This window comes from Streptomyces sp. NPDC031132, from assembly GCF_055570595.1.
This window is the reverse complement of record NZ_JBVIGX010000009.1, coordinates 1-57,671: the sequence shown is the minus strand read 5'-3', so window position 1 is coordinate 57,671 and position 57,671 is coordinate 1. Positions and strand designations below refer to the sequence as shown.

Here is a 57,671-nt window from a genome sequence, read left to right as displayed (position 1 = left end):
GCGCGGCCACACCCTGGACGGCCTGGGCAAGTACTACCGCATGACGATCGAGGAGTCCGCCGAGACCCCGGTCGACGTGGTCCAGATCCTCAAGGACCGCGAAGTCGACGTCCTGATCTGCTACCTGCCCGTCGGCTCCGAGGCCGCGGCGAAGTTCTACGCCCAGTGCGCCATCGACGCCAAGGTCGCGTTCGTCAACGCCCTCCCGGTCTTCATCGCCGGCACCAAGGAGTGGGCGGACAAGTTCACCGAGGCCGGTGTCCCGATCGTCGGCGACGACATCAAGTCGCAGGTCGGCGCCACCATCACGCACCGCGTGATGGCGAAGCTGTTCGAAGACCGCGGTGTCCGTCTCGAGCGCACCATGCAGCTCAACGTCGGCGGCAACATGGACTTCAAGAACATGCTCGAGCGCGACCGCCTCGAGTCGAAGAAGATCTCCAAGACGCAGGCCGTCACCTCGCAGATCCCCGACCGTGAGCTCGGCGAGAAGAACGTCCACATCGGCCCGTCCGACTACGTCGCGTGGCTCGACGACCGCAAGTGGGCCTACGTCCGCCTCGAAGGCCGCGCCTTCGGCGACGTCCCGCTGAACCTGGAGTACAAGCTCGAGGTGTGGGACTCCCCGAACTCCGCCGGTGTCATCATCGACGCCCTGCGCGCCGCGAAGATCGCCAAGGACCGCGGCATCGGCGGCCCGATCCTGTCGGCCTCGAGCTACTTCATGAAGTCCCCGCCGGTGCAGTACTTCGACGACGAGGCCCTGGCCAACGTCGAGAAGTTCATCAAGGGCGAGGTCGAGCGCTAAGTCGCACTCCAAGGGTCTTCGGACACCTGGTCTTCGGCTGTTCTTCCGCGGAGGGTCCCCGGGCAATGTGCCCGGGGACCCTCCGCGTATGTGACCCTTGCCCTCATGCCTGTCGTACGTGATCTGCGCGTACTCCTGCGCCTGAGGGACTTCCGCAACCTGCTGGCCGTACGGCTGCTCTCCCAGGCGGCGGACGGCGTGTACCAGGTGGCGCTCGCCACGTACGTGGTGTTCTCCCCGGAGAAGCAGACCTCGCCCGCGGCCATCGCCTCGGCCATGGCGGTACTGCTGCTGCCCTACTCGGTGATCGGGCCCTTCGCCGGGGTGCTGCTCGACCGCTGGCGGCGCCGGCAGGTCTTCCTCTACGGCAATCTGCTGCGGGCCCTCCTCGCGTGCGGCACCGGCGTGCTGATCGTCGCGCACGTCCCCGACTGGCTCTTCTACGCCTCTGCCCTCTCGGTGACCGCCGTCAACCGCTTCGTACTGGCCGGGCTGGCCGCGTCCCTGCCGCGCGTCGTCGGCCCCGCCCAGCTGGTCACCGCCAATGCGCTCTCACCCACGGCCGGGACCCTCGCCGCAGTCGCCGGTGGCGGCCTCGCCTTCCTCGTCCAGCTGCTGGCCTCCGACTCCAACGCCGTGGTGGTGCTCCTCGGCGCCGCGCTCTACCTGTGCGCGGCGCTGGTCTCGCTGCGTTTGGCCGTGGGGCTGCTCGGACCGGAGCACCCTGCCGGACGGGTCCACCCGTCGGTCGCCGAGGGGGTCGTCCTGACCGTTCGGGGCATGGCCGAAGGGCTGCGGCACCTGGCCTCCCGGCGCGAGGCGGCCCAGGCGCTCACCGCCATGACCCTGATGCGCTTCTGCTACGGGGCCCTGTTCGTGACGCTGCTCATGCTCTGCCGCTACTCCTGGTCGGACACGGAGTCCGGCGGTCTCGCCCTGCTGGGCATCGCGGTCGGTGTCTCAGGAGCCGGGTTCTTCACGGCCGCCGTCGTCACCCCCTGGCTGGTGGGCCGGCTGGGTACCCGCGGATGGATCACGGCCTGCTCCGCCGGGGCAGCCGTCCTGGTGCCGCCGCTCGGTCTGTTCTTCAGGCCCGGACCGATGCTGGTCGCGGCCTTCGTGCTCGGCCTCGCCACCCAAGGCGCCAAGATTTCCACCGACACGGCCATCCAGTCCCATGTGGACGACGACTACCGCGGCCGCGTGTTCTCCGTCTACGACGTGCTGTTCAACATCGCGTTCGTGAGTGCGGCCGCCGTGGCCGCCCTCATGCTCCCCCCGGACGGGCAGTCCGTCGCGCTGATCGTGAGCGTGTCCGTCCTCTACGCGCTGACGGCGCTCCACCTGAAGCGACGGGGCGATGTTTCACGTGAAACATCGCCCCGGGCGGACGCGTGAGGCGACGGCCGCATCAGGCCTGTGCGGCCCACCACTCCTTGAGGGCGGTCACCGCGGCGTCGCGCTCCATGGGGCCGTTCTCCAGCCGCAGCTCCAGCAGGAACGCGTAGGCCTTGCCGATCACCGGCCCGGGGCCGACGCCCAGCACCTGCATGATCTCGTTGCCGTCCAGGTCGGGCCGGATGGCGTCGAGCTCCTCCTGCTCCTGCAGCTGGGCGATGCGCTCCTCCAGACCGTCATAGGTGCGGGAGAGGGCGTTGGCCTTGCGCTTGTTGCGGGTGGTGCAGTCCGACCGGGTCAGCTTGTGCAGGCGCTCCAGCAGCGGGCCGGCATCGCGGACGTAGCGCCGCACCGCGGAGTCGGTCCACTCGCCGTCCCCGTAGCCGTGGAAGCGCAGGTGCAGCTCCACGAGCCGGGACACGTCCTTGACCATGTCGTTGGAGTACTTCAGCGCGGTCATGCGCTTCTTGGTCATCTTCGCGCCCACCACCTCGTGGTGGTGGAAGGAGACCCGGCCGTCGCTCTCGAACCGGCGGGTCCGCGGCTTGCCGATGTCGTGGAGCAGGGCCGCCAGCCGCAGCACCAGGTCTGGGCCGTCCTGCTCGAGCGCCATCGCCTGCTCCAGCACGATCAGCGAGTGGTCGTACACGTCCTTGTGCCGGTGGTGCTCGTCACTCTCCAGCCGCAGGGCGGGCAGCTCGGGCAGCACGTGGTCGGCCAGCCCGGTGTCCACGAGCAGGCCCAGGCCCTTGCGGGGGTACGCGGACAGCAGCAGCTTGTTCAGTTCGCCCTGCACCCGCTCCGCCGAGACGATCTCGATCCGGTCGGACATCGCCTGCATCGCCGCGACGACCTCGGGGGCGACCTCGAAGTCGAGCTGGGCGGCGAAGCGCGCCGCACGCAGCATCCTCAGCGGGTCGTCGGAGAAAGAGTCCTCCGGGGTGCCGGGAGTCCGCAGAACGCCCGCCTGGAGGTCCTCCAGGCCGCCGTGCGGGTCCACGAACTCCTTCTCCGGCAGAGCGACCGCCATCGCGTTCACGGTGAAGTCGCGGCGGACCAGGTCCTCCTCGATCGAGTCGCCGTAGGAGACCTCCGGCTTGCGCGAGGTGCGGTCGTACGACTCGGAGCGGTACGTGGTCACCTCGATCTGGAAGCCGTCTTTCTGGGCCCCGACGGTGCCGAAGGCGATGCCGACGTCCCAGACCGAGTCGGCCCACGGCCGGATGATCCTCAGAACGTCCCCGGGGAGGGCGTCGGTGGTGAAGTCGAGGTCGTTGCCGAGACGCCCGAGCAGCGCATCGCGTACGGACCCGCCGACCAGGGCGAGGCGGAAGCCCGCCTCGTGGAACCGGCGGCCGAGCTCGTCGGCGACAGGGGCGACCCGCAGCAGTTCACTGACCGCGCGGTGCTGCACCTGACTCAGGGCACTGGGATTGTCTTCGTTGGCGTTCGGCACAACAGAAAAGGGTACGTGCCCGGCCCGGCGAGGGCTTCCCTGTTTGTGGCCACCCCGGCCTGCGGTGCCGCCGGGGTGGCCACGATCATGTGGAGCAAGGCGCGGCACTCGCGCACAGCGGGTCTCGTTACCATGCGTGGACGCACAGACGACGACCACTGACACTTCGAGGGACGGGCAGCGCGTGGCCGAGGCGGCAGACATCCAGGGGGCACCCCCCGCACCTGCCCGGCGCCGCTGGCTGCGGCGCGCAGTCGTTCTGCTGGCCGGGACTCCCGTGCTCGCCGCTCTGGTCTACTCGCCCGCCCCGCAGGCCGCCCAGGCCGCCGAGGCGGGTGGCGTCGACGTACAGCTCACCGAGATGGCGCCCACGGCCCCGGTCAAGGGCGACACCCTCACGATCTCCGGCAGCGTGGTCAACAACGGCCGCGAGACGATCACCGACGCACACGTGGGCCTGCGGGTCGGGCCCGTGCTGGGGGACCGGGCCTCCATCGACGAGGCGGGGGAACGCGCCGGCTTCCGGGCCGGTACGGATCCCGGTGAGATCGACCAGGCCTACGCCGTGAAGATCGCCTCGCTGCCGTCGAAGGTCAAGCAGGACTTCACCCTCACGATCCCGGTGAACAAGCTGGAGCTGGACAAGGACGGCGTCTACCAGCTCGGCGTCTCGCTGTCCGGGGAGACCGAGAGCCGCCCGTACGAGCAGGTCCTCGGCATCAAGCGGACGTTCCTGCCCTGGCAGCCGGAGGCGGCCTCCAAGCGCTCCCAGCTCACCTACCTGTGGCCGCTGATCTCCGGCACCCACGTGACGGCGGAGACCGGCTCGGACGAGCTCCAGACCCCGGTCTTCCTCGACGACTCGCTCGCCGAGGAGCTCAAGCCCGGCGGGCGCCTCCAGCAGATGGTCGCCCTCGGCAAGGACCTGCCCGTCACCTGGGTCATCGACCCCGACCTGCTCTACACGGTCGACGCGATGACCAAGGGCTACCGGTTCCGCACGCCGGACGGGCGGATCGCCCAGGGCAAGAACAAGGCCGTCGCCGAGCAGTGGCTGAGCTCCCTGGAGGCCGCGGTCCAGGGCAAGAAGATCGTGGCCCTGCCGTTCGCCGATCCGGACATCGCCTCCCTCGCCCACCAGGGCAAGGACGTCTCGGGCACCCTGGGCCAGCTGCGGCCGGCCACCGACAAGGCGAAGCAGGCCGTGGAGACGGTGCTGCACGTCTCCCCGTCCACCGACTTCTCCTGGCCCGTGGACGGCGCCATCGACCCGTCGATCGTCAACGTGGCCACCTCGGCGGGCGCCCACAACGTCCTCACGCGCAGCGACAGCCTCCAGGAGACCGGCGCCCTGGGTTACACCCCCTCGGCCGCCCGTCCCATCGGAGCGGGCGCCACCGCCGTCGTCGCCGACGCCGATCTCTCCACCGCCTTCGAGGGCGACATGCTGGGCGCCGGGAACTCCACCCTGGCCGTGCAGCGCTTCCTCGCCCAGAGCCTCGCCCTGAACCTGCAGAAGACCGACAACCAGCGCAGCGTCGTCGTCACCCCGCAGCGGATGCCCTCCTCCAGCCAGGTGCAGACGATGGCAGCCGCCCTGCGCGGTCTGCAGGCGGGCCGCTGGACCCAGCCGGCCGACCTCGAGGCCGCGGCCGCCGCCAAGCCCGACCCGGGTGTCAACACCCAGGTCCCCGGCGCCGGCCAGTACCCCGATGCGCTGCGCAAGACGGAGCTCCCGGTCTCCGCCTTCGAGAAGATCCGCACGACCCAGAACACCCTGGACCACTTCAAGGTGATCCTCACCGCGCCCGACCGCGTGGAGATCCCCTTCGGCAACACCACCAACCGCGAGATGTCCACCTCCTGGCGGGGCCGCCCCGAGGAGGCCCGGCTCTACCGGGACCAGGTGCAGGAGTACCTGATCGGCCTCACCGAGAAGGTCAAGGTCGTCCCCAAGTCCGACGCCACCCTGTCCGGACACAGCGCGACCATCCCGGTCAGCGTCCAGAACAGCCTCGTCCAGGACGTCCACAACCTCGTCCTGCGGGTGAAGTCCGCCAACCCGACCCGCCTGGTGTTCGGCGACAGCGGCCAGGCCGAGCAGGAAGTGACCGTCACGGGAGGACACAGCCAGACGGTCAAGTTCACCGCCAACGCCACCGCGAGCGGCCCCGTCGAGGTCACCGCGCAGCTCTTCACCACGGACGGCGTGCCCTACGGCAAGCAGCGCAAGTTCACCGTCGAGGCCACCGAGATCACGCCCACCGTCATGCTCGTCATCGCCGGCGGCGTCCTCCTCCTCGTCCTGGCAGGCATCAAGATGTACGCCAGCCGCAAGCGCGTGGCGGCCCGGGCGGCCGCCGAGGAGAGCACGCAGCCGAGTGACGAGACCCCGGACACCGGACCGCAAAGCACCGGGCCGTCCGGCACGGGTGAGACAGTGGACCGTTGAGCGATGCCGTGGCCGGTCGGCCTGGGGACGATGAGGTGGGGTTTCGATGAACGCGCCGTACGACGGTGACCGCGCGCAGGGCACTGGTGGGCCCGCGCCCTCCCAGGGCACTGCCCCGGGCACCCCGGTGCCCGGGCAGGTTCCCGTGCCCGCGCCCGCGCCGGACCGCGACCCGTATGTCCAGGACGCCTACGACCACGACCCCTACCGGTCGCAGGACCTGTCGGCCCAGGATCCCGTCGCCGAGGTCCTCTACGACCGGGCCTCGCACCCGCCGCCGCCGCCCGGCACCTACCTGGAGCCCGGCCCGCTCTACGCGGCGCCCCAGACCCCTGTGCACGCCCCCGACCCGCACGTCTGGGCGCAGACCCCGCCGCCCGAGCCCGACGGGCCCTCCCGCCACCTGCCCTACGGCGACCACGCCACGACCACCCAGTTCGTCGGAGTGGACTCCCTGGTCACCAAGGCGGCGGACGAGCAGCCCGAGCCCGACGCCTTCGCGCACCTCTACCGGGACCAGCAGGGGACTCCCGGCACCCCCGCCGAGGACGCCCCCGTCGCCGCCCCGGCACCGAGCAAGCCCGCCGGCCGCGCCTCCAGCCTGCTCAAGTCCAGCGCCCTCATGGCCGCCGGCACGATCGTCTCCCGCATCACCGGCTTCCTGCGGACCCTCGTCATCGCCGGTGCCATCGGCGTCGGCACGTTCAACGACACGTACCAGATCGCCAACACCCTGCCGACGATGATCTACGTGCTGGTCGGCGGCGGCGCTCTCAACGCCGTCTTCATCCCGCAGCTCGTGCGTGCGATGAAGCAGGACGACGACGGAGGCGAGGCGTACGCCAACCGCCTCCTGACCCTCGTGGTGGTGCTGCTGGCCGCCATCACCACCATCTGCGTCCTCGCCGCACCGGTGTTCATCACGATGATGTCGCCGAAGCTCGCCTCCGACCCCCAGCAGATGGACGTCGCGGTCGCCTTCGCCCGCTACTGCCTGCCGACCATGTTCTTCATGGGCGTGCACGTGGTCCTCGGTCAGATCCTCAACGCACGCGGCCGGTTCGGCGCGATGATGTGGACCCCCGTCCTCAACAACATCGTCGTCATCGCCACCTTCGGCGCCTTCATCTGGGCCTTCGGCGGTTTCACCACCTCCGGCGTCAGCGCCACCACCGTCACGGCCGACGGCGTCCGCCTGCTCGGCCTCGGTACCCTCCTGGGCCTCACCGTCCAGGCGCTCGCGATGCTGCCCTACCTGCGCGACGCCGGCTTCAAGCCCCGCCTGCGCTTCGACTGGCGGGGCCACGGCCTCGGCAAGGCCGCCCGCCTGGCCAAGTGGACGTTCTTCTTCGTCCTCGCCAACCAGATCGGCCTCGTCGTCGTGACCCAGCTCGCGACCTGGGCCGGATCCGTCGCCGAGAAGCAGGGCCACCCGGGCACCGGCATCACCGCCTACAACTACGCACTGCTGCTGTGGCAGATGCCGCAGGCCATCATCACCGTCTCCGTCATGACGGCCGTCCTGCCCCGCATTTCCCGCTCCGCCCACGACGGGGACGCCGCCGCCGTCCGCGACGACATCTCGTACGGGCTGCGCACCTCGGCCGTCGCGATCGTGCCGTGCGCCTTCGCGTTCCTCGCCCTCGGCGTCCCCATGGCCACGCTGCTGTACGCCGGTTCCGGTTCCGGCGCCCAGAACATCGGCTACGTCCTGATGGCCTTCGGCCTCGGGCTCATCCCGTACTCGGTCCAGTACGTCGTCCTGCGCGGGTTCTACGCGTACGAGGACACCCGGACGCCCTTCTACAACACGGTCATCGTCGCCACGGTCAACGCGGCCGTCTCCACCGCCGCGTTCTTCGTGCTCCCCGCCCGCTGGGCGGTCGTCGGCATGGCGGCGGCCTACGGCCTCGGCTACACCGTAGGCGTCGGCGTCGCCTGGCGCCGCCTGCGCAACCGGCTGGGCGGCGACCTCGACGGCGCCCACGTGATGCGCACCTACGCCCGCCTCACCGGCGCCTGCGTCCCCGCTGCCGCCGTGGCCGGTGCAGCCGCTTACGCTGTCACCCAGTGGCTCGGCAGCGGAGTCACCGGTTCCCTCGCCGCGTTGGCCGCCGGCGGTGTGGCGCTGGCCGTCGTATTCCTCGTGGCTGCCAAGAGGATGCGCATCGAAGAGCTCAACGCCATGGTCGGAATGGTGCGCGGACGCATGGGGCGCTGATGCGCACAACCGTCGGACCCCTTCGCGTGTCGTGCATAGCGCCGGACTGTGGGCACAATTGGCATGGCTTCGCAGACTGGCCGACAGCGCGTAACGGATGGGGAGGCAGGAACGACGGTGGCGGAACGTAGCACGGCTGCCGTCGACGTGGCCGACAACGGCGGCGACGAGCCGCCGGCCGCAGATGCGGCGAAGGCCACGGCCGACGGGGTGGACACCCAGAACGGACGAGCCGCGGACGGATCCATGCCAGAAAAGGACGGCGAACGCAGAAAAGCGGCCCCTGCTGCCGCCCCCGAACTCCACAGCGGCCACAAGCTCGCCAGGCGCTACCGCCTCGAAGAGTGCGTCACCCGTCTGGACGGATTCAGCAGCTGGCGCGCGATGGACGAGAAGCTGCGCCGGGCCGTGGGCGTCCATCTGCTGCCTGCCGACCACCCGCGGGCTCGCGCCGTCCTGGCCGCCGCCCGCTCCTCCGCGCTGCTCGGCGACCCCCGGTTCGTCCACGTCCTCGACGCGGTGGAGGAGAACGACCTCGTCTACGTCGTCCACGAGTGGCTGCCCGACGCCACCGAGCTGACCGCGCTCCTCGCCGCGGGCCCCCTGGAGCCCCACGAGGCCTACCAGCTCGTCACCCAGGTCTCCCAGGCCATGGCCGCCGCGCACCGCGAGGGCCTGGCCCACCTGCGCCTGACACCCAGCGCGATACTGCGCACCTCCACCGGCCAGTACCGGATCCGCGGGCTCGCCGTGAACGCCGCCCTGCGCGGCATCACCAGCGACACCCCGCAGCGTGCGGACACCGAGGCGATCGGCGCACTGCTCTACGCCGCCCTGACCCAGCGCTGGCCGTACGAGGTCGACGCCTACGGCCTCACCGGCCTGCCCAAGGGCGTCGGGCTGATCGCCCCCGACCAGGTCCGCGCCGGGGTGCACCGGGGGCTGGGGGAGCTCGCCATGCGCGCCCTCGCCAACGACGGGGCCACCGCTTCCCGTCAGGAGCCCGCCTGCACCACCCCGGAGGAACTGGCCAAGGCCGTTGCCGCGATGCCCCGCATCCGGCCGCCGGAGCCCGCTTTCACCGCGCCTCCCGAGTACCAGCAGACCACCTACCAGCAGGGCAGCTACGGTCGGCCGCCGACACGCCCCGGCGTGCGCGCGACCCAGCCCGTCGCCGTCCCGCCGGCCCCTCTGCAGAGCCGCACCGGCCGGGTTCTGAAGTGGGGTGTCGCCGCCCTGCTGATCGCCGCCCTCGGCCTGGGCAGCTGGCAGCTCGCCGACACCCTCCTGGACCGCGGCAAGGGCGACGGCGGCGGTACCAGCAACTCTCAGTCCACGAAGACGAACGAGGACGAGAAGAAGCCCACGGAGAGCAAGCCGCTGCACGTCGGCAACGCGGTCACCTTCGGCAAGGACCCGATCAAGCCCGAGGACGCCGGCAAAGCCGTCGACGGCAACTCCGAGACCGCATGGATCACCAAGATCTTCTACGGCTACGGCGGCAAGTTCGGCAACCTGGACAGCTACGACGACGGCAGTGGCATCGTCGTCGACCTCGGCAGCGTCCAAGAGGTGACGGGCATCGACGTGGACATGTACGCCGCGGGACACAGGGTCGAGGTCCGCGCCGCCGCCCCCGAGGCCTCCTCGCCACGCGGTATCTCCGACTTCCCCCAGGAGCTCGTGAAACTGGGCAACACGGGGAAGAAGTTGCAGGCCACCCAGGACACCCCGATCAAAACCCGCTTCGTGCTGGTCCACATCACCACACTGCCGTCCGAAGGCAGTGGGGACGGCTACCGCGGCGGCATCAGCGAAATCAAGGTGCTCGGCCCGGCCGGCTGAGCCACCCGCACGGCGACGGAGCCATGGTGCGGCCGGGGACCCGTCCCCCGCCGGACCGTGGCTCCCGGCGTGTGAACCGGCCCCTCGTGCGGGGCCCGCACAGGCTCTACGCTCCATCCCGGGAAGAAGCGAGGTGTGATGCACTCAGCAACGGGAGACGACCGGAGCGACCAGGAACTGCTGGCGCTGCATGCCGCCGGTGATCCCGACGCCTTCGGGGAGCTCGTGCGGCGGCACCGCGACCGGCTGTGGGCCGTGGCCCTGCGCACGCTCGGCGACCGTGAGGAGGCCGCCGACGCCGTGCAGGACGCCCTCGTCTCCGCCTACCGGGCCGCGCACACCTTCCGCGGGGAATCGGCCGTCACGACCTGGCTGCACCGCATCACCGTCAACGCCTGCCTCGACCGGGCCCGCAAGGCGGCCTCCCGCAGAACGGCGCCCCTGGACGACACGGAGCGCCTGGAGCGCCTCCTGGAGCCCCACGAGTCCGCCGAGGCCCCCGCGGAGCGCCAGGAGCTCCACCGGCAGCTCCTGGCCGCCCTCGGCACGCTCCCGGCCGAGCAGCGGGCCGTCCTCGTCCTCGTCGACATGCAGGGATACCCCGTCGCCGAGGCCGCACGTATCCTCGACGTCCCCACCGGCACGGTGAAGAGCCGGTGCGCGCGCGGCCGGGCGAAACTCCTCCCGATGCTCACTCATCTGCGCTCGAATGCCGGGGATAACACCGCTGCCGAACGGGGAAGGAACCGGACGCCGGGGACACCCGTCCCACCAGCGGCAGACCCCAGTCAGCCAGCCCCAGACGCAGACACGGTGAAGGGCGGAGGTGGACGAACGTGACTCCCACAACCGGCACGATCCGGCACCCTGACGTCTCGGAGATCTCCGACCTGACCGAAGGGCTCCTGTCCCCGGTCCGTACCGCCGAGGTACGCCGCCATTTGGGCGACTGCCCGCTGTGCGCCGACGTCCACGCCTCCCTGGAGGAGATCCGGGCGCTTCTCGGCACCCTGCCGGGGCCGCCGCGGATGCCCTCCGACATCGCCGGGCGCATCGACGCGGCCCTCGCCGCCGAGGCCCTCCTCGACTCCACCACGCCCCGCCCCGGTACCGCCCCGGCCTCCGAGACGGGCACGCCTCGCGATGTTTCACGTGAAACATCGCCTGCCGCACCCGCCGGTCCGGGCACCCGGCGCCCTGCCGGTCACCCGGCCGGAGCAACCGGCCCCGGGCGCCGCCGCGCCCGCCGCCGGATCGCCGTCATCGCAGGCCTGGCCGGAGCGGCCGCCTGCGCCCTCGGCATCTTCCTTGCGGGCAACCTGCTCGGAACCGGTTCTCCGGACACCGCTGCCCGCAAATCCGGTACCAGCGCGGCCGCCGACGCTCCCACCGACGGTACGTACACCGCGCAGGGCCTCCAGGACAGCGTCCACCGGCTCCTGGTCCCCGGACAGGGCGCCAAGACCACGCCGCAGGGGGAACAGCCCAACAACACGTACGGGTTGGAGAACAGCACCCCGTCGCCGGGGCTGGTCCCCGGCGACCGCAACCGCACGGAAGCCTCCTCGGTCCCGCCCTGCGTCCAGGACGCCACCGGTCGACCCGACACCCCGCTCGCCGCCGAACAGGGCAGCTACGAGGGCACGGAGGTCTACCTCCTCGTCCTGCCGCACCCCGGCGACTCTGGCCGTGTGGACGCTTACCTCGTGGGCGCCGACTGCATGAACGCCCCGTCGGCTCACCCCGGAAAACCGCTGCTGACCAGGACCTACCCGCGAAGCTGACACCTTCGGGTCCGCGCGGGGGCGGGCCGGGAATGCATGCGCCGTAGGATCCGTTGGGTGGGGTGAGAGTCCACACCGGCCCCCCGGCAAGCAGTGCGCAGTCCACAGAGACGAGGAAAAAACCCGTGAGCGACGTACGAAACGTGATCATCATCGGTTCCGGGCCGGCCGGTTACACGGCAGCCCTGTACACCGCACGCGCTTCGCTCAAGCCGCTGGTCTTCGAAGGCGCCGTCACCGCCGGTGGCGCGCTGATGAACACCACCGAGGTCGAGAACTTCCCCGGCTTCCAGGACGGCATCATGGGTCCGGACCTCATGGACAACATGCGCGGCCAGGCCGAGCGCTTCGGCGCCGAACTCGTCCCCGACGACATCGTGTCCGTGGACCTCACCGGTGAGATCAAGACCGTCACCGACACCGCCGGCACCGTGCACCGCGCCAAGGCCGTGATCGTCACCACCGGCTCCCAGCACCGCAAGCTCGGACTGCCGAACGAGGACGCCCTCTCCGGCCGCGGTGTCTCCTGGTGCGCCACCTGCGACGGGTTCTTCTTCAAGGACCAGGACATCGCCGTCGTCGGCGGCGGCGACACCGCGATCGAGGAAGCGACCTTCCTCTCCCGGTTCGCCAAGTCCGTCACCATCGTCCACCGCCGCGACAGCCTGCGCGCCTCCAAGGCCATGCAGGACCGCGCCTTCGCCGACCCGAAGATCAAGTTCGCCTGGGACAGCGAGGTCGCAGAGATCCACGGCGAGCAGAAGCTCTCCGGCCTCACCCTGCGCAACACCAAGACCGGTGAGACCTCCGAGCTCCCCGTGACGGGCCTCTTCATCGCCGTCGGCCACGACCCGCGGACCGAACTGTTCAAGGACCAGCTGGAGCTCGACGAGGAGGGCTACCTCAAGGTCGACGCCCCCTCGACGCGCACCAACCTCACCGGCGTGTTCGGCGCCGGCGACGTCGTGGACCACACGTACCGTCAGGCCATCACCGCGGCGGGCACCGGCTGCTCCGCGGCCCTCGACGCCGAGCGCTTCCTCGCCGCCCTCGCGGATGCCGAGAAGGCCCACGCAACGGTCTGACCCCCACGCACACCCCCCACCCCACACCCCGCAGGAAGAAATAGGAGGCCGCTGTGGCCGGCACCCTCAAGAACGTGACCGACGCTGACTTCGACACCGAGGTCCTCGGCAGCGACAAGCCCGTCCTCGTGGACTTCTGGGCCGCCTGGTGCGGACCGTGCCGCCAGATCGCGCCGTCCCTCGAGGCCATCGCCGCCGAGTACGGCGACCAGATCGAGATCGTCAAGCTCAACATCGACGAGAACCCGGCCACCGCGGCCAGGTACGGCGTCATGTCCATCCCGACGCTGAACGTCTACCAGGGCGGCGAAGTGGCCAAGACCATCGTCGGTGCCAAGCCGAAGGCCGCCATCCTGCGCGACCTCGAGGGGTTCATCCAGGCCAAGGCCGTCTGACGGCCGGGGCTCCCGGCGCCAGCCGGGTGAGTTTCACGTGAAACGGGGCCGCCCCCGCAAGGGGCGGCCCCGTTCGCACATCACAGCCCGTTCGCACGCCACAGCCTGCTCGCACGCCACAGGCCGCCCGGCCGTCACAGCGGGCGCAGCGCGGGCTCCTTCCGCGCCGCACCGAGCAGCCGGTCCAGCGCGAGCTCCACGTCTTCCTTCCACGAGAGCGTCGAGCGCATCTCCAGCCGAAGCCGCGGATGCACGGGATGCGGCCGCACCGTCTTGAAGCCCACGGCCAGCAGGTGGTCCGCAGGCAGCAGGCACGCCGGGCCCTCCCACCGCGCGTCTCCGAACGCCTCGATCGCCTTGAACCCGCGCCGCAGCAGATCCTTGGCCACCGTCTGGACCATCACCCGTCCCAGGCCCTGGCCCTGATAGCCCGGCATGATCCACGCCGTGATCAGCTGCACCGCATCCGGCGACACCGGACTCGTCGGAAAGGACGCCGCCCGCGGTACGTACGCCGGCGGCGCGTACAGCACGAATCCCACCGGCACGTCGTCCACGTAGACCACGCGGCCGCAGGAACCCCACTCCAGCAGAACGGCGGAGATCCACGCCTCCTTCTCCAGCGCCGGAGTGCCCGCCTTCACGGCGGCCTCACCGCTGACCGGATCCAACTCCCAGAACACACAGGACCGGCAACGCCGAGGCAGGTCCTGAAGGTTGTCCAGCGTGAGTGGTACCAACCGACGCCCCATGAGCGCATCGTATCGACTGCCCGAATCAGGAGAAACCGCTACAAGGCAAAGGGCGGACCGCGCCGGTTCTCACCGGCACGACCCGCCCCTCGGCGGCCGGGGACTCACTCCTCGGACAGACCCTGCTCCAGCACCCGGCCCTCGCCCGGCGCCAGCGTTCCGAGAATCCGCTCCAGATCCTCCATCGAGGCGAACTCGACGGTGATCTTGCCCTTCTTCTGGCCCAGATCCACCTTCACCCGCGTCTCGAACCGGTCCGACAGCCGCGTCGCCAGCTCACTGAGCGCCGGAGCCACCCGGGCGCCCGCCCTCGGGCCCTTCGGCTTCACGGCTCCGGAGGGCTCCGAACCCATCAGCGACACGATCTCCTCGACCGCACGCACCGACAGCCCCTCGGCCACGATCCGGTGTGCCAGCCGGTCCTGGACCTCGGACTCCTCCACCGACAGCAGCGCCCGGGCATGCCCTGCAGAGAGCACACCCGCAGCCACCCGGCGCTGCACCGGAGGCGACAGCTTCAGCAGACGCAGCGTGTTCGACACCTGCGGGCGCGAGCGCCCGATGCGGTCCGCCAGCTGGTCGTGCGTGCAGTTGAAGTCCTGGAGCAGCTGGTCGTACGCGGCCGCCTCCTCCAGCGGGTTCAGCTGCGCCCGGTGCAGGTTCTCGAGCAGTGCGTCCAGCAGCAGCTTCTCGTCGTCCGTCGCCCGGATGATCGCCGGAATGCGCTCCAGCCCGGCCTCGCGGCACGCCCGCCAACGGCGCTCACCCATGATGAGCTCGTAGCGGCCCGGAGCGGACTGCCGCACCACCACAGGCTGAAGCAGACCCACCTCCTGGATGGAGGTGACCAGCTCCGCCAGCGCGTCCTCGTCGAAGACCTCACGCGGCTGCCGCGGGTTCGGCGTGATCGCGTCCATCGGAAGCTCGGCGAACGTCGCCCCGGCGACCACATTGGCCTCCGGCTCCATCGCCGCCGGCTCATCCACCACCGCGACCGCCGATGTTTCACGTGAAACATCGGCCTGCGCCAGCGAAGCGAGCTTCGCCGCCGCGATGCCGCGCTCCGACGTCATGACCGGCACCGCCGACGGGGACGTCGACCCGGCACCGATCACCGGCGGCGTCTTCTCCTGCGGAGCTGCGGGGATCAGCGCGCCGAGCCCCCGTCCCAGACCTCTACGTCGCTCACTCACTGGATCCCCTCCGCCACACTCTGCGTGCTGTTCATGCCCGCGCCCAGATGGGCGTGCTGGGCGTCGTACGAAATTCCGGCCCCCCGCAGCGCGATCTCACGCGCCGCTTCCAGGTAGGAGAGAGAACCGCTCGAACCCGGATCGTAGGTGAGCACCGTCTGGCCGTAGCTCGGCGCCTCGGAAATACGCACCGACCGCGGGATGCTCGTGCGCAGCACCTCCTTGCCGAAGTGCGTGCGCACCTCCTCCGCCACCTGCGAAGCCAGCCGCGTCCTGCCGTCGTACATCGTCAGCAGGATCGTCGAGACATGCAGCGTGGGGTTCAGGTGGGCCCGCACCAGGTCGACATTGCGCAGCAGCTGGCCCAGCCCCTCCAGCGCGTAGTACTCGCACTGGATCGGGATCAGCACCTCGGCGCCGGCCACCAGCGCGTTCACCGTCAGCAGCCCCAGCGAGGGCGGGCAGTCGATCAGGATGTAGTCGAGCGGCTGCTCGTACGCCTGGATGGCCCGCTGCAGCCGGCTCTCCCGGGCCACCAGCGACACCAGCTCGATCTCCGCACCCGCCAGGTCGATCGTGGCCGGAGCGCAGAACAGCCCCTCCACGTCCACCACCGGCTGGACGACCTCCAGCAGCGGCCGACTGTCCACGAGCACGTCGTAGATCGAGGGCACATCCGCGTGGTGGTCGATGCCGAGCGCCGTGGAGGCGTTGCCCTGGGGGTCGAGGTCGACCACCAGGACCCGGGCTCCGTGGAGAGCCAGCGAGGCCGCCAGGTTCACGGTCGTCGTGGTTTTGCCCACGCCGCCCTTCTGGTTGGCGACCACGATGACCCGCGTCTGCTCCGGGCGGGGCAGCCCCTCGCCGGCGCGCCCCAGCGCCTCGACGGCCAGCTGGGCGGCACGGCCGATGGGTGTGTCGTTGTCTACAAGGGGCGAGGATGTTTCACGTGAAACATCCTCGCGCGCCGATTCAGAGCGGGGACCGGGGACCGGATCGGCCATCGGCCCCGCGAGGTTGGCGTCGGACCGCACGGTGTCACTCTCCTCGACATCAGGCTCGCGATGAACAGAGCCTGCCATGGCATCGGGGTCGCGAACCAGCGGGGCCCGTACTCCTGTGGATGAATCCACCGATGTGGACAACTCCGTCCCCCCTTCGTTCTTGCGTGGGCGGGGGGACGCAGCCGCACGGCCGCGGCTGATGATTCCGTGCAGCAGAGAGCGACGTTTCACGTGAAACACGATGCCCGGACGGAGTCATCAGGCCGCTACGACACTCCGAAATCCATACCTATAGGGCGCAATGCCCCCGAAATCAGCGACGCCGACGGGTCCGGCTGGTACGAGCGGCCTTAGCCCGCTTGGCCGCGAACCTCACCCCACCGGGGCTTTCTCCGACCTCGACCCGGACCACCGTGGACATGGGATCCACCACACCCTCGCCCACATGCAGCACCGAGGTCTTCACCACACCCAGCTTCGCCAGCGCGACCTTCGCCGCCACCAGCTCCTCCTCGGCGGTGTCGCCCTTCAGGGCCAGCATTTCCCCGTACGGACGCAGCAGGGGCACGCCCCAGCCCGCGAGCCGGTCCAGCGGAGCCACGGCACGTGCCGTCACCACGTGCACCGGCTGCACCTTGCCGAGCACCTCCTCCGCCCGGCCGCGCACCACCGTGACGTGGTCCAGGCCCAGCAGCTCCACGGCCTCCTGCAGGAAAGTCGTACGCCGCAGCAGCGGCTCCAGCAGCGTGATCTTCAGATCGCGCCGCACCAGAGCCAACGGGATACCGGGCAGGCCGGCGCCCGAGCCGACATCGCACACGGTGACGCCCTCGGGCACCACCTCCGAGAGCACCGCGCAGTTCAGCAGGTGCCGCTCCCACAGCCGTGGCACCTCACGCGGGCCGATCAGGCCGCGCTTGACCCCCGCGTCCGCCAGCAGCTCCGCATACCGCACAGCTTCCGGGAAAAACTCGCCGAACACCGCGCGCGCCTCTTCGGGCGCCGGGGGAAGCTCCGCTGCTGCCTCCGTCACGGGGACCGTCCTTCCGTACCGCATGGATCGTTGAAAACGCACTGCTCGAACTGGCACCGCCCGAACGGGCACTGCAAGGCTGACAAACTTCGGCCCCGTCTGCGACACAGACGGGGCCGAACACTCAGGGTGGCGATCAGGCCGGGAGCACGACGACGAAGCGCTGCGGCTCCTCGCCCTCCGACTCGCTCTTCAGACCGGCAGCCGCCACGGCGTCGTGGACGACCTTCCGCTCGAAGGGCGTCATCGGCGCCAGCTTCAGCGGCTCACCGGACGCCTTCACGTCCGCGGCCGCCTGGGCGCCCAGCGCCGCCAGCTCCTCGCGCTTCTTCGCACGGAACCCGGCGATGTCCAGCATCAGCCGGCTGCGGTCCCCGGTCTCCCGGTGCACGGCGAGGCGCGTGAGCTCCTGCAGAGCCTCCAGGACCTCACCGTCGCGGCCCACGAGCTTCTGCAGATCGCGGCTGGCCGAGTCGCTGACGATCGACACCGCGGCCCGGTCGGCCTCGACGTCCATGTCGATGTCCCCGTCCAGGTCGGCGATGTCCAGCAGACCCTCGAGGTAGTCGGCCGCGATCTCGCCCTCCTGCTCGAGGCGGGTCAGGGTGTCGCCACTCTCAGCGGCGGCGGTGGTGGTGCCTTCCGTCACGGGAGGGACTCCTTCTTACTTCTTGGAAGAGGGCTTGGGGGGCGTCTGACGCTGTGACTTCGACTGCCGCTTCGGCTGCTGCCGCTTGGCGGCACCGCCGCTGGCCGCGTCCGAGTCGGCCGTGGCCTCGACACTCTTCATCACAGACCCGTCCGCCTGGGCGGCCAGACCCTGCTTCGTGAGAGCCGTGATGAACTTGCGCTCGTTGTCGTTGCGGTCCGGGCCCTTGGCCACGATCGCCGCGACGATCTTCTTCTTGCCCCGGCCCTTGACGTCGCCGTGCGTGCTGACGTGCTTCAGCAGACGGGTCAGGTACTGGTCCTGCGCCTTGCTGCCGGGCGTCGGGTTCTGGTTGATCACGTACATCTGCTGGCCCATGGTCCACACGTTCGTGGTCAGCCAGTAGACGAGGACACCCACGGGGAAGTTGATGCCCATGAACGCGAAGATCAGCGGGAAGATGTACATCAGCATCTTCTGCTGCTGCATGAACGGCGTCTTGACCGAGAGGTCGACGTTCTTCTGCATCAGCTGACGCTGGGTGTAGAACTGCGACAGCGACATCAGAACGATCATGATCGCGGTCACGATCCGGACGTCGGTCAGGGAGGCGCCGAGCGCGGCGACCTTCTCCTCGCTGTCCGTGAACTTCGCCGCCAGCGGGGCACCGAAGATGTGTGCCTGGCGGGCACTCTCCAGCAGCGACTCGTTGATCACGCCGATGGTCTTGCCGTTGGCGATGGCCGAGAGCACGTGGTAGAGGGCGAAGAAGAACGGGGACTGCGCCAGGATGGGGAGGCACGAGGAGAGCGGGTTGGTACCCGTCTCCTTGTACAGCTTCATCATCTCTTCGGACTGGCGCTGCTTGTCGTTCTTGTAGCGCTCCTGGATCGCCTTCATCTTCGGCTGGAGCGCCTGCATGCCGCGCGTCGCCTTGATCTGCTTCACGAAGAGCGGGATCAGGCAGATACGGATCAAGACCACCAGGGACACGATGGACAAGCCCCAGGCCCAGCCGCTGTCCGGGCCGAAGAGGGCGCCGTACAGGCTGTGGAACTGGACGATGACCCACGAGACGGGCGTGGTGATAAAGCTGAACAGACTGGCAATCGTGTCCACTAATCAGGCTCCTTGAGCATTGCGAGATCTACGCAACGCACTGCGCAGCTGCTCGTGCCAACGCGGGCGTTTACGGGGTGGGACATGGTCGACACCACCGGCGGACCACGGATTGCACCGCAGGATCCGCCAGCCGGTCAGGACCGTCCCCTTCACCGCACCATGCCGGTCGATGGCCGTGAACCCGTAGTGCGAGCACGAGGGGTAATAACGGCACACCGGCCCGAGCAGCGGACTGATCGTCCACTGGTACAGCTTGATCAATGCGAGCAGCGGGTACTTCATCGAGCCACGCCTCCCAGGAGCCGCGACAGAGCGGCATCCAGGTCCCGGGCCAGTTCGTCGACACCGGCATCACCCGCGCCGGGCAATGCCCGTACCACCACCAGGCTACCGGCGGGCAGCTGGGACAGCCGCTCGCGGACGAGATGGCGCAAACGGCGCTTCACCCGGTTACGGATGACGGCGTTACCCACGGCCTTGCTGACGACGAAACCCGCACGCGTCGAGGGATCGATCTCCCCCGGCTCGTGCGGGTCCGTTGCACCGCTTGTACGTAGGTGGACGACGAGGAGCGGGCGACCAGCCCGCCGACCTCGACGTACCGCGCTCGCGAAGTCCTCGCGCCGCCTCAGCCGATTCTCGGGAGACAGCACGACGTCACGACCTGCGCGTTGTTACGCGGAGAGGGCGGCGCGGCCCTTGCTGCGGCGGTTCGCCAGGATCGCGCGACCGGCACGGGTACGCATCCGCAGGCGGAAGCCGTGGGTCTTGGCACGACGGCGGTTGTTCGGCTGGAAGGTGCGCTTGCTCACTCGGGGGCTCCAGAGAATAAATCGTTGTGGCGGGACATCGCCTGGCTGTCACCGTGCGCCCACGAGGAAACTCGCGTGTTCGCCCGAGTGGCACCGCTAAACGATCACGAAAAGTGATCTTCGCCCATCGGTAGGCAGGCGGCAGCAGCCATCGACAACTCGACCTCGTTACGGTACGCGCGGCTACGCCATCCGGTCAAACCGAGGCGACGTGCCCCCACACTGTGCACAGGCTGTGGACAACGACTTGAACCGTACCCGTCGGCCTGACTACCGTTGTCTGATCCCGGATTTTTTGTCCCGACCGTCCCAAAGAACCACACATTCGTGGGACCCCTGTGAGAGAGCGTGCTCTGTGGCTGACGTACCTGCCGATCTTGCCGCAGTGTGGCCAAGGGTGCTCGAAAAGCTCCTCGGGGAGGGACAGCAGGCGATCGAACCCAAGGACAAGCAGTGGGTCGAACGCTGCCAGCCCCTGGCTCTCGTCGCCGACACCGCACTCCTCGCCGTCCCCAACGAGTACGGCAAGCGTGTCCTGGAGGGCCGGCTCGCCCCGCTGATCAGCGATGCGCTCAGCCGTGAGTGCGGCCGCCCGATCCGCATCGCGATCACCGTGGACGACTCCGCCGGCGAGCCCGCGCCCCTGGCCGCGCCCGCGCAGCAGCGACCCGAGTCGTACGAGCCGTACGGCGGCCAGCGCCCCGGCGGCCCCGCGGACGACCAGCTCCCGAACGCCCGCCCCGCCTATCCGGACTACCAGCAGTCGCGCCCCGAGCCCGGCTCCTGGCCCCGCGGCGGCCAGCAGGACGACTACGGCTGGCAGCAGCCGCGCCTCGGCGGCTTCCCCGAGCGCGACCCGTACGCCTCCCCGCAGCCGGGCTACCTCCAGCAGTCCGAGCCCGGCGGATACGAGCAGGGCTCCTACGACCAGCAGCAGTACGAGCAGCAGAAGTACGAGCCCCGCCCGCAGCAGTCCCATCAGTACGAGCAGCAGCAGTACGAGCAGCCCGCCCCGCGCCCGGCGCCCGGCCGGCCCGCACCGCCGCCGGCCCCGTCCGGCGGCTCCACCTCGGGCCCGCTCGAGCCGACCGCCCGGCTGAACCCCAAGTACCTGTTCGACACCTTCGTCATCGGTGCCTCCAACCGCTTCGCGCACGCCGCCGCGGTGGCCGTCGCCGAGGCGCCCGCCAAGGCGTACAACCCCCTCTTCATCTACGGGGAATCGGGTCTTGGCAAAACGCATCTGCTGCACGCCATCGGGCACTACGCACGGAGCCTCTACCCCGGCACCCGGGTGCGGTACGTGAGCTCCGAGGAGTTCACCAACGAGTTCATCAACTCGATCCGCGACGGCAAGGGCGACGCCTTCCGCAAGCGCTACCGCGAGATGGACATCCTGCTCGTCGACGACATCCAGTTCCTCGCGAGCAAGGAGTCGACGCAGGAGGAGTTCTTCCACACCTTCAACACCCTCCACAACGCCAACAAGCAGATCGTGCTGTCCTCGGACCGGCCGCCCAAGCAGCTCGTCACCCTCGAGGACCGGCTCCGCAACCGCTTCGAGTGGGGCCTGATCACAGACGTCCAGCCGCCCGAGCTGGAGACCCGTATCGCGATCCTGCGCAAGAAGGCCGTCCAGGAGCAGCTCAATGCCCCGCCGGAGGTACTGGAGTTCATCGCCTCCCGCATCTCGCGCAACATCCGCGAGCTGGAGGGGGCGCTGATCCGGGTCACGGCCTTCGCGAGCCTGAACCGGCAGCCGGTCGACCTGGGCCTGACCGAGGACGTCCTCAAGAACCTGATCCCCGGCGGCGAAGACTCCGCTCCCGAGATCACCGCGTCGGACATCATGGCGGCCACCGCCGACTACTTCGGCCTCACCGTGGACGACCTGTGCGGCTCCTCGCGCAGCCGCGTCCTGGTCACCGCCCGGCAGATCGCCATGTACCTGTGCCGGGAGCTCACGGACCTGTCCCTGCCCAAGATCGGGGCACAGTTCGGCGGCCGCGACCACACCACCGTCATGCACGCGGACCGCAAGATCCGCGCGCTGATGGCGGAGCGTCGCTCGATCTACAACCAGGTCACGGAGCTCACCAACCGCATCAAGAACGGCTGAGCCGAGTCCCTTCAAACGCATCCAGAGGGCGCTCCCGGGGTACTTCGGGGGCGCCCTTCTTCGTCCGTGCGCCCCTGACCTGTTCGAATACGCCCCCTGCGGGGTAACTCATCCACAGATTCCCGGACTTTCCACCGTCCACAGGCTGGGGACGGGTTCCGTCACCCACAATCTGTCCACAGGGGTGCAGTATGAGGCCCCATCAAGCCTGGTCAGCTGCCTGTGGAATTGTGCGCAAGCGTCATCCACAGGCTGTGGACAGAAGTTTCATCCACAGGCTCGTCCACGCCTCTGTCCACCGCCGACCCACAGGTTGTCGGATCCTGTGCACAGGATCCGACGAGTTACCCACACCGTTGTCCACTGTTCGGCAACATTGCACCCCTCGTCACTGCCCCGAGTGAAAGCCGTCACACAGAAGACGACGTTTGGGCTGTGGAGTACCGGGGGAAAGCTGGGGACACACCTGTGGAGTAGTCGGGGTCGCCTGGGGACGGCCTGTGCAGAACTTTTCGTTCTCCACAGAGACACCGTGTTGTCCACCGGTGTCACCCACAGGCCCGGTGGATAAAAAACGCGGGTTGACCTGCGAGAACGGGCTTATCCACCGTTTCCACAGGCCCTACTACTACCCCCATAGAGAGTTAGGCCGGTTTCGGTTTTCAAGCGGGTCCTGTGCACAACTCGGTGGGGACGCCTCCCCGACACCTCGCTCCCGACTTGACCTCCGGCAGCACCGACTGTCGGCGCCGTACGTCAGACTGGTCCCCGGCAACGAGGCTCCGAGCCATCGAGGGCATCGAGCCGACGACGAAGGCCGGCAGACGAGCGAGCAACAGCAGGAGGCGGTTCCGGTGAAGATCCGGGTGGAGCGCGACGTACTCGCGGAGGCGGTGGCTTGGGCTGCCCGTAGCCTCCCGGCCCGGCCGCCGGTGCCCGTTCTCGCGGGCCTGCTGCTGAAGGCCGAGGAGGGCACCCTGTCCCTCTCCGGCTTCGACTACGAGGTCTCGGCCCGCGTCTCCGTCGAGGCGGACGTCGAGGAGGACGGCACCGTCCTCGTCTCCGGCCGGCTGCTCGCCGACATCTGCCGTGCCCTCCCCAACCGCCCGGTGGAGATTTCCACAGACGGTGTACGGGCGACCGTGGTCTGTGGCTCCTCGCGATTCACACTCCACACCCTGCCTGTGGAGGAATACCCGGCGCTGCCGCAGATGCCGACCGCGACCGGCACCGTGCCCGGTGAGGTCTTCGCCTCCGCCGCCGCCCAGGTCGCCATCGCCGCCGGCCGCGACGACACGCTGCCCGTGCTGACCGGTGTCCGCATCGAGATCGAGGGCGACCGCGTCACCCTGGCCTCCACCGACCGCTACCGCTTCGCGGTCCGCGAGTTCCTGTGGAAGCCGGAGAACCCGGACGCCTCCGCCGTGGCCCTGGTGCCCGCCAAGACGCTCCTGGACACCGCCAAGTCCCTGACCAGCGGTGACACCGTCACCCTGGCACTGTCGGGCTCCGGCGCCGGCGAGGGTCTCATCGGCTTCGAGGGCGCCGGCCGCCGCACCACCACCCGCCTCCTCGAAGGCGACCTGCCGAAGTACCGCACGCTGTTCCCGACGGAGTTCAACTCCATCGCCGTGATCGAGACCGCCCCGTTCGTCGAGGCCGTCAAGCGCGTGGCCCTGGTCGCCGAGCGCAACACCCCGGTCCGCCTCAGCTTCGAGCAGGGCGTGCTGATCCTGGAGGCGGGCTCCTCCGACGATGCACAGGCTGTGGAACGTGTGGACGCCAAGCTCGAGGGCGACGACATCTCTATCGCCTTCAACCCGACCTTCCTGCTGGACGGCCTGAGCGCGATCGACTCCCCGGCCGCGCAGCTGAGCTTCACCACGTCCACGAAGCCGGCGCTGCTCAGCGGCCGCCCGGCGGTCGACGCCGAGGCCGACGAGGCGTACAAGTACCTGATCATGCCGGTGCGCCTGTCCGGCTGACGCACGCCTGCGTCGGGCCCGGTCTCGCAGGCTGCGGGGCCGGGCCCGACGGCGTTCGCCCCCCGGGGCCACCAGCCCCCCGGCGCTGCGCAGCGCCCCGTACCGGCGCTCGTACGACCGCCCCTGGAGCGCCCGTGGCGCCGCCCGGCACGGCCCGGCGTAGGCTCGGAGCCTGGGTGTCCCAGGGGATTTCCGGGGAACCCGGCACAGACGGCCACAACGCTTAAGGAACCACCTGATGGAGCTTGGTCTCGTCGGTCTCGGCAAGATGGGCGGCAACATGCGCGAGCGCATCCGCCGCGCAGGCCACACCGTCATCGGATACGACCGCAACCCGGACCTCGCCGATGTCCACAGCCTGCGGGAACTTGTGGACAGCCTGCAGGCCCCCCGCGTCGTGTGGGTGATGGTCCCGGCGGGTGCGGCGACGCAGTCCACCGTCGACGAGCTCGCGGAGCTGCTCTCGATCGGCGACATCGTGGTCGACGGCGGCAACTCCCGCTGGACGGACGACGAGAAGCACGCCGAGGAGCTGGCGGCCAAGGGCATCGGCTTCGTCGACTGCGGTGTCTCCGGCGGCGTGTGGGGCCTCGAGAACGGTTACGCGCTCATGTACGGCGGCGCGAAGGACCACGTGACACGGGTCCAGCCGATCTTCGACGCCCTCAAGCCCGAGGGCGAGTTCGGCGCCGTGCACGCCGGCAAGGTCGGCGCGGGCCACTTCGCGAAGATGGTCCACAACGGCATCGAGTACGCCATGATGCAGGCCTACGCCGAGGGCTGGGAGCTGCTCGAGAAGGTGGACTCGGTCACCGACGTCCGCGAGGTCTTCCGGTCCTGGCAGGAGGGAACGGTCATCCGTTCCTGGCTGCTCGACCTCGCCGTGAACGCCCTGGACGAGGACGAGCACCTGGAGCAGCTGCGCGGCTTCGCGCAGGACTCGGGCGAGGGCCGGTGGACGGTCGAGGCGGCGATCGACAACGCCGTGCCGCTGCCCGCGATCACCGCCTCGCTCTTCGCGCGCTTCGCGTCCCGTCAGGACGACTCGCCGCAGATGAAGATGATCGCCGCGCTGCGCAACCAGTTCGGCGGCCACGCGGTCGAGAAGGCGTAGCCGCCCGCCGAAGAGGCAGGGCACCACAGCAGCACAGAGCAGAGCAGCAGGAAGCCGGGGAGGTCGGCGTCGCATGCATGTTTCGCATCTCTCACTGGCCGACTTCCGCTCGTACGCCCGGGCCGAGGTTCCCCTCGACCCGGGCGTCACGGCTTTCGTGGGCCCCAACGGCCAGGGCAAGACGAACCTGGTCGAGGCCGTCGGCTACCTGGCGACGCTCGGCAGCCACCGCGTCTCCTCGGACGCGCCGCTGGTGCGGATGGGCGCGGACCGGGCGATCATCCGCGCGGCCGTCACCCACGGCGAGCGCCAGCAGCTGGTGGAACTGGAGCTGAACCCGGGGCGGGCGAACCGCGCCCGCATCAACCGGTCCTCGCAGGTCAGGCCCCGGGACGTCCTGGGGATCGTACGGACGGTGCTGTTCGCGCCGGAGGACCTGGCCCTGGTCAAGGGGGACCCCGGTGAGCGCCGGCGGTTCCTCGACGAGCTCGTCACCGCCCGCTCGCCGCGGATGGCGGCAGTCCGGTCGGACTACGAGCGGGTGCTCAAGCAGCGCAACACCCTGCTGAAGTCGGCGGCGATGGCCCGCCGGCACGGCGGCCGCTCCATGGACCTCTCCACCCTCGACGTGTGGGACCAGCACCTCGCGCGCGCGGGCGCGGAGCTCCTGGCGCAGCGCCTCGACCTGATCGCGACGCTGCTGCCGCTGGCGGACAAGGCGTACGAGCAGCTCGCGCCCGGCGGCGGCCCGCTGGGCCTGGCGTACAAGACCTCGGCCGGCGGCGAGGCCGGGGAGGCCGTGGACGGCGGCGGGGCCCGCACGCGCGAAGCGCTGTACGAGGTGCTGCTGGCGGCCCTGGCCGAGGTGCGCAAGCAGGAGATCGAGCGCGGCGTGACCCTGGTGGGCCCGCACCGCGACGACGTGCTGCTGCGCCTCGGCGACCTCCCGGCCAAGGGGTACGCGAGCCACGGCGAGTCCTGGTCGTACGCGCTGGCGCTGCGGCTCGCCTCGTACGAGCTGCTGCGCTCGGAGGGCGCCGAGCCGGTGCTGATCCTGGACGACGTCTTCGCGGAGCTGGACGCCCGGCGCCGGGAGCGGCTGGCGGAGCTGGTGGCTCCGGGCGAGCAGGTGCTGGTGACGGCGGCGGTGGACGACGACGTTCCGGGTGTCCTGGCGGGAACCCGGTTCGCGGTGTCCGGCGGTGAGGTGACCCGGCTGTGAGCGACGAGAAGAAGGAACCCCGCAAGGTCCCGGAGCCCTCGGGCGTGGACCTCGCGCGGCAGGCGCTGGCGGCCGCCCGGGAGCAGGCGCGGGCCCGGGGCAATGCGGCCGGCGGGAAGAAGGGGGGCCGGCAGCCGGGACTGCGCTCGGGTGCGCGCGCGGACGGCCGCGACCCGATGCCGCTGATGGCGGCCCTGGACCGGCTGCGCACGGAGCACGGCTGGGAGATGCCGATGGCGGTCGCGGGCGTGATGGAGCGCTGGCCGGAGATCGTCGGGCCGGAGATCGCCGCGCACTGTGAACCGGAGCGGTACGAGGACCGTGAACTGGTCGTGCGGTGCGATTCCTCGGCATGGGCGGCGCAGCTGAAGCTGCTGGCTCCACAGCTGGTGGCCCGGCTCAACGCCGACCTGGGGCAGGGCACGGTCCGGATGATCAAGGTCCAGGGCCCGGGCGGCCGCCCGAAGCGGTACGGACCGCTGCGCGCGCCGGGCAGCACGGGTCCGGGGGACACGTACGGCTGAGGCCGTGGCCGCTGTGCGAGCTGTCCCGGGCTGAGCCCGGGGATTGCGGATCCGGCCGCTGCCCCGTCATGGGTGCGCCGCGGTGTGCGGGTGGCGTCCCTCACGGTAGCGGGAGGTTGACAGGCCGAAGCGCTGGATGCCCGTGTGAGCCTCTTTGAGCCCCTTCCCGGATATGGGGAGTCGGAGAGAGGAGGTTCAGGGCGGCACATGCGGACTCAGGTACCGGCAAACCCCCATTCATGTCCGTGGTACCGGTAGACTGAAGCGAATCCCGCCCGCTTGCGGGATCTAGCTGATACACGCTGACAACGCAGATCGACGCAGCCGCTCCTGCTTGCATGCCTGCTGGCCCGGAGTACGGCCTGTGCTGTGCCAGAAAGGGCGCTTCGTGGCCGATTCCGGCAACCCCAACGACAACCAGTCCACAGCCGGCGAGAACGGCGAGGTAACCGCCTCGTACGACGCCAGTGCGATCCAGGTCCTCGAGGGCCTGGACGCGGTCCGCAAGCGGCCGGGTATGTACATCGGCTCGACGGGCGAGCGTGGTCTGCACCACCTCGTCTACGAGGTCGTAGACAACTCGGTCGACGAGGCGCTGGCCGGGCACGCGGACACCATCGACGTGACGATCCTCGCCGACGGCGGTGTGCGGGTCATCGACAACGGCCGCGGTATCCCGGTCGGCATCGTGCCGTCCGAGGGGAAGCCGGCCGTGGAGGTCGTGCTGACGGTCCTGCACGCGGGCGGCAAGTTCGGCGGTGGCGGCTACGCCGTCTCCGGCGGTCTTCACGGCGTCGGCGTCTCCGTCGTGAACGCCCTGTCGACCAAGGTCGCGGTCGAGGTCAAGACGGACGGCCACCGTTGGACCCAGGACTACAAGCTGGGCGTTCCGACGGCCCCGCTGGCCAAGAACGAGGAGACCGCCGAGCACGGCACGTCGGTGACGTTCTGGGCCGACGGCGACATCTTCGAGACGACCGAGTACTCCTTCGAGACGCTCTCGCGGCGCTTCCAGGAGATGGCCTTCCTCAACAAGGGCCTGACCCTGACGCTGACGGACGAGCGCGAGTCGGCGAAGGCGACCGTCGGTGCGGACGACCCCGACGCTGACACGGCCGAGCCCACCGCGCGCACGGTGAAGTACTACTACGAGGGCGGCATCGTCGACTTCGTGAAGTACCTGAACTCGCGCAAGGGCGAGCTCATCCACCCGACCGTCATCGACGTCGAGGCCGAGGACAAGGAGCGCATGCTCTCGGTCGAGATCGCGATGCAGTGGAACTCGCAGTACACGGAGGGCGTGTACTCCTTCGCGAACACGATCCACACCCACGAGGGCGGTACGCACGAGGAGGGCTTCCGTGCGGCGCTGACGGGTCTGGTGAACCGTTACGCGCGCGACAAGAAGCTGCTCCGTGAGAAGGACGACAACCTCGCCGGCGAGGACATCCGCGAGGGTCTGACGGCGATCATCTCGGTCAAGCTGGGCGAGCCGCAGTTCGAGGGCCAGACGAAGACCAAGCTGGGCAACACGGAGGCCAAGACCTTCGTGCAGAAGGTCGTCCACGAGCACCTCAACGACTGGTTCGACCGCAACCCGGTCGAGGCCGCGGACATCATCCGCAAGTCGATCCAGGCGGCCACGGCGCGCGTCGCGGCCCGCAAGGCCCGTGACCTCACCCGCCGCAAGGGTCTGCTGGAGAGCGCCTCGCTGCCGGGCAAGCTGTCCGACTGCCAGTCGAACGACCCGACCAAGTGCGAGATCTTCATCGTCGAGGGTGACTCGGCCGGCGGCTCCGCGAAGTCCGGCCGCAACCCGATGTACCAGGCCATCCTGCCGATCCGCGGCAAGATCCTGAACGTCGAGAAGGCCCGTATCGACAAGATCCTCCAGAACACCGAGGTCCAGGCGCTGATCAGCGCCTTCGGTACCGGTGTGCACGAGGACTTCGACATCGAGAAGCTCCGCTATCACAAGATCATCCTGATGGCGGACGCCGACGTCGACGGCCAGCACATCAACACCCTGCTGCTGACCTTCCTGTTCCGCTTCATGCGTCCGCTGGTCGAGGCCGGGCACGTGTACCTGTCGCGCCCGCCGCTCTACAAGATCAAGTGGGGTCGGGACGACTTCGAGTACGCGTACTCGGACCGCGAGCGCGACGCCCTCGTCGAACTGGGCAAGCAGAACGGCAAGCGGATCAAGGAAGACTCGATCCAGCGCTTCAAGGGTCTGGGCGAGATGAACGCCGAGGAGCTGCGCGTCACCACCATGGACGTCGACCACCGCGTGCTCGGCCAGGTCACCCTGGACGACGCGGCCCAGGCCGACGACCTGTTCTCGGTGCTGATGGGTGAGGACGTCGAGGCGCGGCGCTCCTTCATCCAGCGCAACGCCAAGGACGTTCGTTTCCTCGACATCTGAGTCGGCCTCCGCTGACCGCCTGAAAGGACTTCTGACCAGCAATGGCCGACGAAACCACCCCCACCGCCGAGAACCCCGCGGAGGAGCAGCCCGTGCTGCGCATCGAGCCCGTCGGGCTCGAGACGGAGATGCAGCGCTCCTACCTCGACTACGCGATGTCCGTCATCGTGTCCCGCGCGCTGCCCGACGTACGGGACGGCCTCAAGCCGGTCCACCGTCGTGTGCTGTACGCGATGTACGACGGCGGCTACCGGCCCGAGAAGGGCTTCTACAAGTGCGCCCGCGTCGTCGGTGACGTCATGGGCACGTACCACCCGCACGGCGACAGCTCCATCTACGACGCCCTGGTCCGCCTGGCCCAGCCGTGGTCGATGCGCATGCCGCTGGTGGACAGCAACGGCAACTTCGGCTCCCCGGGCAACGACCCGGCGGCCGCGATGCGCTACACCGAGTGCAAGCTGATGCCGCTGGCCATGGAGATGCTCCGGGACATCGACGAGGAGACCGTCGACTTCACGGACAACTACGACGGCCGCAACCAGGAGCCGACCGTCCTGCCGGCCCGCTTCCCGAACCTGCTGGTCAACGGCAGCGCCGGCATCGCCGTCGGCATGGCCACCAACATCCCGCCGCACAACCTGCGCGAGGTCGCGGCCGGCGCCCAGTGGGCGCTGGAGCACCCGGAGGCCACGCACGAGGAGCTGCTCGACGCGCTCCTGGAGCGGATCAAGGGTCCTGACTTCCCGTCGGGCGCCCTGGTCGTGGGCCGCAAGGGCATCGAGGAGGCGTACCGGACCGGGCGCGGCTCGATCACGATGCGCGCGGTGGTCGAGGTCGAGGAGATCCAGAACCGCCAGTGCCTGGTGGTCACGGAGCTTCCGTACCAGACCAACCCGGACAACCTGGCGCAGAAGATCGCCGACCTGGTCAAGGACGGCAAGATCGGCGGCATCGCCGACGTGCGCGACGAGACCTCGTCGCGGACGGGCCAGCGTCTGGTGATCGTGCTCAAGCGCGACGCCGTCGCGAAGGTCGTGCTGAACAACCTGTACAAGCACACCGACCTCCAGACGAACTTCGGCGCGAACATGCTGGCGCTGGTGGACGGCGTGCCGCGCACGCTGTCGATCGACGCGTTCATCCGCCACTGGGTCACGCACCAGATCGAGGTCATCGTCCGGCGGACGAAGTTCCGTCTGCGCAAGGCGGAGGAGCGGGCGCACATCCTGCGCGGCCTCCTCAAGGCCCTGGACGCGATCGACGAGGTCATCGCGCTGATCCGGCGCAGCAACACCGTCGAGATCGCGCGCGAGGGCCTGATGGGCCTGCTGGAGATCGACGAGATCCAGGCCAACGCGATCCTCGAGATGCAGCTGCGGCGCCTGGCGGCCCTGGAGCGGCAGAAGATCGTCGCCGAGCACGACGAGCTCCAGGCGAAGATCAACGAGTACAACGCGATCCTGGCCTCGCCGGAGAAGCAGCGCTCCATCGTCAGCGAGGAGCTGGGGGCGATCGTCGAGAAGTACGGCGACGACCGGCGCTCCAAGCTGGTGCCCTTCGACGGGGACATGTCCATCGAGGACCTGATCGCCGAAGAGGACATCGTCGTCACGATCACGCACGGCGGCTACGTCAAGCGCACCAAGACCGAGGACTACCGCTCGCAGAAGCGCGGCGGCAAGGGCGTGCGCGGCACGAAGCTGAAGCAGGACGACCTGGTCGACCACTTCTTCGTGTCCACCACGCACCACTGGCTGCTGTTCTTCACGAACAAGGGCCGGGTCTACCGCTCCAAGGCGTACGAGCTGCCGGACGCCGGCCGCGACGCCCGCGGGCAGCACGTGGCGAACCTGCTGGCCTTCCAGCCGGACGAGAAGATCGCCCAGATCCTCGCGATCCGCGACTACGAGGCCGCCCCGTACCTGATCCTGGCCACCAAGGGCGGCCTGGTGAAGAAGACGGCGCTCAAGGACTACGACTCGCCCCGCTCTGGCGGTGTCATCGCGATCAACCTCCGGGAGACGGAGGCCGGCGGCGATGACGAGCTGATCGGCGCCGAGCTGGTCTCCGCCGAGGACGACCTGCTGCTCATCAGCAAGAAGGCGCAGTCGATCCGCTTCACGGCGACCGACGACGCGCTGCGCCCGATGGGCCGCGCGACCTCGGGTGTGAAGGGCATGAGTTTCCGCGAGGGTGACGAACTGCTCTCCATGAGCGTTGTGAGGCCGGGTACGTTCGTCTTCACCGCGACCGACGGCGGCTACGCCAAGCGGACGCCGGTCGACGAGTACCGCGTCCAGGGGCGTGGTGGTCTGGGCATCAAGGCCGCGAAGATCGTGGAGGACCGCGGGTCGCTCGTCGGGGCGCTCGTGGTGGACGAATCGGACGAGATTCTCGCCATCACGCTCAGCGGTGGTGTGATTCGTACGCGAGTCAACGAAGTCAGGGAGACCGGCCGTGACACCATGGGCGTCCAGCTGATCAACCTGGGCAAGCGCGATGCCGTGGTCGGTATCGCCCGTAACGCCGAGGCCGGTCAGGATGCTGACGAGGTCGAGGAGACCGAGGCAGCCGAAGGACAGGCCGCCGAGTCCGCCGAGGGCACGCAGCCCTCGGCCGGGGAGCACGAGGAGTAAGTCGTGAGTGGAGCCACGGGCGCCGGACCGGCCAAGACTGGGGACGACGGTGCCCGTGGCCCCGCCGCGGAATCCCCCGGTGGGGGCGCGGCCGCCGAGGGCAGGGGGAGAACCGTGACGGACACCCGCAAGCCGAAGCAGGAGAAGGCCGCGGCCGGCCAGCAGCCGGAGCAGCCGTACCACCCGCCGCAGGCCTACGCGGCGCCCTCGGGCCCGGGCGCGCCGCGGGGCGCCGGGGAGACCGGTGCGCAGCGCAAGCCGCGTACGGGGGCCCGTACGGCGCCCAGGACGCGCAAGGCGCGGCTGCGGGTGGCCAAGGCCGACCCGTGGTCGGTGATGAAGGTCAGCTTCCTGCTGTCGATCGCGCTGGGCGTGTGCACGATCGTGGCGTCGGCGGTGCTGTGGATGGTCATGGACGCCATGGGCGTCTTCTCGACCGTCGGCGGCACCATCAGCGAGGCGACCGGGTCGAACGAGAGCAACGGCTTCGACCTCCAGTCGTTCCTGTCGCTGCCGCGCGTTCTGATCTTCACGTCGGTCATCGCCGTGATCGACGTGGTGCTGGCGACGGCGCTGGCGACGCTGGGCGCGTTCATCTACAACCTGTCGGCGGGCTTCGTCGGCGGTGTGGAGCTCACGCTCGCCGAGGACGAGTGACCGTCGAATGACCTGCGGGGACGCCCCCGGGGAACGGATTTTGGCGTGACCGTGTCTGTGCGCTAATCTTCAGGAGTCAGCGCGCAGCGCGGATGGGGCTATAGCTCAGTTGGTTAGAGCGCATCCCTGATAAGGATGAGGCCACAGGTTCAAATCCTGTTAGCCCCACAGTGTCGAAGACCCCCAGGCCCATGGCCTGGGGGTCTTCTTCGTAGGGCCAGTTGAGGCCGTCCCAGGTCACCGAACGGTATCGGTGCGTGTGTATTGTTGGCCGTCAGAAGTCCCCAACGTCAATGAAAGACGAGGTCGCGCGGTGAAGAAGCTGCTCCTGGTCGCACTGGCCGCCATCGGCGGGCTCCTCGTGTACCGCCAGATCCAGGCGGACCGCGCCGAGCAGGACCTGTGGACGGAGGCAACCGACTCCGTGCCTTCCGGTTCCGGTGTGTGAGACCCAAAGCTGATCTCATGAAGCCCCGGCTGCCGCTGCGGCCGGGGCTTTGTGCTGTTCTGTGACAAAAAGTTACGTTATGCAAAGATTTGGCTTGCGTTAGCAAAATCGGGGTGGGCGTGATGGCTCGGGTACGGAAGACGGTGCTCGTGGGGGCGGCGGCCCTGGGGCTGGCCATGGGCCTGCCCGGGGCGGTGCAGGCCGCCACGGCGCCCCCGCAGCCGCTGCCGGCGTACCAGGGCGCCCCGGGCGCCAAGAAGATCGAGGGCAAGTCCAGCAGCGCGGACGCCCCGCTCGTGGCGGCCGGGCAGGCCTACACGGACACCGTGGCCCCGGGCGAGCGCGTCTACCGGCTGAACCTCGACGACGCCTCCAGCGTGTACTTCTCCGCCGTGCTCCAGCCCCCGCGCGGGGCCAAGGTCGGATACGGCGACGGCCTCGAGGTCGCGGTCATGACCAAGGAGGGCGAGCGCTGCCCGAACAACCCCGGCCGGGCCGGCTTCGGCTACGACCCCGTCCCGCTCGGCGCGGTCGCCGTACGGCGGCTCGAAGAGGACGCCGAATGCCAGGGCGCCGGGGTCTACTTCGCCAAGGTCACCCGCACCGCCGCCAAGGACTCCGACCAGAGCGCGTGGCCGGTGGAACTCCTGCTCCAGCGCGAGCCCGGCCTCGCCGCGGGCAGCGCCCCCACCACCGCACCCAGCGTCTGGCCCTCGGCCTCGCCGACGCTGCCCGGCAGTGAGCCGGTGGCGCGGACCGGCGGCACCGGCTTCAACGACGCCCGTGCCCTCGGCAGCGGCGTCTGGCGCGACGACCTGCGGCCCGGGCAGACCCGCTTCTACCGGGTACCGCTGGACTGGGGGCAGCAGTTGGGGCTCAGCGCCGAGGTCGCGGACGCCAGGATGACCAAGTCGTACGGGTCCGCCTCCAACGGGCTCACCGTCTCGCTCTACAGCCCGTACCGGAGCCTGATCACGGACAAGGACGTCTCCTACAGCGGCAAGCAGGCGGGCGTCACCCTGCCGAAGACGGCCCCGGTGGCGTACGAGAACCGCTTCTCGGACACCGACGAGGCGCGCGGGGCGCGGGTGGCGGGCTGGTACTACATCGCCGTGACCCTGGGCGGAAAGGTCGCCGAGTTCACGCAGGACGCGAGCCCCGTGCCGCTGACCCTGCGCATGGACGTGATCGGCAGCCCGGCCAAGGCGCCCGCGTACAAGGAGAGCCTGACCGCCGCCGGGTTCGGGGTGGGCGCCGACGACCGGGCCGCCGCCAAGGACGGGCTCACCGCCCCCGAGGCCACGGAGGCGGCCGACGACCGCTCGGTGATGCGGGTGGTGGCCGGCGCGGGCTTCGGCACCGGGACGGCGCTGCTGCTGGTGCTCGGCGGCTGGATCCTGCTGGCCCGGCGGGGCCGGAGCGCGTAGCCCCCGGGGTTCTCAGACCCCGGTCAGCGCCCAGACGCCCACGGCGAAGCACAGCAGCGCGGCGACCAGGATTCCGACGGTGACCTTCGGCGGGGGCGGGGCGATGCCGCCGGTCCGGGCGGGCTGCGGGGTGGGGGCGGCCGGCTGCGGGACGGTCGGCGGCTCCGGCGGCGCCAGGTGGAAGCTGCCGGTCCCGGTCGCCTCGGCCGGGGCCGCGTAAGGGGAGGCGGCGTACGCAGGAGCGGGCGAGGCCGCGTACGGGGAGGCCTGGGCCGTCGCCACCGTGCCGCGGGGATCGGTACGGGTGGGCCCGGCGGCCACCGGCGCGGTCGTTCCCGCCGCAGGCCGGGCAGCGGACGGCGGGGCACCGGACGGCTGCACCGGCACCGCGGCGGCCGTGGGCGCCTCGGGGGTCACCGCAGCGGTGCTCTGGGGCCCCTGGGGGCCGAAACCGGCGGGGAGCGGGCCGAGTTGGTCGAACACCTCCACCGGGTCCTCGCCCGGCACGGGCGGCGGGAGCAGCTCCAGGGCCTCGGCAAGGGCCTTGCGGGCCCCTGTGGCGGTCCGGAACCGGCTCTCGGGGTTCGGCTGCAGGAGGTTCGCGACGACGTCCCAGAGCGGCGCGGGGACGCCGTCGGGGGCGCCGGGGGTGCCGTGGGCGAGGAAGTGCTCCACCAGGGCCTGGGAATCGGGCTTGCGGCCCTGGAGGAGGTACAGGGCGACCAGCCCGACGGCGAAGAGGTCCGCGGGGAAGTCGGGTTCGGATCCCAGCAGTTGTTCGGGGGCGAAATAACCGGGCGTGCCCACCACGTAGTTGGTCTCGGTGAGCCGGGGCTCGCCCTTGCGCATCGAGATGCCGAAGTCGGACAGCCGCAGGTGCGGCCGGCCGGTTCCCGTGGCCTCCATCAGGATGTTGGCCGGTTTGATGTCGCGGTGGACGACACCCTCCGCGTGCACCGCGGCCAGCCCCGACAGGAGCTGGTCGAGCAGCGTGCACACGAACCGGGGCGGCAGCGGCCCGTAGTCCCCGATCACGTGGCCGAGGGACCCGCCGGCGACGAGGTCCATCGTGAACAGGACCTTGTCGTCGTCCGCCGCCCAGCTGGCCGGGGCCAGCACGTGCGGGTGGTCGATGCGCAGCGCCTGCTCCCGTACGAACCGCAGCAGGGTGTGGGCGTCGCTCTGCTGGAGGACCTTGGCGGCGACGTACCGGCGGCGCCGGTGGTCCCAGGCCCGCCACACGGCGCCCACGCCGCCGCGGCCGATCGGATCGATCAGCTCGTACCGGCCGGCGAAGATCTCACCCATCGCTGCGCCCGTCCCCCGTACCCGTCCGTCGTGTCAGTTCTGGTGCGACTCGTAGTGGGCGACCGCGTCGGCGGTGCGGCCCGCGCCGTAGACCCGGAGGAACTCTGCCAGTTCCGGATGGCTGGGGGCGAGGGAGTCGGCCGCGTCGATGATGTCGCCGGCCGCCGAGACCGAGCGCAGCAGCGACTGGATCTCCCGGACGACGCGCTTGACGGTGGGTGCGCCGGAACTGGTCGTGGTCTGGCCGCTGTTGCTGAGGACGGAGCCCCCCTGGGTCTTCTTGATCTCGTCCATCCGGTCGGTGGCCTCGGCCGCGCTGACGCTTCCGCCCGCCACCTGGCCGGCGAGGTCCTGGAGCGCCTGGACGCGCTGGACCACGGCCGGGTTGCCGATCTTGGCCCGCTGGCCGCTCATCAGCTGGGAGAGCATGGGCGCGGACAGGCCGAGGACGGCAGCGAGGCGGGCCTGGTTCAAGCCGAGGTCATCTATGAGCCGGCGGAAGAGGGCGCCGAGCGGCTCCCCGTACCAACTGCGCTGAAGTTCCCGGGCTCTGGCCGTGGCCTCTTGCTGTACAGCGTCCACTCTTACTACTCCCCTACTTCGCTGGTGCGAACCTCGCGAGCATCTTACGGAGAGTGGTCGCACGGCGGGAGTCCCTATCATTTTGCGAGATGCGGGGGTACACCCGGTACTCTGTTCTGCGGAACGGCCACTTCTTCGCGGAAGACGGTCGCGTCCACCGTTTCGGGGCTTTAGCTCAGTTGGTAGAGCGCTGCCTTTGCAAGGCAGATGTCAGGAGTTCGAATCTCCTAAGCTCCACAGCATCAGAGGCCCCCTGGCCAGCGGAAACGCCGGTCAGGGGGCCTCTTCGTGCGGGGTGCGGCGACCGTGTGCGGGCCGCCGCTAGAGGTCGATCCAGTAGCGGCGCTTGGGGCCGATGAGCGTCTCGCGGACGTCCTCGAGGACGCCGCCGCCGCGCTCGATCGTGCGCACGGACCCCGTGTTGTCCGGGTCGCACGTCAGCAGGACCCGGTCCATTCCCATGATCCGGGCCTCGTGCAGCACCTCGCGCAGGGCCCAGCCGGCCAGCCCGCGGCGGCGGGCGGAGGGCCGCACGCCGTAGCCGATGTGGCCGCCGGCGTCGAGGAGGAACCCGTTCAGGTAGTGGCGCAGGTCGATGGCACCCAGATAGGTGTCGTCCTCGGCGATCCACCAGTACGTGGCGTGGACGCGGCCCTGCTCGACCGGGAGGGTGCGGTCCCCGTACCGGCGCAGCCGCTCGGTCCAGGCGGCGAAGCCCTCGGCGCTGTCGACGTCGTCGTCGGAGCCGAGACCGGCTCCGTCCATGTGGGCGTCCGGACCCCATTCCTCGCGGGCGGCGAGCCAGGAGGCGTGCAGCCGGGGGGAGGGGAAGATGAGCTCGGGCATCCGGGGACAGTAACAGCCCGGCAGCAGCCCGGCGGCCCGCCGGGGGCGGCCCCGGTGTCCCCCGGTTGGCGCCGTCACTGGGCCGGGCGGCCGCTCCTGTCCGACAGTGGGGGAAGGCACCGAGCCAGGGGGCGACACCACCGCCGGAGGCGTACAGACATGGGACTCTTCGACTTCCTCAAGTCCGACAAGAAGAAACACGAGGCCGCCGAGAAGGCAGCGGCGGCCTCGTCCGCCGACTACGCGTCGAAGTACAGCGACGCCGTTTCGGCCACCAAGGCCGCCGCCGAGCGGATGGCCGCCGCGGCTCCGCCGAAGGCCGCACCGGCTCCGCCGAAGCCGACCGCGGCGCCCCACTCGCCGTACACCCCGACCCCGGCGTCCGCCGCGCACAAGGCGGTTCCCGCGGCCCCGGCCCCGGCGTCCGCGCCGGCCGCCGCGCAGCGTACGTACACCGTGCGGGCCGGCGACTCGCTCTCCTCGATCGCCCGCCGGGAGCTGGGCAACGAGGCCCGCTGGCGTGAGCTGTACGCCATGAACAGGGGCGTCATCGGCTCCAACCCGGACCTGATCCGCCCGGGGCAGGTGCTCACCCTCCCCCGCTAGCCGGGCAGGAGGGCGGACGGCGAGAGGGCCCGGATCCACCCGGATCCGGGCCCTCTCGCCTGCCGTCCGCCGCATCGGGCGCGGCTGTCCGACTACATCAGGTTCTCGCCCGCCGAGCCGGACCCGTTCTCGCGCTCCTTCGCCGCCAGCTCGTCGTCGAAGCTGTCCTGTTCGCGTTCCTGGGACAGCTCCGTGGCCGCCGGCGGCTCGACGAGCCAGTCCGGGTTCGACTGCTGGTCCCACCAGCGCCACGCCATGTACGCGGCGCCGGCCACGATGCCGACCACCGCCACCCACTTGAACGCCCGGCCGGTGTTGGCCCGCCGCTCGTGGCGCCTGACCAGCTTCTGCACTTCCTTGGCCGACACCTGGCCGCGCAGCGCCGCCAGGGCCGCCGTCGACCGCGACGCGGCTTCCTCGGCCACCGGCTGGGCCGCCGCCAGCGCGCTCTCGAACCTCGGCTGCGTGTAGTCGGCGGCCTGGCGCGCCGCCTTGCGCGTGTGGTGAACCGCCATCGTGGCCGCCCGGTCGACGTTCGGCGGTACGTGCGCGCGCGCCGCCTTCATCCGCGGGTGCAGATGGCAGTCGTACGCCGTACGGGCCTGCCGCGCCGCCTCGGCGGTCGCGTGCGACACCATCGGTGCCAGCCGCTCGTTCGCCTCGGTCGCATAGTGCACAGCGGCTTCCCTGGCGGTAGTTGCGTACGGCGCCACCGCTTCCGCGGCGTGCTTGACCGTGTCCCTGGCGCTTTCGGCGGCCAGGTGCACGCTGTCCTTGCGGGTCACGGGATCCTCCTCCTCGGTGGCGGACACAGTTCACCTTTCCACCCTTTGTCGGATCATGCCTGCCATACCGCTGGGCGGCATGCGTGACAGGGCATACGGGTGGAGGATTTCTGTGCCGTGCAGCCCTCCGTGGGAGGATCTGGAACCGACAGTGATGACTATGGAAGGCAGATCCGTGGCCGAGAAGCTCTACGCCACCCTGAAGACCAACCACGGCGACATCGAGATCGAGCTGCTGGCGAACTTCGCCCCGAAGACGGTCAAGAACTTCGTGGAGCTGGCCACGGGCGCCCGCGAATGGACCCGTCCCACCGACGGCCAGAAGACCACCGATCCGCTGTACGACGGCACCGTCTTCCACCGCGTCATCAGCGGCTTCATGATCCAGGGCGGCGACCCGCTCGGCAACGGCACCGGCGGCCCGGGCTACCAGTTCGCCGACGAGTTCCACCCCGACCTGGCCTTCACCAAGCCGTACCTGCTCGCCATGGCCAACGCCGGCCCGGGCACCAACGGGTCCCAGTTCTTCATCACCGTCGCCCCCACCGCCTGGCTGACCCGCAAGCACACCATCTTCGGCGAGGTCACCGACAAGGCCAGCCAGAAGGTCGTGGACGACATCGCCGGCCTGCGGACGAACCCGCGCACCGAGCGGCCCCTCGACGACGTGATCATCCAGTCCGTCGTCGTCGAGAAGCGCTGATCCCCGAGCCGTCGCCCCGGGAACCTTTCCGCCCCGCCCGTCCGTCCTGGATGTGTACCGGACCGGCGGGGTGCACCCCCTGCCCCGCCGCTGATCGAGGGGACCGATGGACACCGACCGTCTGCCGGGCTGCTACCGCCACCCGGACCGCGACACGGGGATCCGCTGCACGCGCTGCGAGCGGCCCATCTGCCCCGAGTGCATGATCAGCGCCTCGGTCGGATTCCAGTGCCCCGAATGCGTCCGTGACGGCTCCGGGGCCGGCCACGGCCCGGCCGCGAACGTGCCGCGCACCGTGGCGGGCGGAGTGGTGGCCGCCGATCCCCATCTCGTCACCAAGATCCTCATCGGGATCAACGTCGCGCTGTTCCTGGTGGGGCAGCTCGCGCCGGCGGTCGTCGTCCAGCTCGAGCTGCTCGGGCGGTACGTCGAGTACTTCGGCGGCCCCGTCGAGGGCGTCTCCACCGGCCAGTACCACCGGCTGCTGAGCTCGGTGTTCCTGCACGTGGAGTGGTGGCACATCGCGGGCAACATGCTGGCCCTGTGGGTGATCGGCGGCCCGCTGGAGGCAGCCCTGGGCCGAGCCCGCTACCTCGCCGTCTTCGTGCTGTCGGGCCTGGGCGGCAGCGCCCTCGTCTACCTGCTGACCGCTCCGAACACGCCGACCCTCGGCGCCTCCGGCGCCATCTTCGGCCTGCTCGGCGCGACCGTCGTCCTGGTGCGCCGGCTGCGCTACGAAATGCGGCCGGTGATCACCATGGTCGTGCTCATGCTGGTGCTGACCTTCGTGCCCTTCGGCGGCAGCCTGTCCGTGTCCTGGCAGGCCCACATCGGCGGCCTCGTGACCGGCCTGCTGGTGGGTCTGGGCATGGTGGGACCGGCTGCCGGCAGGAAGCGCACACTCGTCCAGTGGGGGACCTGCGCGGCGGCATTCCTGCTGGCAGCGGCGGTGGTCCTGATCCGTACGGCCGAACTCACCTGATCACACCGGCGTCAACACTCCACAGGGTTATCCACAGATCTTCTGTCTTTTCCTCAGGTGTGGATGACGCTGTGGATAACTCATGGGGAGAGCTTGTCGGACCGGGTGCGCGTGTGCTTGTCGGCGCTCGGACCGGGCCCGGCTACTTCCACTGCGTGGAGACGCCGAACCCCGCCGCGATGAAGCCGAAACCGACCACGATGTTCCAGTTGCCCAGTGCCTCGATCGGCAGCTGGGTCTCGGTCACGTAGAAGACGACGATCCACGCGAGACCGATCAGGAAGAACGCCAGCATGACCGGGGCGACCCAGCTGCGGTTCGTCAGCCTGATGGCCTGCGCCTGCTTCGCCGGCGGCGGCGTGTAGTCGTCCTTCTTGCGGATACGTGACTTCGGCACGAGGGGCTCTCCTGTCGATGCGCTGGGGACCTTGCCTGCCCCGGGCGTCCGTTAGCGTAGTGGACCTGTGGCGTTGAAGGAGAAGGGTACGTTGAGCAATTCCGACGACTCCTCCGCGGGTCCCCGTCGCCGGGCCAGACCGGTCCGGCTGCTGACGGCCGCCGTTTTCGCCCTGGCCGGCCTCATCTTCGTCACCAGCTTCAACACGTCCAAGGGTACGAACATCCGGACGGACGCATCGCTCCTCAAGCTCTCGGACCTCATCCACGAGCGCAGCCAGAACAACGCGCTGCTCGAGCAGAGCACCGCGGCCGTCCGCGGCCGGGTGGACGCCCTCGCCGAGCGTGACGACGGCAGCACCAAGGCCGAGGACGCCAAACTGGCCGCCCTGCGCGTCGCCTCCGGCACCGAGTCGCTGTCCGGCAAGGGCCTCACGGTCACCCTGAACGACGCCCCGCCGAACGCCACCGCCCGCATCCCCAACGTGCCCGAGCCGCAGCCCAACGACCTGGTGATCCACCAGCAGGACCTCCAGGCCGTGGTGAACGCCCTGTGGCAGGGCGGCGCCCAGGGCATTCAGGTCATGGACCAGCGGTTGATCTCCACCAGCGCGGTGCGCTGCGTGGGCAACACGCTGATCCTCCAGGGGCGGGTCTACTCGCCCCCGTACAAGGTGTCGGCGGTCGGCGACCCGGCGGCGCTGCGCAAGGCGCTCGCGGCCTCCCCGGCCCTGCAGAACTACCAGCTGTACGTGACGGCGTACGGGCTGGGCTGGAAAGTGGACGAGCACAAGGAGCTGACACTCCCCGGCTACTCCGGCACAGTGGACCTCCACTATGCGAAGCCGCTGGATGCCTCTTCCGCGACCAGTACGCCGTGACGTCGTACTGCGCCTGGTGGTGCGGACCTTCAGCGAGGTGTGCCTGACGGCGGGCACGCTGATCGTGCTGTTCGTCGCGTACGTCCTGCTGTGGACCGGGGTCAAGGCCGACCGGGCCATGGACGGGGAGATGGCGCGGATGCGCGACCGCTGGGCCTCGGCCGCCGCCCCCGCGGCCGCCCCGGCCGCGAGCCCGGCCGCGAGCCCGGCCGCGAGCCCGGCCGCGAGCCCGCCCGCAAGCCCGCCCGCCCCGCAGCCCGCGCCCTCGCAGCCCGCGCAGGACGAGCCCGGATACGCGCCGGGCCGGGCCTTCGCCGAGATGTACATCCCGCGCTTCGGCCCGGACTGGAACAAGCCGGTCCTCGAGGGCACCGGTACGGAACTGCTGAAGAAGGGCCTCGGCCACTACGCGGGCACGGCCCGCCTCGGCGGCACCGGGAACTTCTCGGTGGCGGGTCACCGGCGGACCTACGGCGACCCCTTCAAGGACTTCCCGGAGCTGCGGCCCGGCGACGCCGTCATCCTCAAGGACGCGACGGCCTGGTACACGTACACGGTGCGCAGCGAGCCGCTGCGCACGCTGCCCACCGACGTCGGGGTGGTCGACCCGGTGCCGCGCAGGTCACCCTTCACGGGCCCCGGGCGGTACCTGACGCTGACGACCTGCGATCCGGAATGGGGCCACAGCCACCGGCTGGTCGTGTGGGCGGAGCTGACCCAGACCCGTGGCGTCGCCCAGGGCCGCCCGGAGGCTTTGCCGAGCTGACCCACCGGGCCGGGCCGCTGCCTTTAGTCTGTTCGCGTACCGCCCTCGCGGTGCGGTGGACTGTTCGTGGACGGATAAGGAAACAGACGGCATGTACGGCTGGATCTGGCGGCATCTGCCGGGCAACGCGTGGATTCGCGCGCTGATCTCCCTCGTACTGGTCTTCGCGGTGGTCTTCGTGCTGTTCCAGTACGTCTTCCCGTGGGCCGAGCCGCTCCTTCCGTTCAACGACGTAACGGTGGACGAAGGATCGGGAGCCACTCCGTGAGCGCGCGCATTCTGGTGGTCGACAACTACGACAGCTTTGTCTTCAACCTGGTCCAGTACCTGTACCAGCTCGGCGCCGAGTGCGAGGTGCTGCGCAACGACGAGGTCGAGCTCGCCCACGCACAGGACGGCTTCGACGGCGTGCTGCTGTCGCCCGGGCCGGGAACGCCGGAGCAGGCGGGCGTCTGCGTCGACATGGTCCGCCACTGCGCCGACACCGGGGTCCCGGTCTTCGGCGTGTGCCTGGGCATGCAGTCGATGGCCGTCGCGTACGGCGGCGTCGTGGACCGGGCGCCCGAGCTGCTGCACGGGAAGACCTCGCCGGTGGTGCACGAGGGCCTCGGCGTCTTCGCGGGGCTGCCGTCGCCGTTCACCGCGACCCGCTACCACTCGCTCGCGGCCGAGCCGGCGACCCTGCCGGACGTGCTGGAGGTCACCGCGCGCACCGAGGACGGGATCATCATGGGGCTGCGGCACCGGGAGCACGAGGTCGAGGGCGTGCAGTTCCACCCCGAGTCGGTGCTGACCGAGTGGGGCCACCGGATGCTCGCGAACTGGCTGGTGCGCTGCGGGGACGCGGGGGCCGTCGAGCGCTCGGTGGGGCTGGCCCCGGTGGTGGGCAAGGCCGTCGCGTGACCGCGGTCGCGCCGTCCGCGCCCACGGAGGGCCGGGCCGCGCGGCGCAGGGCAGCTCAGGAGGCCGCGAAGCGCTCGCGGAGGCGGGGCGGGCGGAGGCGCAGGCGGCCCGTGTCGGGCGGCCCGGTGGTCGTCGCGAGCCGGCTCGCCGGGGAGCTGTTCATCACGCTGGGTGTGGTGATGCTGCTGTTCGTCGCCTATCAGCTCTGGTACACGAACGTACTGGCGGAGCGGACGGCGAACGGGGCGGCGGGCTCGCTGCGGCAGACCTGGGAGCGGGACCCGGGCGGGGCCGCCGCGCCGCCCGTCTCGGCGTTCGAGCCGGGGCAGGGGTTCGCGATCCTGTACATCCCGAAGCTGGACGTGAAGGTGCCGGTGGCGGAGGGGATCAGCAAGCCGAAGGTGCTCGACAAGGGGATGGTCGGGCACTACGGGGACGGCGCGCTGAAGACGGCGATGCCGGCCGACGCGCAGGGAAATTTCGCGCTGGCGGGCCACCGCAACACCCATGGCGAACCGTTCCGCTTCATCAACCGGCTGGTGCCGGGGGACCCGGTCGTGGTCGAGACGCGGGACGCGTACTACACGTACGAGATCACCTCGTCGCTGGCGCAGACTCCGCCGACCAACGTGTCGGTGATCAAACCGGTCCCGGAGGGATCGGGTTTCACCTCCCCCGGCCGGTACATCACGCTGACGACCTGCACCCCGGAGTTCACGAGCACCTACCGGATGATCGTATGGGGCAGGATGACCGGTGAACGCCCCCGCAGCCAGGGTGCTCCGCCCGCGCTGACCAGCCCGTAAGGACGAACAAGCAGTGTCACGTGCCGCACCGCCGCCCCCGAGTCGCAGCGTGCTCGCCGGGTTCCTGAGCCTGCTGGGCGAGTTCCTGATCACCGTGGGCCTGGTGCTGGGCCTGTTCGTCGCGTATTCGCTGTGGTGGACGAACGTCCTCGCGGACCGGCAGGCCTCGGCGCGCGGCGACGACGTCCGCCGGCAGTGGCAGAGCGCCCCGGGGGCGAACGCGCCCGCGGCGCCGGGGGCACTGGACACCATGGACGGCATCGGCTTCCTGCACGTGCCGGCGATGAAGAACGGCGAGGTCCTCGTCAAGCGGGGCACGGCGCCGGACGTCCTCAACGACGGCGTGGCCGGGTACTACACCGACCCGGTGAAGGCGGCCCTGCCGTGGGAGCCGTCGGGGAACTTCTCGCTGGCGGCGCACCGGGACGGGCACGGGGCGAAGTTCCACAACATCGACAAGGTGAAGAACGGCGACGCGGTCGTCTTCGAGACGCGGGACACCTGGTACGTGTACAAGGTCTTCGCGGAGCTGCGCCAGACCTCGAAGTACGACGTGGACGCGATCTCGGCGGTGCCCAAGGAGTCGGGGCGCACGGCCCCGGGCCGTTTCATCACCCTGACGACCTGCACGCCGGTGTACACGTCGAAGTTCCGGTACATCGTGTGGGGCGAGCTGGTACGCACGGAGAAGGTGGACGCGAAGCGCACGCTCCCGGCAGAGCTGCGCTGACACGGAAAAGCCCCCGTGAGCGGCTCTGAGGCCGCCCACAGGGGCTTTTCCGTGTCTCCGTGTGGCTGGACCGCCGGTTAGCGCCGGCCGCCCGTCAGACCGCCGAAGAACGTCCCGCCGTTGTTGTTGCCGCCGTTCTGCTGGCCGGCCACCGTCTGGACGTTGATGACCCGGCCCGCCTCGACGGGGGTGCCCGCCGGGGGGTCGGTCTGCACGATCATCGCCTTGTCGTCCGTCGGGCCCGCGATGACCTGGAGGCTCAGGCCCCGGCTCGCGAGGTCCGCCTTGGCCTGGGCGACGGTCTTGGTGATCAGCTGCGGGACCTGCGTGTTCTGGCCGGCCTTGGCGATCTGGACGTTGACCGTCGTGCCCACCGCGAGCTGCTCGCCCGCCGGGTACTGCTGGCTGACGATCGTCTTCGGCGGGGCCCCGGGGGAGTCGACCTCCGTCTGGCTGCCGAGCTTGAGCTTGGCGTCGTTCAGAGCCTTGATCGCCGCTTCCTTGGTCTTCCCGAGGAGGTCCGGCATCTCGGACTTCGACTGCTCCTTGGCGACGGTCAGCGTGACGGTCGAGCCCTTCGCGGCCTTGCCGCCGCTCTTCGGGGTCTGGTCGAGGACGGTGCCGGCGGTCCGATCGGACTCCTGGGTCTTCTTCTCGACCGCGAAGCCCTTGTCCTTGAGCGCCTTCTCGGCGTCCTCGAACTTCACGTTGAGGACGTCGGGCACGGCGACCTCCCCGGGACCCGAGGAGACCTTGACCTTGACCGCCGAGCCCTTGTCGACCTTGGTGTCGGGCGCCGGGTTCTGCGAACAGATGTTGCCCTTGGGCTGGTTGTCGCAGGCCTCGTCGGCTTCCTTCTCGACCTTGAGGCCGACGTTGTCGCCGGTCTTCTGCGCCTGCTCGAGGGTCTCGCCGATGAGCTTGGGCACGCTGGGCCGGTTGTCGGCGCCGCCGCTGAAGAGGGAGCGGCCGATGAGGATGGCGCCGACCAGGACGAGGATGCCGGCCGTGACCAGGAGGATCGTCGAGGCCTTGCTCTTCTTCTGCTGGCGGCGGCCGTGGCCGCCCTGGTCGTAGCCGCCCTGGCCCTGGCCTGCGTACCCGGCGGACCCGTTGTAGCCGCCGTCGCCCGGGGGCATCGGCGGGAGCACGGAGGTCTGGCCGGAGTCGGCGGCGCGCAGGGCGGTGGTGGGCTGGTCGTAGCCCTGTCCGTAGCCGTGGCCCTGGTCGGGGTAGCCGTAGCCGGGGGCGCCCATGGCCACGGCCGCGGCGACGGGCTGGCCCTCGAGGCAGGCCTCGATGTCGGCGCGCATCTCGTCGGCGGACTGGTAGCGGTAGTCGGGGTCCTTGACCAGCGCCTTCAACACGATCGCGTCCATCTCGGGCGTGATCTCGGGGTCGAAGTTCGAGGGCGGCTGGGGTTCCTCCCGTACGTGCTGGTACGCGACGGCGACCGGGGAGTCGCCGATGAACGGCGGCCGGACGCTGAGGAGTTCGTACAGCAGGCAGCCCGCGGAGTAGAGGTCGGAGCGTGCGTCGACCTGCTCGCCCTTGGCCTGCTCCGGGGAGAGGTACTGGGCGGTGCCGATGACGGCCGCGGTCTGCGTCATGGTCATGCCGGAGTCGCCCATGGCGCGGGCGATGCCGAAGTCCATGACCTTGACCTGGCCGGTGCGGGTGAGCATGACGTTGGCGGGCTTGATGTCGCGGTGGACGATGCCGGCGCGGTGCGAGTACTCGAGGGCCTGGAGGATGCCGATCGTCATTTCCAGGGTGCGCTCGGGCAGCAGCTTGCGGCCGGAGTGCAGGAGCTCGCGCAGGGTGGATCCGTCGACGTACTCCATCACGATGTACGGGATGGAGATGTTGTCGACGTAGTCCTCGCCGGTGTCGTAGACGGCGACGATCGCCGGGTGGTTCAGCGACGCGGCCGACTGGGCCTCGCGCCGGAACCGGGCCTGGAAGGACGGGTCGCGGGCGAGATCGGCGCGCAGGGTCTTGACGGCGACGGTACGGCCGAGCCGGGTGTCGTGGGCGAGGTAGACCTCGGCCATGCCACCGCGGCCGAGCACGTGGCTCAGCTCGTACCGGCCGCCGAGGCGACGCGGCTCTTCCATAACGTTGCAGCCCTCTCCGTCAGTCCCGACCGCACCCGTGTGTGGTCCGGCGGTGTGCTGTTCGCGCAAAGGCTACCGGCCGATCGTCGGTGATCGGTTCGTGACCACAGGCTGATACCGGACCGGTACCGTACGCTCGGATCCGGGCGAGAACAGTGATGTGGATCACTCCGGTTCGGCTTTTGCGCCCCTGTCGGCCGTTGCGCTCTCCCGTCAGCCCTGGTTCTTCAGGACGGCTTCCATGACGGCCTTCGCGACCGGGGCCGCGAGACCACCACCGGTGATGTCCTCGCGGTCGGCTTCGCTGTCCTCGATGACGACGGCGACGGCGACCGGGGAGCCCTTGTCGGTCTTGGCGTACGAGATGAACCAGGCGTAGGGGCGCTTGGCGTTCTTCTCTCCGTGCTGGGCGGTACCGGTCTTGCCGCCGACGGTGACGCCCTTGATCGAGGCCTTGCCGCCGGTGCCGTTCGGGTTCTCGACGACGTTCTCCATCATCTTCTGGAGCTTCTGCGCGTTGGCGGGCGAGAGCGGGCGGCTCATCTCCTGCGGTTCGTGCTTCTCGATGACGTCGAGGTTGGGGGCCGTGAGCTGGTCGACCATGTACGGCTTCATCAGCTTGCCGTCGTTGGCGACGGCCGCGGCGACCATCGCCATCTGGAGCGGGGTGGCGGCGGTGTTGAACTGGCCGATCGCGGAGAGCGAGTTGCCCGGGCGGTCCATGTTCTTGTCGTAGACGCTGGCGAACGCCCGGACCGGGGTGTCGATCTTGTCGTTGTTGAAGCCGAACTTCTGCGCGGTCTCCAGCATCTTGTCCTTGGTCACCTTGTCGGCGACGTTGGCGAAGACGGAGTTGCAGGACACCTGGAGCGCGAAGTTGAGGCTGGCCTTCTCGCAGCCCTTGGCGTGGTTGACCATCGGCGTCTTGGTCGTCGGCAGCAGGAACGGCTCGGGGGTGTCCGTCGGCGCGTCGATGTCGGTGACGACGCCGTGCTCCAGCGCGGCCGCGGCGGTGACGACCTTGAAAGTCGAGCCGGGCGGGTAGGTCTCGCGCAGGGCGCGGTTGACGAGCTTCTTCTCCGGGCTGTCCTTCAGCTCGACCCAGTTCTTCTCGTCGGTCTTGGAGTTGCCGGCGAAGCTGGTCGGGTCGTACGAGGGGGTGCTCACCAGGGCGAGGATGGCGCCGGTGCGCGGGTCGATCGCGGCGGCGGCTCCGGTCTTGGCGCCGAGCTGCTCGTACGCGGCCTTCTGGGCCTCGGGCATCAGCGTGGTGACGACGTTGCCGCCGGCCTTCTTCTCGCCGGTGAACATGCCGATCGTGCGGTCGAAGAACAGCCGGTCGTCGTTGCCGGTGAGGATCTTGTCCTCGAGGGACTCGAGCTGGGTGGAGCCGAAGGCCTGGGAGGCGTACCCGGTCACCGGCGCCCAGAGCGGTCCGTCGATGTAGGTCCGCTTGTACTTGTAGTCGCTGCCGTCGGTGGTGTCGGAACCGGTGATGGCCTGGCCGCCCGCGACGATGATGTTGCCGCGCTGGGTGGCGTACTGGGCGATCTGGACCCGGCGGTTTTCCTTGCGGGTGCTGAGTTCCTCGGCCTGGACGTACTGCAGCCAGTTGGTCCGGATCAGCAGCGCGAGGACGAGCAGCCCGCAGAAGATCGAGATGCGGCGCAGGGGCTTGTTCATGACGGGCGGACCACCTGGGTCATCTCGGAGTCGGGGGACGGTGCCGGGGCCGGGGCGGGGCGGCGTGCGGTGTCGCTGATCCGGATGAGGATCCCGATGAGGGCCCAGTTCGCGAGGACGGACGAACCGCCGGACGCGAGGAAGGGCATGGTCATGCCGGTCAGGGGGATGAGGCCCATGACGCCGCCGGCGACCACGAAGATCTGCAGGGCGAAGGCGCCGGAGAGGCCGATGGCGAAGAGCTTGCCGAAGGGGTCGCGGGCGGCGAGGGCGGTGCGCACGCCGCGCTCGATGATCAGGCCGTAGAGCAGGAGGAAGGCCATGACGCCCGCGAGGCCGAGCTCCTCGCCGACCGTGGAGAAGATGAAGTCCGAGTTGGCGGCGAACCCGATGAGGTCGGAGTTGCCCTGGCCCCAGCCGGTGCCGAGCACCCCGCCGGAGCCGAAGCTCATGATCGACTGGCCGACCTGCTCGCAGGCGCCCGACTTGGAGTAGCAGGCGAAGGGGTCGAGCCAGGCGGTGACACGGGCCTTGACGTGGCTGGCGGTCGCGCCGACGACGGCGGCGCCGGCCACGCTCATGACCAGGCCGATGACGATCCAGCTGGTGCGCTCGGTGGCCACGTACAGCATGATCACGAACATGCCGAAGAAGAGCAGCGAGGTGCCGAGGTCGTTCTCGAAGACGAGGACGAGCAGGCTCATCGCCCAGATCATCAGGATGGGGCCGAGGTCACGGCCGCGCGGCAGGTAGAGGCCCATGAAGCGGCGGCTGGCCAGGGCGAGCGCGTCGCGCTTCACCATCAGGTAGCCGGCGAAGAAGATCGCGATGACGATCTTCGCGAACTCACCGGGCTGGATGGAGAAGCCGCCGACGCTGATCCAGATCTTCGCGCCGAAGACGTCGGCACCGAGGCCCGGGACGACCGGAAGGATCAGCAGGACCAGCGACGCGGCCATGGAGATGTACGTGAAGCGCTGCAGGGTGCGGTGGTCCTTGAGCAGCAGCAGCACGCCGGCGAACAGGGCGATGGCGAGCGCCGTGTACATCATCTGGCGGGGGGCCGACTCGGAGAAGTGGCCGAAGCTGCGCTTGGCCAGGTTCTGCAGCCGCTCGGACTGGTCGAGCCGCCAGATCAGGACGCAGCCCAGCCCGTTGAGCAGTGTCGCGATCGGCAGCAGCAGCGGGTCCGCGTACTTCGCGTAGCGGCGCACCACGAGGTGGGCGATGCCGGCGAGGACGGCCAGGCCGCCCCCGTACGCGACCATGCCGGGAGGCAGCTCGCCGTGGATCGACAGGCCCACGTTGGCGTAGGCGAAGATCGGGATGACCACGGCGAAAACGAGCAGCAGGAGCTCGGTGTTCCGCCGGCTCGGCAGCTCGATGGCGCCGATGGTGGTCGTGTTGGTGACAACGCTCATGGTGTGGCAGGCCCCCTGTGCCCGCGGGTGTCTACTACTGCTTGCCGCAGAGGCCGACCAGCGACTGCTCCGTGGGAGACAGGCTGGGGCCGGGTGCTGGTGGGTTCTGCGCTTCCGCGGCGCGGCGCTCCTCGTCCTTCTTGCAGGCGGTGACCTGGGCGCCGAGTTCGTCGATCTTCTGGCGGGCGCCGTCGAGGCTGGTCTCGGTGATGGTGGCCTCGACCAGCTTGCGCTTGAAGGGCGGCAGGTACTTCAGTTCGATGTCGGTGCGGTCGGTCTCCACCTTGGAGAGCTCCAGCGGGCCGAGGTTCTGGCTGATGCCGCGGAACAGCGCGACGTGCTCGCCCTTGACGCCGATGTAGAACTGCGTCTGGGTCCAGCGGTGGGCGGCGTAGAGGCCGCCTCCGACGACACCGGCGACGATCAGCAGGATCAGGGTGCGGGTGGTCCACTTGCGCCCTTTGCTGCGGCGCCGGCGGGGCCGGTCGTACGTGTCGTCGAAGCGCGCGTCGTCGTCGTACGCGTCGGGTTCGCCGAACGTGCCGTACGCGCCGCCGCCCTGGCTCTGCTCGGGGTATCCGTATCCGGGGGCCTCGCCGCTGCCGGGGGGCCCGAAGGCACCGGCGGGCGGGGGGACCTGGCGGCCGAGGCCCGAGGCGCGGCCCGCAGGGGTCTGCATGGCGTTGCCGCCGTCGAAGAGCTGGTGCTGGTTCTCGGCGACCGCGCCGACGACGACCGGGGTGTCGTTCAGCTGGGCGGCGAGGGTGTCGCCGCTGTCGGTGTCGAGGACGTCCGCGACGATGCAGGTGATGTTGTCCGGTCCGCCGCCGCGCAGGGCGAGCTGGATCAGGGCCTGCACGGTCTCGTGGGGGCCGTGGTAGTCGGCGAGCGTCTCTTCCAGCGTCTGGTGCGAGACGACGCCGGACAGGCCGTCGGAGCAGATGAGGTAGCGGTCGCCGGTGCGGACCTCGCGGATGGAGAGGTCGGGCTCGACGGTGTCACCGCTGCCGAGCGCCCGCATGAGCAGCGAGCGCTGCGGATGGGTGGTGGCTTCCTCTTCGGTGATGCGGCCCTCGTCGACGAGGCGCTGCACCCAGGTGTGGTCCTGGGTGATCTGCGTGAGGACGCCGTCGCGCAGCAGGTAGGCGCGCGAGTCGCCGACGTGGACGAGGCCGAGGCGCTGGCCGGTCCACAGGAGCGCGGTCAGGGTGGTGCCCATGCCCTCGAGCTGGGCGTCCTCCTCGACCATGACGCGCAGCTGGTCGTTCGCGCGCTGCACGGCAGTGGCGAGCGAGGTGAGGATGTCGGAGCCCGGGACGTCGTCGTCGAGCTGCACGAGCGAGGAGATCACCTCGGAGCTCGCGACCTCGCCGGCGGCCTGGCCGCCCATGCCGTCGGCCACGGCGAGGAGACGGGGCCCGGCATAGCCGGAGTCCTCGTTGCCCTCGCGGATCATGCCCTTGTGGGATCCGGCGGCGAACCGCAGGGACAGACTCATGCGCACCTGCCCAGTCGACGCTTCCTCCGGGTACAACCGGTCTCGAGCCACACTGCCCACCCTCCGGTCGGGAGCGCGCTCGGGTCCGTGTCCTGGGTGGGCCGGACTGCCGCGGCTCGCTCGCTCCGCTCGCTCATTCTCGTACTACTTCCGCAGCTCGATGACGGTCTTGCCGATGCGGATCGGGGCGCCCGGCGGAATGGGCGTCGGGGTGGTCAGCCGGGTCCGGTCGAGATACGTGCCGTTGGTGGACCCGAGATCCTCGACGATCCACTGGCCGTCACGGTCGGGGTAGATCCTGGCATGGCGGCTGGACGCGTAGTCGTCGTCCAGCACGATCGTGGAGTCATGTGCCCGCCCGAGCGTGATCGTCTGCCCCGCGAGGGCGACGGTGGTTCCCGTGAGGGTGCCCTCCGAGACGACGAGCTTGGTCGGTGCTCCGCGGCGCTGGCGCTGCTGCGGCGGCGCGGCGGTCTGCCGGCCCCCGCTCTGCGCCGGAGCTCCGGACGCGGCGCTGCCGCGGCGCGAGCCGCGCTGCGTGACGCGCGTACCGAAGAGGTCGCTGCGGATGACCTGGACGGCCACGATGACGAACAGCCACAGAACGGCCAGGAAACCCAACCGCATGACCGTCAGGGTCAGCTCTGACATTGCCCCCGCTTCACCCTTCGGCTTGCCGGTAAATGATGGTGGTGCTGCCCACGACGATCCGCGAGCCGTCGCGGAGCGTAGCGCGGGTGGTGTGCTGCCCGTCCACCACGATGCCGTTGGTGGACCCGAGATCCTGGATCGTCGAGGGCGTTCCGGTCCGGATCTCACAGTGCCGGCGCGAGACGCCGGGGTCGTCGATCCGCACGTCGGCTTCCGTGCTTCGGCCGAGTACGAGCGTGGGGCGCGAGATCTGGTGGCGGGTGCCGTTGATCTCGATCCAGTGGCGCCGGGTGGCGCCTGCGGTCGGTACGGGGGCCGGTCCGCCGGCGCCCGGCCGGCGCGCGGCCGCGCCCGGGGGCGGTCCGGCCGGCATCGGCGGGGCGGCGACCGGCGGGTAGCCGTAGCCGCCCTGCTGGTTCTGGGGGGCCGGCGGCTGCGCCTGGGAGGTGCTGGAGGCGAGCGTACGGCTGCGGACCCGGTAGAGCCCGGTGTCGAGGTCGTCGGCCTTCTCCAGGTGGACCTTGATCGGTCCCATGAAGCTGTAGCGCTGCTGCTTGGCGTAGTCGCGGACGAGGCCCGCGAGCTCGTCGCCGAGCTGCCCGGAGTAGGGGCTCAGGCGATCGTAGTCGCCGACGCTGAGCTCGACGATGAAGTCGTTGGGGACAACGGTCCGCTCGCGGTTCCAGATCGTCGCGTTGTTGTCGCACTCGCGCTGGAGCGCGCCGGCGATCTCGACGGGCTGGACCTCGGACTTGAACACCTTGGCGAAGGTGCCGTTCACCAGACCTTCGAGTCGCTGCTCGAACCGCTTCAGGACTCCCATGGGGCACCTCCTCCGTCGTTGTCGCCCTGTACTGCTTACTGATCGTATCCACGCGTGGCGGATTCGGCTGGTTCCCCCTGGGTCCCATGCGCAGGAGTGTTGGTCCTCACAAGGGATCGTAGGGGCGCTCAGGGGACAGTGTCCCGCACCGGACGTGCGGTGCGGGAGGGGCATTCGGAGCCGGGTCGACGGGTGCGGGGAAAGCGATGTGAATCCACCCCGTCCGACGTGCTAATGTTTCGACGTCGCCAGGGGAACGGACCGAAAAGGGAAGATCCACTGGGGAGCTGCTCGGGCGAGTGGCGGAACGGCAGACGCGCTGGCTTCAGGTGCCAGTGTCCTTCGGGACGTGGGGGTTCAAATCCCCCCTCGCCCACATCGACGAAACGGTCGTCATCGCGAAAGCGATGGCGGCCGTTTCGCTTTTCCCGTGCCCTGGTGGGGTGTTGACCGTGAGCGGGTCACTCCTGCGGACAGAGGGTGGCCCGATCCCGTGCCCTGCACCGGGAGTTGACGGTCGTGACCGGAACGGGCGCGTCGTCGGCCGTACGACTTTCGTCACGCAGGGCGCGACGAAAGAGGGCGGCCGGGCGCAGGCACGGGTGTCTAGGGTCGGTCGCGTGGATGCGACGGCGAGGATGCGGGCGGGCTGGGGCTGGCTGACGGGCCCCGAGCCGTGGACCCGGCGGATGCTGGCGGGGGACCTGGTGATCGCCGGGCTGCTCGCACTGCTCGGCCTGGGCGTCGAGGAACTCGACAACGGCAGCGTGCAGCGGATGATCGGCAGCGCCGCGGCTGTGGTGCTGCTCACGCTGCTGCGGCGCCGCCTGCCGGCGGCGACCCTGGTCGTGGCGGCGGCGGTGTCCCCCTTCCTGCCCGGCTCGTTCCTGGTCATGATCCTGCTGGGCTGGTCGGCGGGGCGCCGGATCGTCGGGGTGGGCCGGGCGCTGATCGCGTTCACCCTCGCCTTCCTCGCCTCGGTCGGCTTCGGTGTGCTGCAGGCGTGGTCCGACAAGCGGCCCGTACTGGTGATCGTCTTCTCCACGCTGATGTTCCTCGCGATGACGGTCATGCCGGGTCTGGCCAGCCGCTACTGGTCGCAGCGCCGGACCCTGCTGCAGGCGCTCCAGGAGCGCAACGGGCAGCTGATGCGGGAGCGGGCGATGGTCGCCGGGCAGGCGCGGCTGCGCGAGCGGCAGCGGATCGCCCAGGACATGCACGACAGCCTGGGCCACCAGCTGGCGCTGATCTCCGTGCACACCGGCGCCCTGGAGGTGGACCCGAAGCTCACCGACCGCCAGCGCGAGACCGTGGGGGTGCTGCGGCAGGCCTCGGTCGCGGCGATGCACGAACTGCGCGAGGTCGTCGGGATCATGCGGGACGGCGTCGAGGCGCCGGTGCCCGTCGAGGAGGCGCAGCCCGCGGCGCGCGGCGTGGCCGGGATCGCCGGGATCGTGGAGGCGGCGCGGAGCGCGGGGACCGACGTACGGATGACCTCGGCGGGGCGGCCGAGGCCGCTGGTCGCGGCGTGCGACCACGCGGCGTACCGGATCGTGCAGGAGGCGCTGACCAACGCGTACAAGCACGCTCCGGGGGCGCCGATCTCGGTGGAACTGCGGTACGAGGACGACTCGCTGGTGGTGGAGATCGCCAACGGGCCCGCGGCCGGACCGGGTACGGGCGAGGTGGTGTCGGGCGGGCAGGGGCTGACGGGGCTGCGCGAACGGGCCCGGCTGGTCGGCGGGATGGTGCACGCGGGCACGACCGAGGACGGCGGGTTCCGGGTGGCCGGGGTGCTGCCGTACGGGACGGAGCCGGCGGGGGTGGACCACATCGCCGACGACTTCGGGCAGCAGGCGCAGGCCCAGGCTCTGGGCCTCGCGGGTGCGCCGCCGATGGACTGGGCGGCGGTGGACCGGGAGCTGGCCGTACGGAGCCGCAGCCGGACCGGGGGCATCGCGATGGGGTGCGGTATCGCCTTCGCGGCGGTGGTGCTGCTGGTGATCGTGATGGGGGCCGGGGTGGTGCTGCTGATGGGTACGGCGGGCAGCGCGATGATCAGCCGGGACGACTACGACGACGTGCGGGTCGGCGAGTCGGAGGAGGCGGTCCGCAGCCGTCTCCCCGACGGGGAGAGCTTCCTCACCGAGGGCCTGGACCGGAAGGGGCCGGAGCGGCCGGAGGGCGCGGGGTGTCTGGCACTGCTGTCGTCGGACGGCTCGGGGCTGTCCACCGATACCGTTTTCCGGTTCTGCTTCAAGGACGGCAAGCTCGTCGACAAGCAGGCGTACGAGGTCGAGCAGTAGGAGCGCGGGTGACAGCCAAGGTGATCCGAGTGGTGATCGCTGACGACGAGCCGCTGATCCGGGCCGGGATCAGGATGATCCTGACCTCGGCTCCGGACATCGAGGTCGTCGCGGAGGCGGCGAACGGCCGCGAGGCCGTGGACCTGGCCCGCGCGCACACGCCGGACGTGATGCTGCTGGACATCCAGATGCCGGTGATGGACGGCCTGACCGCGCTCGACGAGCTGGGACGGGCGGCACCGGAGGTCCGGGCGCTGGTCCTGACCACCTTCGGGGAGAAGGAGAACGTGCTGCGGGCCCTCGGCTCGGGCGGCGCGGGGTTCCTGCTGAAGGATTCGGCGCCGGGCGAGCTGATCGGCGCGGTGCGGGCGGCCGCGGCCGGGGACGCGTACCTCTCGCCGGGGGCGACCCGGCACGTGGTCGACCAGCTGGCCTCGGGACAAGTTGCGGGGCGCGGCGAGGAGGCCCGGCGGCGGGTGGCGGAGCTGAGCGAGCGCGAGCGCGGGGTGCTGTCGCTGCTGGGCGAGGGCCTGTCCAACGCGGACGCGGGCCGGCGGCTGCACATGAGCGAGGCGACGGTGAAGACGTACGTGAGCCGGATCCTGGCGAAGCTGGGCTGCGAGAACCGGGTTCAGGCCGCCCTGCTGGCCAGGGACGCCGGGCTGTAGATACGGTCGGGCCGAATTGATGATGTTGGCCGGGACAGTACGACGGGTACGGGCGGGGGCGGCACGGATGGTGGCGGTACCGGAGCAGCGGGTTGCGGAGCCGGACGGGGCGACGGGCGGGCGGATACCCGCGGTCGAGGGGTTCGCCCCGAGGGCCGTGGCGGGCTCGCCCAAGGAGGCGGGCCGGGCGCTGCGCACGCGGGTGCCGCGCTCGGCGCACGCGCACTTCGAGGTGCCGTCCGGGCGGCCGGACGCGGTGCGGGCGGTCGAGGAGTCCAACGTCGGGCGGGTCGCCGAGCTGGCGCCGATCCGGGTGGGCCGGATGGCCGCGAACCCCTTCGCGTTCCTGCGCGGATCGGCCGGGCTGATGGCGCACGACCTGTCAGGGGGCCCGGTGACCGGGGTCGGCGCGCAGATCTGCGGCGATGCCCATGCGGCGAATTTCGGCCTGTACGGGGATGCCCGCGGCCGGCTCGTCATCGACCTGAACGACTTCGACGAGACCGTGTTCGGCCCGTGGGAGTGGGACCTGAAGCGGCTGGCGACCTCGCTGGTCCTGGCCGGGCGGGTGGCCGGCGCGGACGAGGACACCTGCCGGGCCGCGGCGCACGACACGGTGGGCGCCTACCGCCGGACCATGCGGCTGCTGGCCAAGCTGCCGGCGCTGGACGCCTGGAACGCCATCGCGGACGAGGAGCTCGTCTCCCACACCGATGCCCGCGACCTGCTGGGCACGCTGGAGCGGGTCTCGGAGAAGGCCCGCAACAACACCTCGGCGCGGTTCGCCGCCAAGTCCACCGAGGCCGGCCCCGACGGCGGACGGCGCTTCGTCGACGCCCTGCCGGTGCTGCGCCGGGTCGGGGACGCGGAGGCGGCGGCCGTGGCCGCCTCGCTGGGCCCGTACCTGAAGACCCTCCAGGGCGACCGGCTGCCGCTGCTGGCCCGCTACGCGGTCCACGACGTGGCCTTCCGGGTGGTCGGCACGGGGAGCGTCGGCACCCGCTCGTACGTGGTGCTGCTGCTGGACCACCGGGGCGAGCCGCTGGTGCTCCAGGTGAAGGAGGCGCGGCCGTCCGTGCTGCTGCCCCACCTGCCCGCGCTCGGCTTCGAGTCCGCGGTCGAGGAGCACGAGGGCCGCCGGGTGGTGGCCGGGCAGAAGCGGATGCAGGTGGTCTCCGACATCCTGCTGGGCTGGACCACGGTGGAGGGGCGGCCGTACCAGGTGCGGCAGTTCCGCAACCGCAAGGGCAGCGTGGACCCGGCGGCGCTGGCCGCCGACCAGATCGACGACTACGGGCGCATGACCGGCGCCCTCCTGGCCCGTGCGCACGCGCACAGCGCCGATCCGCGGCTGCTGGCCGGGTACTGCGGCAAGAACGACGAGCTGGACGAGGCGATGGCCACCTTCGCGGTGGCGTACGCCGACCGCAGCGAGGCCGACCACGCGCACCTGCTGGCGGCGGTGCGGTCGGGGCGGATCGCGGCGGAGGCCGGGGTCTGAGCGGGTGGTGGCGCGGGTCCGGTCGGGATCACGGCCGCGGGTCACGGTCCCGGGGGGGGGGGGGGGGGGGGGGGGGGGGGGGGGGGGGGGGGGGGGGGGGGGGGGGGGGGGGGGGGGGGGGGGGGGGGGGGGGGGGGGGGGGG

Annotated in this window: 50 protein-coding genes, 3 tRNA genes and 3 pseudogenes (1 of these 56 running past the window's edge); 35 read left to right on the top strand and 21 right to left on the bottom strand. The window is 70.3% G+C overall.

All coding sequences use genetic code 11. The annotated features are described in order from the left end of the window. Both ACZ49B_RS15760 and ACZ49B_RS15755 read left to right on the top strand, forming a co-directional pair. On the top strand, positions 1 to 808 hold the 3' portion of the coding sequence (locus tag ACZ49B_RS15760) for an inositol-3-phosphate synthase (RefSeq protein ID WP_468305684.1). 275 nt of this gene lie to the left of the window's left edge; only the last 808 of its 1,083 coding nucleotides appear in the window; its start codon lies off the left edge, out of view; its stop codon occupies positions 806 to 808. A gap of 105 nt (positions 809 to 913) precedes the next feature. Further along, a complete protein-coding gene (locus ACZ49B_RS15755; protein WP_468305683.1) occupies positions 914 to 2,206 on the top strand; it encodes an MFS transporter in 1,293 nt (430 codons plus the stop codon). Between the two features lie 13 nt (positions 2,207 to 2,219). Here the strand turns inward: ACZ49B_RS15755 and ACZ49B_RS15750 are convergent, their stop codons facing one another. Next, complete coding sequence (locus tag ACZ49B_RS15750) at positions 2,220 to 3,662, bottom strand: CCA tRNA nucleotidyltransferase (protein WP_468305681.1); 1,443 nt, start codon at positions 3,660 to 3,662, stop codon at positions 2,220 to 2,222. A gap of 184 nt (positions 3,663 to 3,846) precedes the next feature. Between ACZ49B_RS15750 and ACZ49B_RS15745 the strand changes: the two genes are divergently transcribed. The 7 genes from ACZ49B_RS15745 (at position 3,847) to trxA (ending at position 13,444) form a co-directional block, all read left to right on the top strand. Continuing rightward, on the top strand, positions 3,847 to 6,114 hold the full coding sequence (locus ACZ49B_RS15745; protein ID WP_468305679.1) for a DUF6049 family protein: 2,268 nt from the start codon (positions 3,847 to 3,849) through the stop codon (positions 6,112 to 6,114). 46 nt (positions 6,115 to 6,160) lie between these two features. After that, positions 6,161 to 8,335 (top strand): murein biosynthesis integral membrane protein MurJ, encoded by a 2,175-nt coding sequence (gene murJ / locus ACZ49B_RS15740; protein ID WP_468305677.1) that lies wholly within the window; start codon positions 6,161 to 6,163, stop codon positions 8,333 to 8,335. A gap of 117 nt (positions 8,336 to 8,452) precedes the next feature. Further along, positions 8,453 to 10,180 (top strand): protein kinase family protein, encoded by a 1,728-nt coding sequence (locus ACZ49B_RS15735; protein WP_468305675.1) that lies wholly within the window; start codon positions 8,453 to 8,455, stop codon positions 10,178 to 10,180. A gap of 138 nt (positions 10,181 to 10,318) precedes the next feature. Then, a complete protein-coding gene (sigM, locus tag ACZ49B_RS15730; RefSeq protein WP_468305672.1) occupies positions 10,319 to 11,020 on the top strand; it encodes an RNA polymerase sigma factor SigM in 702 nt (233 codons plus the stop codon). Beyond that, positions 11,017 to 11,964 carry an anti-sigma factor family protein gene (locus tag ACZ49B_RS15725; RefSeq protein WP_468305670.1) on the top strand — a complete coding sequence of 316 codons (948 nt, stop codon included), beginning with the start codon at positions 11,017 to 11,019 and terminating at the stop codon, positions 11,962 to 11,964. Before sigM ends, ACZ49B_RS15725 begins: the two co-directional genes overlap by 4 nt. A gap of 125 nt (positions 11,965 to 12,089) precedes the next feature. After that, a complete protein-coding gene (gene trxB / locus ACZ49B_RS15720; protein WP_468305667.1) occupies positions 12,090 to 13,049 on the top strand; it encodes a thioredoxin-disulfide reductase in 960 nt (319 codons plus the stop codon). Positions 13,050 to 13,102: 53 nt separating this feature from the next. Then, positions 13,103 to 13,444, top strand: coding sequence for a thioredoxin (trxA, locus tag ACZ49B_RS15715; RefSeq protein ID WP_468305665.1), 342 nt, complete (start codon positions 13,103 to 13,105; stop codon positions 13,442 to 13,444). A gap of 134 nt (positions 13,445 to 13,578) precedes the next feature. Here trxA and ACZ49B_RS15710 read toward each other — a convergent pair whose 3' ends face one another. From ACZ49B_RS15710 to rpmH, 9 genes are all read right to left on the bottom strand, one after another. Next, positions 13,579 to 14,196, bottom strand: coding sequence for a GNAT family N-acetyltransferase (locus tag ACZ49B_RS15710; RefSeq protein ID WP_030292633.1), 618 nt, complete (start codon positions 14,194 to 14,196; stop codon positions 13,579 to 13,581). 104 nt (positions 14,197 to 14,300) lie between these two features. Beyond that, positions 14,301 to 15,389 (bottom strand): ParB/RepB/Spo0J family partition protein, encoded by a 1,089-nt coding sequence (locus tag ACZ49B_RS15705; RefSeq protein ID WP_468305662.1) that lies wholly within the window; start codon positions 15,387 to 15,389, stop codon positions 14,301 to 14,303. Continuing rightward, positions 15,386 to 16,471, bottom strand: a complete 1,086-nt coding sequence (locus tag ACZ49B_RS15700) for a ParA family protein (RefSeq protein ID WP_078613071.1) — start codon at positions 16,469 to 16,471, stop codon at positions 15,386 to 15,388. The genes ACZ49B_RS15705 and ACZ49B_RS15700 overlap by 4 nt, the downstream gene beginning before the upstream one ends. 235 nt (positions 16,472 to 16,706) lie before the next feature. Then, positions 16,707 to 17,450: a 16S rRNA (guanine(527)-N(7))-methyltransferase RsmG gene (rsmG, locus tag ACZ49B_RS15695; RefSeq protein WP_037634083.1), complete on the bottom strand. Its 744-nt coding sequence runs from the start codon at positions 17,448 to 17,450 to the stop codon at positions 16,707 to 16,709. A gap of 112 nt (positions 17,451 to 17,562) precedes the next feature. After that, entirely contained in the window at positions 17,563 to 18,075 is a 513-nt protein-coding gene (locus tag ACZ49B_RS15690) for a Jag family protein (RefSeq protein ID WP_030153171.1), read from the bottom strand. Between the two features lie 15 nt (positions 18,076 to 18,090). Then, positions 18,091 to 19,194 carry a membrane protein insertase YidC gene (yidC, locus tag ACZ49B_RS15685; protein ID WP_468305657.1) on the bottom strand — a complete coding sequence of 368 codons (1,104 nt, stop codon included), beginning with the start codon at positions 19,192 to 19,194 and terminating at the stop codon, positions 18,091 to 18,093. A 3-nt stretch (positions 19,195 to 19,197) separates the two neighbouring features. Next, positions 19,198 to 19,479, bottom strand: a complete 282-nt coding sequence (gene yidD / locus ACZ49B_RS15680; protein WP_078613072.1) for a membrane protein insertion efficiency factor YidD — start codon at positions 19,477 to 19,479, stop codon at positions 19,198 to 19,200. Then, positions 19,476 to 19,850, bottom strand: a complete 375-nt coding sequence (gene rnpA, locus ACZ49B_RS15675) for a ribonuclease P protein component (RefSeq protein ID WP_468305654.1) — start codon at positions 19,848 to 19,850, stop codon at positions 19,476 to 19,478. Before rnpA ends, yidD begins: the two co-directional genes overlap by 4 nt. A gap of 21 nt (positions 19,851 to 19,871) precedes the next feature. Then, the gene (gene rpmH, locus ACZ49B_RS15670; protein ID WP_018547628.1) at positions 19,872 to 20,009 is read right to left on the bottom strand and encodes a 50S ribosomal protein L34; all 138 of its coding nucleotides are present in this window, start codon (positions 20,007 to 20,009) and stop codon (positions 19,872 to 19,874) included. A 355-nt stretch (positions 20,010 to 20,364) separates the two neighbouring features. Here rpmH and dnaA (ACZ49B_RS15665) point away from each other — a divergent pair. The 12 genes and pseudogenes from dnaA (ACZ49B_RS15665) to ACZ49B_RS15610 all read left to right on the top strand — a co-directional run. Next, a pseudogene (gene dnaA, locus ACZ49B_RS15665) lies at positions 20,365 to 20,880 on the top strand (chromosomal replication initiator protein DnaA); the annotation flags it as partial. A 135-nt stretch (positions 20,881 to 21,015) separates the two neighbouring features. Next, positions 21,016 to 22,128: pseudogene (gene dnaA, locus ACZ49B_RS15660) on the top strand (chromosomal replication initiator protein DnaA); the annotation flags it as partial. 854 nt (positions 22,129 to 22,982) lie between these two features. Continuing rightward, entirely contained in the window at positions 22,983 to 24,113 is a 1,131-nt protein-coding gene (gene dnaN, locus ACZ49B_RS15655) for a DNA polymerase III subunit beta (RefSeq protein ID WP_030153167.1), read from the top strand. 238 nt (positions 24,114 to 24,351) lie between these two features. Then, positions 24,352 to 25,227, top strand: a complete 876-nt coding sequence (gnd, locus tag ACZ49B_RS15650) for a phosphogluconate dehydrogenase (NAD(+)-dependent, decarboxylating) (protein WP_468305653.1) — start codon at positions 24,352 to 24,354, stop codon at positions 25,225 to 25,227. 73 nt (positions 25,228 to 25,300) lie between these two features. Continuing rightward, positions 25,301 to 26,449, top strand: coding sequence for a DNA replication/repair protein RecF (gene recF, locus ACZ49B_RS15645; protein WP_468305651.1), 1,149 nt, complete (start codon positions 25,301 to 25,303; stop codon positions 26,447 to 26,449). Then, a complete protein-coding gene (locus tag ACZ49B_RS15640) occupies positions 26,446 to 26,973 on the top strand; it encodes a DciA family protein (protein WP_468305649.1) in 528 nt (175 codons plus the stop codon). The genes recF and ACZ49B_RS15640 overlap by 4 nt, the downstream gene beginning before the upstream one ends. A gap of 364 nt (positions 26,974 to 27,337) precedes the next feature. Continuing rightward, positions 27,338 to 29,398, top strand: a complete 2,061-nt coding sequence (gene gyrB / locus ACZ49B_RS15635; RefSeq protein WP_468305646.1) for a DNA topoisomerase (ATP-hydrolyzing) subunit B — start codon at positions 27,338 to 27,340, stop codon at positions 29,396 to 29,398. Positions 29,399 to 29,439: 41 nt separating this feature from the next. After that, complete coding sequence (gene gyrA / locus ACZ49B_RS15630) at positions 29,440 to 32,034, top strand: DNA gyrase subunit A (protein ID WP_468305645.1); 2,595 nt, start codon at positions 29,440 to 29,442, stop codon at positions 32,032 to 32,034. A 3-nt stretch (positions 32,035 to 32,037) separates the two neighbouring features. After that, a complete protein-coding gene (locus tag ACZ49B_RS15625) occupies positions 32,038 to 32,691 on the top strand; it encodes a DUF3566 domain-containing protein (protein ID WP_468305642.1) in 654 nt (217 codons plus the stop codon). 94 nt (positions 32,692 to 32,785) lie between these two features. Continuing rightward, positions 32,786 to 32,859, top strand: a tRNA-Ile gene (locus ACZ49B_RS15620). Between the two features lie 145 nt (positions 32,860 to 33,004). After that, on the top strand, positions 33,005 to 33,139 hold the full coding sequence (locus tag ACZ49B_RS15615) for a DLW-39 family protein (protein ID WP_208809277.1): 135 nt from the start codon (positions 33,005 to 33,007) through the stop codon (positions 33,137 to 33,139). A 122-nt stretch (positions 33,140 to 33,261) separates the two neighbouring features. Continuing rightward, positions 33,262 to 34,566, top strand: coding sequence for a hypothetical protein (locus ACZ49B_RS15610; protein WP_468305641.1), 1,305 nt, complete (start codon positions 33,262 to 33,264; stop codon positions 34,564 to 34,566). 12 nt (positions 34,567 to 34,578) lie between these two features. On the opposite strand, the gene ACZ49B_RS15605 is transcribed toward ACZ49B_RS15610, so the two are convergent. Together ACZ49B_RS15605 and ACZ49B_RS15600 are read right to left on the bottom strand one after the other, a co-directional pair. Continuing rightward, positions 34,579 to 35,874: a serine/threonine-protein kinase gene (locus tag ACZ49B_RS15605; RefSeq protein ID WP_468305638.1), complete on the bottom strand. Its 1,296-nt coding sequence runs from the start codon at positions 35,872 to 35,874 to the stop codon at positions 34,579 to 34,581. Positions 35,875 to 35,907: 33 nt separating this feature from the next. Further along, on the bottom strand, positions 35,908 to 36,456 hold the full coding sequence (locus ACZ49B_RS15600; RefSeq protein WP_468305635.1) for a helix-turn-helix domain-containing protein: 549 nt from the start codon (positions 36,454 to 36,456) through the stop codon (positions 35,908 to 35,910). 164 nt (positions 36,457 to 36,620) lie between these two features. On the opposite strand from ACZ49B_RS15600, the gene ACZ49B_RS15595 reads away from it, so the two are divergent. Continuing rightward, positions 36,621 to 36,693, top strand: a tRNA-Ala gene (locus tag ACZ49B_RS15595). 84 nt (positions 36,694 to 36,777) lie between these two features. On the opposite strand, the gene ACZ49B_RS15590 is transcribed toward ACZ49B_RS15595, so the two are convergent. Next, positions 36,778 to 37,302, bottom strand: coding sequence for a GNAT family N-acetyltransferase (locus ACZ49B_RS15590; protein WP_468305633.1), 525 nt, complete (start codon positions 37,300 to 37,302; stop codon positions 36,778 to 36,780). A gap of 159 nt (positions 37,303 to 37,461) precedes the next feature. On the opposite strand from ACZ49B_RS15590, the gene ACZ49B_RS15585 reads away from it, so the two are divergent. After that, on the top strand, positions 37,462 to 37,908 hold the full coding sequence (locus tag ACZ49B_RS15585; protein ID WP_468305630.1) for a LysM peptidoglycan-binding domain-containing protein: 447 nt from the start codon (positions 37,462 to 37,464) through the stop codon (positions 37,906 to 37,908). Positions 37,909 to 38,000: 92 nt separating this feature from the next. On the opposite strand, the gene ACZ49B_RS15580 is transcribed toward ACZ49B_RS15585, so the two are convergent. Beyond that, positions 38,001 to 38,693 (bottom strand): DUF5324 family protein, encoded by a 693-nt coding sequence (locus ACZ49B_RS15580; RefSeq protein WP_468305628.1) that lies wholly within the window; start codon positions 38,691 to 38,693, stop codon positions 38,001 to 38,003. Between the two features lie 175 nt (positions 38,694 to 38,868). On the opposite strand from ACZ49B_RS15580, the gene ACZ49B_RS15575 reads away from it, so the two are divergent. Together ACZ49B_RS15575 and ACZ49B_RS15570 are read left to right on the top strand one after the other, a co-directional pair. Continuing rightward, positions 38,869 to 39,396, top strand: a complete 528-nt coding sequence (locus ACZ49B_RS15575; protein ID WP_468306140.1) for a peptidylprolyl isomerase — start codon at positions 38,869 to 38,871, stop codon at positions 39,394 to 39,396. A gap of 106 nt (positions 39,397 to 39,502) precedes the next feature. Then, on the top strand, positions 39,503 to 40,378 hold the full coding sequence (locus ACZ49B_RS15570) for a rhomboid family intramembrane serine protease (RefSeq protein ID WP_468305625.1): 876 nt from the start codon (positions 39,503 to 39,505) through the stop codon (positions 40,376 to 40,378). 142 nt (positions 40,379 to 40,520) lie between these two features. Here ACZ49B_RS15570 and crgA read toward each other — a convergent pair whose 3' ends face one another. Beyond that, complete coding sequence (gene crgA / locus ACZ49B_RS15565) at positions 40,521 to 40,775, bottom strand: cell division protein CrgA (RefSeq protein ID WP_359170072.1); 255 nt, start codon at positions 40,773 to 40,775, stop codon at positions 40,521 to 40,523. A gap of 91 nt (positions 40,776 to 40,866) precedes the next feature. On the opposite strand from crgA, the gene ACZ49B_RS15560 reads away from it, so the two are divergent. The 6 genes and pseudogenes from ACZ49B_RS15560 to ACZ49B_RS15535 all read left to right on the top strand — a co-directional run bounded on the left by ACZ49B_RS15560 (position 40,867) and on the right by ACZ49B_RS15535 (position 44,860). After that, positions 40,867 to 41,655 (top strand): DUF881 domain-containing protein, encoded by a 789-nt coding sequence (locus ACZ49B_RS15560; protein ID WP_468305623.1) that lies wholly within the window; start codon positions 40,867 to 40,869, stop codon positions 41,653 to 41,655. After that, the gene (locus tag ACZ49B_RS15555; RefSeq protein WP_468305621.1) at positions 41,627 to 42,421 is read left to right on the top strand and encodes a class E sortase; all 795 of its coding nucleotides are present in this window, start codon (positions 41,627 to 41,629) and stop codon (positions 42,419 to 42,421) included. The genes ACZ49B_RS15560 and ACZ49B_RS15555 overlap by 29 nt, the downstream gene beginning before the upstream one ends. A gap of 91 nt (positions 42,422 to 42,512) precedes the next feature. Then, entirely contained in the window at positions 42,513 to 42,689 is a 177-nt protein-coding gene (locus ACZ49B_RS15550; RefSeq protein ID WP_030292686.1) for a hypothetical protein, read from the top strand. Next, positions 42,686 to 43,324, top strand: coding sequence for an aminodeoxychorismate/anthranilate synthase component II (locus ACZ49B_RS15545; protein WP_468305618.1), 639 nt, complete (start codon positions 42,686 to 42,688; stop codon positions 43,322 to 43,324). Before ACZ49B_RS15550 ends, ACZ49B_RS15545 begins: the two co-directional genes overlap by 4 nt. A gap of 122 nt (positions 43,325 to 43,446) precedes the next feature. Next, positions 43,447 to 44,130 (top strand): annotated as a pseudogene (locus ACZ49B_RS15540) (class E sortase); the annotation flags it as partial. 13 nt (positions 44,131 to 44,143) lie between these two features. Further along, complete coding sequence (locus ACZ49B_RS15535; protein WP_468305616.1) at positions 44,144 to 44,860, top strand: class E sortase; 717 nt, start codon at positions 44,144 to 44,146, stop codon at positions 44,858 to 44,860. Positions 44,861 to 44,937: 77 nt separating this feature from the next. Here ACZ49B_RS15535 and pknB read toward each other — a convergent pair whose 3' ends face one another. The 6 genes from pknB to ACZ49B_RS15505 all read right to left on the bottom strand — a co-directional run bounded on the left by pknB (position 44,938) and on the right by ACZ49B_RS15505 (position 53,053). After that, complete coding sequence (pknB, locus tag ACZ49B_RS15530; protein WP_468305613.1) at positions 44,938 to 46,977, bottom strand: Stk1 family PASTA domain-containing Ser/Thr kinase; 2,040 nt, start codon at positions 46,975 to 46,977, stop codon at positions 44,938 to 44,940. Between the two features lie 213 nt (positions 46,978 to 47,190). Then, complete coding sequence (locus ACZ49B_RS15525; protein WP_468305610.1) at positions 47,191 to 48,660, bottom strand: peptidoglycan D,D-transpeptidase FtsI family protein; 1,470 nt, start codon at positions 48,658 to 48,660, stop codon at positions 47,191 to 47,193. Further along, the gene (locus ACZ49B_RS15520; RefSeq protein ID WP_468305607.1) at positions 48,657 to 50,081 is read right to left on the bottom strand and encodes an FtsW/RodA/SpoVE family cell cycle protein; all 1,425 of its coding nucleotides are present in this window, start codon (positions 50,079 to 50,081) and stop codon (positions 48,657 to 48,659) included. The genes ACZ49B_RS15525 and ACZ49B_RS15520 overlap by 4 nt, the downstream gene beginning before the upstream one ends. Positions 50,082 to 50,115: 34 nt before the next feature. Beyond that, positions 50,116 to 51,579, bottom strand: coding sequence for a Stp1/IreP family PP2C-type Ser/Thr phosphatase (locus ACZ49B_RS15515; RefSeq protein ID WP_468305604.1), 1,464 nt, complete (start codon positions 51,577 to 51,579; stop codon positions 50,116 to 50,118). Between the two features lie 144 nt (positions 51,580 to 51,723). After that, on the bottom strand, positions 51,724 to 52,230 hold the full coding sequence (locus tag ACZ49B_RS15510; RefSeq protein ID WP_468305601.1) for an FHA domain-containing protein FhaB/FipA: 507 nt from the start codon (positions 52,228 to 52,230) through the stop codon (positions 51,724 to 51,726). A 10-nt stretch (positions 52,231 to 52,240) separates the two neighbouring features. Continuing rightward, positions 52,241 to 53,053: an FhaA domain-containing protein gene (locus ACZ49B_RS15505; protein WP_468305598.1), complete on the bottom strand. Its 813-nt coding sequence runs from the start codon at positions 53,051 to 53,053 to the stop codon at positions 52,241 to 52,243. Between the two features lie 293 nt (positions 53,054 to 53,346). On the opposite strand from ACZ49B_RS15505, the gene ACZ49B_RS15500 reads away from it, so the two are divergent. From ACZ49B_RS15500 to ACZ49B_RS15485, 4 genes are all read left to right on the top strand, one after another. Beyond that, a tRNA-Leu gene (locus tag ACZ49B_RS15500) sits at positions 53,347 to 53,429 on the top strand. Between the two features lie 262 nt (positions 53,430 to 53,691). Then, a complete protein-coding gene (locus ACZ49B_RS15495; RefSeq protein WP_468306137.1) occupies positions 53,692 to 55,359 on the top strand; it encodes a sensor histidine kinase in 1,668 nt (555 codons plus the stop codon). 20 nt (positions 55,360 to 55,379) lie between these two features. Beyond that, positions 55,380 to 56,027, top strand: a complete 648-nt coding sequence (locus ACZ49B_RS15490; RefSeq protein ID WP_468306135.1) for a response regulator — start codon at positions 55,380 to 55,382, stop codon at positions 56,025 to 56,027. Positions 56,028 to 56,049: 22 nt separating this feature from the next. Next, positions 56,050 to 57,528, top strand: a complete 1,479-nt coding sequence (locus ACZ49B_RS15485; protein ID WP_468306132.1) for a DUF2252 domain-containing protein — start codon at positions 56,050 to 56,052, stop codon at positions 57,526 to 57,528. Positions 57,529 to 57,671: the final 143 nt, after the last annotated feature.

Bases quoted from the DNA above. Each gene is read 5' to 3' on its own strand.
- ACZ49B_RS15605 (WP_468305638.1), bottom strand. From the start codon at position 35,874: ATGGGTGAGATCTTCGCCGGCCGGTACGAGCTGATCGATCCGATCGGC.
- ACZ49B_RS15525 (WP_468305610.1), bottom strand. From the start codon at position 48,660: ATGAACAAGCCCCTGCGCCGCATCTCGATCTTCTGCGGGCTGCTCGTC.
- ACZ49B_RS15550 (WP_030292686.1), top strand. From the start codon at position 42,513: ATGTACGGCTGGATCTGGCGGCATCTGCCGGGCAACGCGTGGATTCGC.
- pknB (WP_468305613.1), bottom strand. From the start codon at position 46,977: ATGGAAGAGCCGCGTCGCCTCGGCGGCCGGTACGAGCTGAGCCACGTG.
- gnd (WP_468305653.1), top strand. From the start codon at position 24,352: ATGGAGCTTGGTCTCGTCGGTCTCGGCAAGATGGGCGGCAACATGCGC.
- yidD (WP_078613072.1), bottom strand. From the start codon at position 19,479: ATGAAGTACCCGCTGCTCGCATTGATCAAGCTGTACCAGTGGACGATC.
- ACZ49B_RS15485 (WP_468306132.1), top strand. From the start codon at position 56,050: ATGTTGGCCGGGACAGTACGACGGGTACGGGCGGGGGCGGCACGGATG.
- gyrA (WP_468305645.1), top strand. From the start codon at position 29,440: ATGGCCGACGAAACCACCCCCACCGCCGAGAACCCCGCGGAGGAGCAG.
- ACZ49B_RS15515 (WP_468305604.1), bottom strand. From the start codon at position 51,579: ATGAGTCTGTCCCTGCGGTTCGCCGCCGGATCCCACAAGGGCATGATC.
- ACZ49B_RS15510 (WP_468305601.1), bottom strand. From the start codon at position 52,230: ATGTCAGAGCTGACCCTGACGGTCATGCGGTTGGGTTTCCTGGCCGTT.
- rsmG (WP_037634083.1), bottom strand. From the start codon at position 17,450: ATGCGGTACGGAAGGACGGTCCCCGTGACGGAGGCAGCAGCGGAGCTT.
- ACZ49B_RS15555 (WP_468305621.1), top strand. From the start codon at position 41,627: ATGCCTCTTCCGCGACCAGTACGCCGTGACGTCGTACTGCGCCTGGTG.
- recF (WP_468305651.1), top strand. From the start codon at position 25,301: ATGCATGTTTCGCATCTCTCACTGGCCGACTTCCGCTCGTACGCCCGG.
- ACZ49B_RS15495 (WP_468306137.1), top strand. From the start codon at position 53,692: ATGCGGGCGGGCTGGGGCTGGCTGACGGGCCCCGAGCCGTGGACCCGG.
- ACZ49B_RS15610 (WP_468305641.1), top strand. From the start codon at position 33,262: ATGGCTCGGGTACGGAAGACGGTGCTCGTGGGGGCGGCGGCCCTGGGG.
- murJ (WP_468305677.1), top strand. From the start codon at position 6,161: ATGAACGCGCCGTACGACGGTGACCGCGCGCAGGGCACTGGTGGGCCC.
- ACZ49B_RS15585 (WP_468305630.1), top strand. From the start codon at position 37,462: ATGGGACTCTTCGACTTCCTCAAGTCCGACAAGAAGAAACACGAGGCC.
- ACZ49B_RS15590 (WP_468305633.1), bottom strand. From the start codon at position 37,302: ATGCCCGAGCTCATCTTCCCCTCCCCCCGGCTGCACGCCTCCTGGCTC.
- ACZ49B_RS15520 (WP_468305607.1), bottom strand. From the start codon at position 50,081: ATGAGCGTTGTCACCAACACGACCACCATCGGCGCCATCGAGCTGCCG.
- sigM (WP_468305672.1), top strand. From the start codon at position 10,319: ATGCACTCAGCAACGGGAGACGACCGGAGCGACCAGGAACTGCTGGCG.
- ACZ49B_RS15755 (WP_468305683.1), top strand. From the start codon at position 914: ATGCCTGTCGTACGTGATCTGCGCGTACTCCTGCGCCTGAGGGACTTC.
- ACZ49B_RS15710 (WP_030292633.1), bottom strand. From the start codon at position 14,196: ATGGGGCGTCGGTTGGTACCACTCACGCTGGACAACCTTCAGGACCTG.
- ACZ49B_RS15570 (WP_468305625.1), top strand. From the start codon at position 39,503: ATGGACACCGACCGTCTGCCGGGCTGCTACCGCCACCCGGACCGCGAC.
- ACZ49B_RS15505 (WP_468305598.1), bottom strand. From the start codon at position 53,053: ATGGGAGTCCTGAAGCGGTTCGAGCAGCGACTCGAAGGTCTGGTGAAC.
- ACZ49B_RS15700 (WP_078613071.1), bottom strand. From the start codon at position 16,471: ATGGCAGGCTCTGTTCATCGCGAGCCTGATGTCGAGGAGAGTGACACC.